Origin of the sequence: Richelia sinica FACHB-800, assembly GCF_014698825.1 — a bacterium.
In the GTDB taxonomy this organism is placed as follows: domain Bacteria; phylum Cyanobacteriota; class Cyanobacteriia; order Cyanobacteriales; family Nostocaceae; genus FACHB-800.
Genome location: NZ_JACJTT010000028.1, coordinates 1 through 57,671 on the forward strand (window position 1 = coordinate 1; position 57,671 = coordinate 57,671).

A 57,671-nucleotide genomic window follows, 5' to 3' on the forward strand; every position below is an offset into this window, starting at 1 on the left:
CTTTCCACAATTCCTTTTGTTTTCCTTTTTACTTCATCTTGAGCGAAGGCGTTCTTTCTTACTTAGTCAAGGAATTAACATTCATATTTCCCGGTGCAAGATATAAGGAGATGTACTTTTCCTTGACTATCTCTAGTTGGAGTATCTACACAGAGATTTGTATTTGCACGTCTGATTAAGTTATAGCCACCACCAAGATCAACTAAATTCCAATTTTGGTCTGGGTCATTCGCGTCACAGTTCCAAACATTAATTTCTCGTCCATTTTCAAGATAATGGGCGTTTAAACACTGACCAGTAGTACGATGCCGTAAAAGAATACCGCCACGATTTCCTGATAATCTATCAAACTGTTGGTCTGGGTCATTATCATTGCGTTGAAAGATTGACATTCTCGGTGTGCCATCAATCCGCCGAAAAAGGTTATTGGTATTCAAAGCCATATTGCCGTTGACGGAAAAAGTTTCAACAGCTTGTGCAATTCCTGTAGATAATACTAATAATGAAAGAGCAGCAGAACTGAGAGAAACAATTTTCTTGATTGTGTTAGACATATTTATTTGACTCCTGCAAGATCAATTGTTTTCATGAACTGTATCTAATGGTTTTGATCATGGCAGAAGTCTTAAACAGTACCTAGTAATTCCTGCGAACAGCTAATATGCTTCTCGACTATCGAAATCCAATTAATTGTTTTTTTACTGTTTTTTACTAGATAAAAATAAAAAGCCGCAAATCGATATATTTGCGGCTAAACCTCATATATTGTTGATGATATTTAGTGAAAAATCTAGTTATTACCTACCATCCCCGTCTACGCATAAAATCATCTGCGTTGTTATTGGTCATTCTCTGGTAACAATTAGCTTGTCCGTTTTCAACTCTCATAGAAATAGTCCAACGATAAGCAGTTTTGATTGCACCATTTCTCCAACCAGTATAATAAGTATCAGCTACTTTGTTAACACATCTGTCAAACAAAACTCCGTCTGCACGACTACGATATTGATTTTGTACATCTCGTGTTTCCTGTGGACTCAGATTAGTCATAAACACTTGCTTATTCCAAGGAGACCAAAGGTTGCTCACAATTGCGCCCCAGTTGTTATTTAGAAAGTTAGTTGCATCACTCCAAGAAGCTTGAGCAGGTCTTTGAGAAATGGTTAAACCAGTTGTTAAAACTGCTGCTGAAGCTATTCCCAAAACAATTGATTTCATCTTCATAAAAAGAATCTCCTGATTTGATATAACCTGTATCCGATGTTTTTGATTATGGCAGGAGTCTTAAACAGTACATAGTAATTCTTGCGAACAGCGAATATACATTCGGTTTGTATTATTAAAAATAACCTCAAATACTGATTGGGTAATATTTATAATAATTTCTTTTATGAAATCAGGACTATTATAAAAAATAACAATTATCGCATAATTTAGCAAATAAACGCAGAGATTCCTGCGAATAACGAGTTTCTATAGCAATCCTAAATTAGTCATGAACAACAAGATCACCGACTTTTCTGACAGGTCAGGGTTGTGACTCTTGCAAAGACTATATACAACATATTGCAGATAAATGAAGTACAGAATTTACTTCTGACTCCTGTAAGGGCGTGGAAACCATGCCCCTACTGCTGATTTCTGCTGTATTTTATTGTTCGCATGAATTGGTAGGGAAAATTACGCAATTAATTTAGAGTCAACATAAGGATACAAGTATTTCAAAATATTTTCGATACAAGATATAGGACTATGATTAATCAACAGAATCTATTTCAGACAACTTTGAGGAAATTCACAATTTCCTTATTACTATGTCTGCCAATCATTACTGCAAATGCCCAAAAAAGCCTAGCCATACCTCTTGGTCCAATAATACGTCAGGCTGGATATCAAGCTATAGAAGATTTATTGAGTAAACAATCTAGTGATCAATCTTCATCATTAACGAATCAGCAGTTCACTGGTAGCGCACAAGACTTAGCTGGAACTATAGGTGCAACTTCTACCACTACCAGCGATTCAAGTTATCCCAGTTCTCCTCCAGGTATCTATCAAGAGGGTTCTCCTGGTTCACAACCTAGTTATCAACAAGGTTATCTTGGTTATTCACAACCTAACTATCAACAGGGTTATCCTGGCTATTCACAACCTAGCTATCAACAGGGTTATCCTGGCTATTCACAACCTAGTTATCAACAAGGTTATCCTGGCTATTCACAACCTAGTTATCAACAAGGTTATCCTGGCTATTCACAACCTAACTATCAACAAGGTTATCCCAGTTACCCTGTATCGCCTTACCCAATGATGTATCCATTCTACCCACCAATGCGTACTAGCCCACCTGTGATCATTAATAATTTTTAATTGAACATCTGGTGAAAAAGAATTTAGAGACGTTCCATGGAACGTCTCTACAAGAATTATAGACGATGCATATTTAAATTCTGTCAATGTCTATTGTATTTTTTGCGTAAGTCCTACTTAAGTTTTAAGGTACAAGCTACTTATCCCCCGTACTTGAGTCGGGGGATTTTTAATTGAACAGAAGTTGCAAGTTCACAACTCATAACTCAACTCATATATCCCAGTTCACAACTCATAACTCAACTCATATATCCCAGTTCACAACTCATAACTCAACTCATATATCCCTGTGAAATCATAGAAATAGGTGATTGGTAATTGCTGATCAAGTCCTTATCTAATCATCGTTAAATCCTAAAAATCATGATTCAAACAATCATCCTGTTAATCCTTAAATCCTGGGCATCCTGATTCTGACAATCATCCAAAATCTAAAATCAGATGACTTTTACCATCGAAGAATTGAGATTCGCATGGTTGCAAGTTCGGTTAGGGACGAAAAATGCTGGTGTAGATGGTATTACTTTGGAGTTTTTTGCCAGTATGGTTAACGACCAACTGCAAATTCTCCAACGCCAACTACAACAGCAACTCTATCACGCCTATCCATCCAAAGGCTTTTACATACCAAAAAAAAGTGGTGGTAAACGCTTGATTGGTATCCCGACAGTCCGGGATAGAATCGTTCAACGCTTACTGTTAGAAGATTTGTATTTTCCTTTGGAAGATACTTTTCTCGACTGTAGTTACGCTTATCGTCCTGGTCGTAACATTCAGCAAGCTGTACAACACCTGTTTTCTTATTATCAATTGCGTCCGACTTGGATTATTAAAGCTGATATTCAGCAGTTTTTTGACAATCTTTGTTGGGCGTTGCTGTTGACTAATTTGGAGGAGTTAAAACTAGATTATCATATTTTGGAACTCCTAGAACAGCAAATTAAAGCTGGTGTTGTGGTAGCTGGAAAAACTATCTTTTCTGGTAAGGGAGTTTTACAAGGTGCGGTGTTATCTGGGGCTTTGGCGAATTTGTATTTGACGGAATTTGACCGTTTATGTTTGAGTCACGGGATTAACTTAGTCCGGTATGGTGATGATTTCGCCATTGCTTGTGACAGTTGGGTGCAAGCTAACCGCATTCTTGACCAAGTTACTAAATGGTTAGGCAGTTTATATCTTTCTCTGCAACCAGAAAAAACCCAAATTTACGCCCCTGATGATGAGTTTACTTTTTTAGGTTATCGGTTTGTCAAGGGTGAGGTTTATGCCCCACCACCTCCAGAAATTAAAAATGGTCAATGGGTAATTAATGATTCGGGTACGCCTTATTTTCGGCTGAACTCACGCCCAGCGAAAAAAGTTTCTCGCCCTCCCAAGGCTTGCAGTATTGTTAAGCCTGTGCAAATTTCTCCTGCCCCAATTTCTCATTATTGGATTAACGAAATGAGTACACTTTATGTCACTGACCAAGGCGCGTATTTGAATGTTTACCACCAGCAGTTTCAGGTGCTGTATAAAGGAGATTTAAAGCTAAAAATTCCGGTGACTCGTGTTAGTCACATTGTCTTGTTTGGTTGTTGTAATTTATCACATGGAGCGGTTTCTTGTGCTTTGCGAAGTCGCATTCCGGTGATGTATCTTTCCCAAAAGGGTAAGTATTTTGGTAGGTTGGAAACGGAGGGACAAGCGAAGGTAGAATATTTGGCGCGTCAGGTGGAATGTTGTCGAAATTCTGAGTTTATCAGAAGACAGGCGGAAGCGATCGTTTTGGCTAAGTTGCATAATTCTCGTATTCTCTTAATGCGCTTGAACCGTCGTCGTCCTACGGATATCGCTACTCAAGCCATTGATACTATCGATATTTTGATGGACAAGTTACCTTTTGCCGAAAGCATGGATGCATTGCGGGGGTATGAAGGGAAGGCAGCAACTGTTTATTTTCAAGCTTTGGGTTCTTTGTTTACTGGCTATTTTGCTTTTGATAAACGTACCAAACGTCCACCTACTGACCCGATTAACAGTTTACTCAGTTTGGGTTATACTCTGTTAAGTCAGCAAGTTTACTCGTTTGTCCAAGCTGTAGGGTTACATACTCACTTTGGCAATTTGCACGTTCCTCGTGATAATCATCCTGCTTTGGTATCAGATTTAATGGAGGAATTTCGCGCCCAAATAGTTGATTCTTTTGTGAGTTATTTGGTGAATAAGAAGATTTTAACTCCAGAAGATTTTACTCTTCCTGATGAACGGGGTGGTGTATACTTACACCCAGATGCTTTGAAGAAGTTTCTGAAGCATTGGGAGGAAAAGTTACAAACTGAAGTTACCCATCCCCAGACGGGTTATAAGGTTGTCTATCGTCGCTGTATTGAGTTACAGGTGCGTGAGTACATTGCTTCTTTGATGGGTGAGGTGGAAGTTTACCGCCCTATGATTTGGAAAATGTAGCATTTTTATACCATTTGTGGGATAGACACAATGGCTGAAACCCTGATTCTTTCGTTCTATCCCACAAATCACTATCCTGATAAAGGTTTGAGGTGTGTTGAGATAGAACTTATTGATAGTATTTCTCAATTATTTAGGGTAAAATTTGCATCCCACAAAAAAATGTTGTAGGATTAGCTCAGGGCAAGGCTTTCAAGCGGTAGCCTTTGGCTTCTATGAAGTCGAATTAAAATGGAAACATAAAACTTGTATTTTGTATTCAGAAATACTATCCATACTTTGGCTTCTATGAAGTCGAATTAAAATGGAAACGAGTCCATATTCTTTACACTCCCAATCCATTATTCTTCTTTGGCTTCTATGAAGTCGAATTAAAATGGAAACATTTACTTCATCGCCTAACGACCTCTCAATTGAACTTTGGCTTCTATGAAGTCGAATTAAAATGGAAACTGGAAAGATATCTGAGATTGAATGTTACTCAAATCTACTTTGGCTTCTATGAAGTCGAATTAAAATGGAAACTCTATTGGAGACTGATTTTGGTTGGAGGGATCAGATGCTTTGGCTTCTATGAAGTCGAATTAAAATGGAAACGTTGAGCAAAACTGATCTTTGTAAAACCAAAACTGAATCCCCTTTGGCTTCTATGAAGTCGAATTAAAATGGAAACGGCATAGGAGTCCAAGTAGGACCTGGTGTTGGGTTGCTTTGGCTTCTATGAAGTCGAATTAAAATGGAAACACAATCGAAGTCCCCACAATCCGTTCCATCTGTTTGTCTTTGGCTTCTATGAAGTCGAATTAAAATGGAAACCACACTTGCCTGACTTGGAAGTGACTGGAGTACGTTGCTTTGGCTTCTATGAAGTCGAATTAAAATGGAAACACCATTTGAAAATCCGGCATAAAATGCAGCACTCAAAGCTTTGGCTTCTATGAAGTCGAATTAAAATGGAAACTGTTTGGCCAAACGTTGTTCGCGCTCCTCAAAAGTAATTGTTACTTTGGCTTCTATGAAGTCGAATTAAAATGGAAACTCTAGTTGCGTTTTCGAGTCACAACTAGAAGTAAGTCTTTGGCTTCTATGAAGTCGAATTAAAATGGAAACTTCTTGAAATAAGTTTTTGCTCTTCAGGAGAAGTGCTACTTTGGCTTCTATGAAGTCGAATTAAAATGGAAACTTGTTGCAAGTCTAGTGGAAATGGTGTTTCTAAGATCTTTGGCTTCTATGAAGTCGAATTAAAATGGAAACACTGTGTTGTATATAATAAACCCTTCCACCTTTTTTTCTTTGGCTTCTATGAAGTCGAATTAAAATGGAAACACATGGGCAATTTTTTTTGCCTTCAATAGTAAACGCTTTGGCTTCTATGAAGTCGAATTAAAATGGAAACTGAGAATAAAATTCCTTTTGAATGTTTTGAGAGATAACTTTGGCTTCTATGAAGTCGAATTAAAATGGAAACCGTAGTCACCTTGGGAAGCCCAGACATTTCTAATTTCTTCTTTGGCTTCTATGAAGTCGAATTAAAATGGAAAATATCGTCATAAAAGAAAACCGGAGGTTAGTTCCTCCGGTTTTTTGTTTTTCGTGCTTGACAGTAAAATCATCCTAAATTATTGACTAACTCATAACTCAACTCATAATTCTTACTTCTCAACTCATAACTCAACTCATATACGCCCCTGAGAAGATGGAATTAAGGAGTTCAGAAAACAGCAATTCCAAATTTAATAGCAATATTAATCACTGGTTAATTGTCTTGCTGAAACTCCTTGTTTTCCACTCTTAACTATTAACCACATTATGCCTACCGTTTACATCACCGAACAAGGCACATTACTAAAAGTCCAGGGCAAAAGTTTAAACATTTGGCAATTGCAAGAACTACGGCTGACATTATCTCTTTCTCAAATTAGCCAAATTATCATTTTTAAACACACTCACATTGCCCCCAAAACTGTCAAACTGCTACTCTCGGAAGAAATTCCCACTTTATTTCTCACCCCCCAAGGAGAATATATCGGCCGATTAGAAACTGGCAGCAACCACACACCGAAATACTTAGCCAAACAAGTCCACTGTTCCCACAACAGCGAGTTTACCCGTGCAACTGCTGAAAGCTGCCTATGGGCGCAACTGCACAACCAACTCAACCTTATCAAAAACTTCAAGACTTACTATATTAACCCCAGCTTACAACTGGCTGAAAACTTCCTCACCCTATTAATGGATGATTTAGCCACAGCATACTCTCTCGATGAACTACGGGAATACGCTACCAGTGCGGCTAGTTTTTACTATGCCGCTTTTGCCTTTCTCCTCCCCCACCAATTCAAATTCCAACGTCGTAGCAGCTGCAAAGCTAACCCTCTCAACGTGCTTTTCAATATAGGCTACGCCCTTTTACATCAACAAATTCACTGCTTCCTCAAGTCTGCGGGTTTACATCCTGACTGGGCTAACCTGCACCAAGAAAACAACCACAACTCGCCTTTAGCTTACGACTTAATGGCAGAATTCCGCGCCCCTTTAGTTGATGAACTGGTAGCCTACTTAGTCAACTCTCGCATCATCACCTTAAAACATTTTACTCTCCCCGATAGTCAAGGCAATGTAGAATTACAGTCCCACGCTTTGAAATTGTTCTTGCAACACTGGGAAGAAAAGTTAAAAACCACAGTCAGTCATCCCCACGCAGGTGAAGTGACATATCGTCAATGCTTGCAATTACAAGTGCAAGAATATCTCGCTTCCCTACTAGGTGATGTAGAACATTATCGTCCGATGCTAATCTCAACCCAAACCAGTCAAACCCAAATCAACATTTCTCAAGCACCAGAAGCCATACCATTAATGATGGTGAAAGGGTAATGTTTTACCTCGTCTGCTACGACATTGTAAATAATAGTCGTCGCCAAAAAATTTCCCAACTCCTAGAGGCTTACGGTTTGCGAGTACAGAAATCAGTGTTTGAGTGCGTTTTAGACGAAAAACAATACCAAAGCCTCTGTCAACGCCTACTCAGACTCGTCAACAAACGGGAAGACCAAGTTCGTTTTTATCCTCTCTCAGCTAATACCCGTACCAAAGTTGCAGTTCTAGGAACTCAACCACAGTTAGCAGTTGATGACGCTGCTTTCATAGTCTAAGACCTAAGCCTTGACCTTTTTCTAACCCTTTCCACCTCTTCCTAATTCTCTCCTAAAAGGAGAGGGAAGATATAGACTTCCCCCTTTGAGGAACTTGGGGGGTGGAGAGGAAAAAAGAAAAACTTTCATTAGTTGAAGTGGAGAGTTTAAAAGCTTCTCTCCTATATGAAGAGAGGTTTGCAGAGATATTTTTCAGTAACTTTTAAAATTCCTTGTCTCATCAAGCAATTCAGTTTCATCTCATCTTTGGATCAAAAGCCCAACAACAACTTAACGAACTATCACTCCAAGACCGCAAACAATATCATAAAGCTTTTCAGCTTCTAACTGAATCTGGCCCAGCCTACAGAAGTTTAAGAACCCATAGATATAGATATAAAGGAGGCGAGATTTGGGGTTCTTCTGCATCAATGGCTAAAAGATTTTTTTGGCAATATTTAGAGAATAAAACCATCTTAATCACTAGTTTGGATTCTCATTAACTTCCAAGGTGGTGCTTGTATATCTCCCTAAATACAGCATTTTTCAGGTGTATGAGGTACACGGATAAAAGCGAAGTCTTTTCCCCCTGAAAATAACCTGTACCTCATTTAGTTACAATCTGCTGTATTTAGTCTAAATTATTACCTTTAAAAAGGCAGATTTAAAGCTGATTTAACCCCCGAATAATGTGAAGTAAGAAAGCATACTGTGCAATTTTGATACATCTAATGACATTCTCTAACCAACTGACCCAGTTTGATGCACTTGACTAACTTCAGAGAGTCCAGATATACGGATCATAAAAAATTAGCCGAGGTTAATGAATGTTTAAACCGCGTTCTTTAGGGGCTAGAGAAATTCATCTCATTAACCTTTACAGTCAGTGGGAGTTTAGCATGACACCTCAAGCATTTTATGAAAAATGGGCTGTCAGTTATGAACAAATTGCCCTGATATGCTCCCGGTCTGATTCTACCGTTAGACGTTGGTTTAAACAAGGTCAATTTAAACGCTATCCTCAATTTAACGATTTGCGTCACCTGGCGCTAATGGACTTTATCCTAGAACATTTTGAAGAAATCCCCGACCAGGTTTTACAGATATTACTCAAAAATATGCACAGAAAAATTTAATTGTCAATATCACACTGACCTGTTTTCTAATTCGCCTCCTGATTTAAAGTGAATATCGTCAATTCAAAGTTCAAAACAGGGGCATCTTGCCACGCTGGTTAGGAGGATAATATGACTTATTCTGAGCAACTGCATCCGTGGTGTATTATTCGTGATCTTACCAATCAAGAATACATAATTGTGTCTAGATTCCGCCGCCGCAATGATGCTGTTGCTTATTTGCAAGTGTTACGTCAGGCAAATAAAAAGATTGCCTTTGCAATCGTTTTTTATGCGCCTCTGAAAACTTCTCTGAAACCTCAAACTTTGAATTGACTGGCTTCTAGTGAAGTTGATTAAAAATGGAAACATCTGCGTTTAGTTAATTTACACTTGCTAAAACACCAAGCTATAACTGAGTTAATGTTTGGTGTTTTTTTATTTATACTGCTATTTTAAGCAATATCAAAAACTAAATTTTTAGACGAAAATACTTACCGTATCTCGTTCACAGTCAGAAACTGGTAATTGCTACAAGGAAGGCAGAGCCTTTTAGAATTCATTCCCATACTCTGTATGGGAACGAGAAATGAGAACACTTAACTGACAATAGCTAATCTCTTTGAATATTCTCTGCGAAAGGGATAAGATACATCTTGGTATTTTTGAAATTTCATATTTGGAGATTGGTGAAATCTTGAACTTACAGAAATCATATCCACAGGTTCATGTAACCAATTATTGTCATATAACTTGTGATAAACCATTAGTCCGAAAGATTCACAAACCCAGATTCCTGTATTATTTTCAACCATAGGTTCTTGGGCAAATGCCTCAATAATTTCTTGAACACGACTAAATGAAGTAGAAAAGAGATTAAATTCACCTAAAAACAGTGAGCAGGTTTGGTTATAAAAAATATCTACAGAAATTAATTGGTCTCTTATGTCATAGTGACAACGTAGTGACATTCCTAAATAAAGATCCACAGGGCTATTGTTGCCAAATTCCAATTCTTGGGGAGGATAAGGGAAACACTGCCGGACTTCTTGGCGAGACATTCCGAAGGTAATTAATTTTTGTCCAAACAGTTGAATAGCATGATGAGGATAAATGATGATTTTCATATGAGAATCCCTACTAACCGTAAATATGACTATTGATTACTCTCTAGTGATTCTTTAGATCAAAAACTTTTTCTGTGGCAGATAAAATGCAGTTTTTACAAAAATATTTATTCCTGATTTTATAGTATTACTTACTTGGTTTAACTATTAAATGTGTGTGGTTGCTATTTTTAATAACATAGAAATTAATGGCGATACAAGTAGTTTGGCGACATTTTGAAGGTATTTCACGCGAACAACAAATCAGGTTTGTGCAACCATAGCAATTTCATCTGAGTCAGGCTTCCGTGAGCTTCATCCGATAGCTTGCGTGGCGTAGCAATACAGTAGACAAAGACAAAATTGCACATGAGAAAAAAACTCGTATGATACCGTTTCATTTTAAGCTGTTGTGCATTTAATCTGTATAAATCTAGCGAGTAGTACGGCCCGCACCACAAGATTTAAGCATCTTAGAATTATAAGATTTAGCTGCGTAACAGCTTAATAATGATACAAATGCGTTGGTAGGGGTTTAGCAATGCGCTTTACTCCTACTACCAATTTATATGTATCAAAATTTTGGTGAATTGGTATCAGTGTAGTTGTTGACATGAATATATAATTTCGGATATGAGTAAAATAGGATAGCGTTATCATTTACACTATGGCAGGGACAGGGCGTTCTATTGCGGCATCAGCCACAGGCATCCAACAGGCAAGGCAGGCATTGACCCGGCAAAAATTTACCCAAAAATCCTTAGCTTTAGAACTGGGCATGGCAGTATCAACAATTCATAATTTTTTTCATAGAACCCCTATTTATCGCACCAATTTTGAAGAAATTTGTACATTTCTGGGATTAAACTGGCAGGATATCGCTACATCCATAGACCAACTTTGGGAACAACTACAAACAATGGGTACTGTTACAGAAAAAATGGGATTAGTTTTAGTTGAAGAACAAACGTTAGGTTGGGGCTGGACGACAAGTAGCATTTATGAAAAATCTGTACGGATAGGTAGTTACATTCGTGTCGAAGTCAATTTTGAAAATTCTGGCTATTTACTGCTGTTACAACGCGATACATCTGGAAATATCTGGTGTTTTTGTCCTTCCTGTTTTGCTCCTCAACCACATTTAAATACAGGTAAAACTTGTTTACCTCAAGAGGGTTCAGAAATTACTTGTTTTCCAATCGAAGGAACTCCAGGACAAGAAGAAATTTTAGCAGTCATTACCCAAATCATGCCATCTTTAGACTGGTTACCCCAAGCTAGTGATGAACCTTTACAACTAAAGGAGATTCATTTACGTGAATTGTTAGATTATATGAATCAGCATGGACAATATGAAGTTTTATATACAGAATATATGATAACAGAATGATAATCGGTGTGATTCGGTGTCAAATCACTCTAAATTTAATATTAGTAACTAAAAAATAAAAATCTTTTACTTTTAAAAGATATTAGACGCACGAGATAATATCAGAATGACAGAAATAATAAATTATATCCATAATCTCAATGCTCAAGTTGTTAATTTAGTCAATCAAGGCAATTTGGAGCAAGCCGTTATAACTTCCCAACAAGCTGTACAATTATGCGAAATTCACAAAATCACTCAACATCCTGTTGTTGCTGATAGTCTTAACAATCTAGCTGAATTATATCGCATTCAAGGTCGTTACCTAGAAGCAGAACCTTTATATCAGCAAGTCCTAGAAATGAGAATTAGCCTCTGGGGAGAAGAACACCTTGACATTGCTGAATCATTAAATAATTTAGGAAGTTTCTATTTTGATAAAGGTAATTTTTTAGCAGCAGAGCAGAATTTATTTGCAGCTTTAAATTTGTGGAAACGCTTACTTGGTAACGAACATTCCGAAGTGGCTATTGGCTTGAATAATATTGCTCAATTATATCAAACTCAAGGTAATTATTTAGAAGCAGAAAATATTTACAAACAAGCATTAGACATTCAAAATAAATTCCTCGATTCTGAACATCATGATATATGGCGAACCTTGAATAATCTAGCTGCAATATATAAGTTACAAGGACATTATCAAAAAGCAGAAAAAACATATATAGCCGCTTTAGAAATGATTAAAAACTTATATGGTAACGAACATCCTGATGTAGCTGTCAGCTTTAATAATTTAGCTGTATTGTATAATTCAAAGGGGTTATACATTCAAGCCGAGGATAATTATTTACAAGCTTTGAAAATTTTAACGCCCTTGTTAGGTAATGAACATCCTTACATCGCCTCGACATTAAATAATATTGCTGAAAATTATAAAGAGCAAGGGCGTTATGTAGAAGCAGAAAAATTACATTTAACTGCTTGGCAAATGAGAAAGTCATTGTTAGGAGATGAACATCCTGATACAGCCAGTAGCTTGAATAGTGTAGGAGAACTTAGTTTTCTCCAAGGACGATATTTAGAAGCTGAAGAAAAATATTTGTCGGCATTGACAACAAGAAGAAAATTATTTGAAGAAGAACATCCTGATATTGCAATTAGTTTGAATAATTTGGCATTATTATATACAGATATAGGACGTTACTCAGAAGCAGAGTCCCTATATTCAGAAGCTTTAAAAATAGGCGAGTCTACATTAAGTCTAGAACATCCTGAAGTGGCAAAACATTTAAACAATTTGGCAATTTTGTATGAAAAACAAGGGCGATATGCGGAGGCTGAACAAAAGTATTTACAAGTTTTAAAAGTAAGAATCAAGGGATTGGGTAATGAACACCCCGAAGTGGCAGATACTCTTAATGATATTGCTGGAGTTTATCGGTTAGCAGGGCGATATGCGGAGGCTGAACAAAAGTATTTACAAGCTTTAGCCATGAGAAAAAATTTATTGGGTGAAGCACATCCTGATGTGGCTGCTAGTCTCAATAATTTAGCGGTATTATATAATGCTCAAGGCAAATATTCGCACGCGGAATCCTTATTTTTACAGGTTTTAGCTATTAATAAAAATTTGTTGGGTGAAGTCCATCCACAAATAGCTACTACGTTGAGTAATCTAGCTACTATTTATAGTTATCAAGGACGTTATAACGAAGCTGAAAAACTACATTTAGAAGTTTTAAGACTTAAAAAGTCTTTATTTGGTCAACAACATCCGCAAATTGCCCGCAGTTACAATAATTTAGCCGAAACATACTTTTCTCTAGGACGTTATCAGGAAGCTGAAGCAAATTATATAGCTGCTTTGAAAATGAGAAAATCCTTGTTAGGAGAAGAACACCCCGATGTGGCTGCTAGTCTCAATAATTTGGCTACTATATTAACCGCTACAAATCATTATATTGAATCTTTATCTTACCGATTACAAGCTAGTTATATTAATGATAAACTGATTAGTAAGGTATTTGCTTTTAGTTCCGAAAGCGATCGCTTGGCTGTAATTGAGAAACTGCGGCTAAATTTTGATTTGTTTCTCTCCCTTGTCTATCAACACCTCTCAAACCAGGAAGACGCAAAGCAAGAAGCATTCAATTTTGTCCTCAAACGTAAGGGGTTAACAGCAGCTTCCGTATCTGCCCAAAATCAAGCTTTGTATCACAACCGCTATCCAAATCTACAAACCCAGTTTCGTCAACTCTGTGATTTAAATACCCAATTAATCAATTTAACCTTTTCTCCACCGAAAAATGGTGATTTTACAGAGTATCAAACTCAACTCAGTCAGCTAGAAGCTGAGTACAACCACCTGCAAAAATATCTAGCTTCGCAAGTACCCGAAATTCAAGTTTCTACACAAATAGTTGATTGTGGTACAGTTGCCAAAGCATTACCAGCTAACTCGATTTTAGTTGAATTTGTCCGCTTTGATGTCTTTGATTTTCACGCAGTGCCAGCCAAAAAAGAGCAGCAATGGCATTCTCCCCGTTATCTGGCATTTGTTTTACCCGCTGGACAACCAGAGGCAGTGCAGATGATAGATTTAGGAGAAGTAGAAGTTATTGATAACTTAATTGGGGAATTGCAACAGCAAGTTTCTGTCTCCTCTCAAGCAACACTCGGATTCGGAAAACCTGCTCCTATACCGAAATTACGAATCAAACCCTACAACCCAACCGCCACTATTGGGCTGAGTAAACTGTTATTTCAGCCTATCCAGGAAATCGTCAAAGGTTATCAACATCTGATATTTGCACCAGATGGCAACTTAAACTTACTACCTTTGCAAGTACTACCATTAGATGAAACAGCTACATCCCTGCTCATGGATGAATACACAATTTCTTACCTAAGTGTAGGGCGGGATGTGATGCGATACCTGCAATTAGAAGAAAAAGAAGAGCGATCACCTATGCTCGGCGTTTTGCCATCGCCTCATACACAGTATAATTTACAGATTGCAGATTCACCCCTCATCATAGCAGACCCAGATTTTGATTTAACTGCTGAGTCCACTGCTCAAACAGTAACCCACCCAGATAACAATCTCCAAACACAGCCACAAACCGCGCATGGGGAATTTATGCAAACGCTGGGTGGTAAAACTTTATCTCGTGTTGCGAGTACAAAATTTTTAGCTGAAAGTGTTGCCAAAAAACTCAAAGATGCACGGTTGTATTTAGGAACACAGGCATTAGCAACTCACTTAACAAATGGTCAATGTCCTAGTGTCATGCTGATTGCCACTCACGGCTTATTTTTACCCAACTCTCCACCTACAACACCACAAATACAAGATGAGGAATTAAACCAGAGTTGTGAGACAGCTTCAGTATCTTTCCAACACAAGACTACACCAATCGGACGTTACACCAAGGCCATAGGTATCGCCAACACCAAAAATCCGATGCTGCGTTCTTTGCTGGCTTTAGCGGGTGCTAATACTTGGTTCAGTGGTGGAACTTTGCCACCAGAAGCAGGTAAAGGCTGTATCTTTGCTCAGGATATCGCCAATTTGGACTTATGGGCAAATGAACTCACTGTTTTATCTGCCTGTGATACGGCTAAAGGCGATATTAAAATTGGCGAAGGTGTTTTTGGCTTGCGTCGCGCTTTTACAGTTGCTGGGACAAAAACTCTGGTGATGAGTCTGTGGAAAGTACCTGATAAAGCTACAGCATTGTTAATGGAACGTTTTTTTGATAATCTGCAATCAGGTATGCAATATGCAGAAGCATTACGTAATGCTCAAAATTATACTCGCAATTTAACAGTCAAGGAATTGAGGCAGTCTAGTTTGGGGATAGAAGTATTAAAGGAAATGTTGAAAGTTAGGGATCTATCATCACAGAGTAAAATTTATTGTCAGGAAGAAGATACTCCCCTTCAACATCCTGTTTATTGGGGAGCTTGGATTTGTCAAGGTGCGTTATTTTAATCTATTGATAGACTCCCCTGACAAATTAGATGTGCGTAACCTGAAATCCTGGTCAGAACAATACCCTACGGGAAGCAAGCTACATGAATTTTCCCTACAGTCTTTTTCAGCAGAGGTTTACTGACCAATGCTGTATGTGCGTGTCCACAATTTGTGGACATTGTATTTTTTCGGCGTTGCATAGGTGTAGGAAATCAACTCCAGAATCTGAGGTGATTACGTGGCGATGCCTACGGCGGGAGTTCCGCCATCGCACGCTGCGGTAAGGTTAACGCCAACGTAATGAAGTAATTTTATGCACCTGATGCGTAAGTCCTATAGCCGCTAATTCATCCCACAAAGGAACACCGTATTTACTGCTGTGGAGTATACAACGGTAGCAAGAAATGACGCATAGACATTTCCACTTCTGGATTTGGTCTATCTCCATGAGGAACTAACATAGCTGGATGATCCGATTGTTGCAAGTGCATTTTGATACTCGTACTAGGAATAGCTTTCGCAGCTTCTATCAAATACTTGAGATTAAACTGAATATTCAACATCATTTCTGATGGTAAATTAGCAACAATCACCAGATCCCCTTTACCAAATTCTCGTTCAATAGATAACCGTAATTGCTGCAAACTACCATCAAACTGTAAATAAATTCCTTGCACTTTCTTATCCGTTAATACAGCTAAACGTTCCAGTGCTTTAACCAACGGTGCTTTTTCTACAATTACTTCTTTTTCAAAACTAAATTGAGCTAATAATTTTTCACAATCAGGATAAATTCCTTCTAAAACTGGACAGCTAAGAATGACATCTTGCCAAGCCAAAACCAAACGATTACTTTGGGAATCATACAGCATACTTATTGATTCTACATCATCACCTAAATTTCGTGCTATTTCTCTCACCACACGACCAGGCAGAGTAAATTTAATCATCTCGTCAGATGTAAATTGTTGACGTGGTTTTCTACCAATTCCTTGAGGTGAAACTTCAGTAATAGCAACTCGATGTCCATCAGTACCTATCAACTTTAATTTCTCCTGTGTAAGTTGAACATGAACTCCAGTCACAATATATTTATTTTCATCAGTGCTAACTGCATAAAGCACACCTTTTAAACCATCTTTGAAAACTATTGTTGGCAGAGAAACAGGAGTTGTATCAATGATATTAGTAGGTGGAAACTCTTCAGCATTGATACCTCTAATTTCATATTTACCATCGGTATCAGATATACCAAGAGAATATATCTTTGTTGACTGCTCCTCTTCTGTTTCTGTCAGTTGTGTTATTTGAGTTTGACTATTCAGAGAAATATTTCCATGAGGACAATGCTTGACTATCTCAAATAACATTTGTACTGGTACAGTAATTTCCCCCTTTAATAACACCTGCGCTGCAAAACTCGCTTGAATTGTTAATGCCAAATCTGTGACGGTTAGATGTATTTGTTGTGTTTCAACATCTGCAATAATTAGGACATTGGCAAGAATCGGATGACTAGGTTTAGCTGGTGTAGCGCAATGGACTAAAAACAGCGCATTGTAAAACTTAGTTTGTTCACAAATCGCTTCCATTCCTGATTCTATAACTGGTTGAGGATTTGATTCCTTTTTGGGAGATTTTTTCTTTTTACGCACGGGTATTTCTGTGATATTTGTTGATACTCCATCTTCTATTTCATTAGTAACAGCATTTTGGGGTTTGGTCTTTTCTATTTGAGAAGTAACAGTATTTGTTTGTTTTGCCTTTTCTGTTTGAGGAGTAGTAGCACTTGTTTGTTTTGTCTGCTTTGCAGTCTTCACTTTTTGTTTTGGTGCTGTTTGAGTCATTATCTTATCCTTTATCTCTGATTGCATCACTATTAGAAGACTGCGGTAGCAGAAACAAATTTTATGGTCAGTATTCAGGTATCAGTAATCAGCTTTTGTCTTGAGTGAGACTGAGTTAGTAAGAAGATGCAGATTTTTGTTAACTTACAGGAGTGTTTATGAGAGTAAATTACCACATATTTTTAGGCTTTTCAGTTTCTTGATGACGGCTGAATGCTTACATTTTATGAGTCTATAAATCAATTTTTCAAGCAATTATTTAATCTATAATTATAATCAAAATTTTAATTATAGTAATCCTAAATGCTAAGTGAAATATCAACCAGCTTTTAATAGTTATAAAATAAGTATTTTTATCTCAGGTTTTTCTCACGTTTGGGGTAGGATTGCTATAGTAGACTAGGGTAAAGTCCTAAACAAAACTAAATCCGAAAAATTATGAAATTAAATGAAGTTGTGCCTTGGGGTAGAACACTGCAAGAGTATAAGCTAATGTTTAATTTATCGGACACAGACCTAAACAAGAAAATTCTGGGCTGTGGTGATGGTCCAGCCAGCTTCAACGCTGAAATGACAGAAATGGGATATTCAGTTGTCTCTATTGACCCCATTTATGAGTTTTCTGAAGACCAAATTAAACAACGAGTTCAAGAAACATATCAACCAATTATATCCCAGGTAAAACAAAATGCAGACCGCTATGTTTGGAATAACTTTCATGATGCACAACAACTTGGTGACGCTCGTCTTGCAGCAATGGAGAAATTTTTATTGGACTATGAAACTGGGAGAAAAGCTGGACGTTATTTATCACAATCTCTACCAAAATTAGAATTTTGTGATAATCAATTTGAATTATGCGTTTGTTCTCATTTACTCTTTCTTTATTCCGAACAACTATCTCTAGATTTTCACATCGCATCTATTTATGAACTTTTGAGAATCGCAAAAGAAGTGAGAATTTTTCCCTTATTGAAACTTGATTGTGAACTATCACCGTATCTTGATTCAGTAATTAATCTCTTTTATGGTCAACAGTTTAATATAGAAATACAATCTGTTGGTTATGAATTTCAAAAAGGTGGAAATCAAATGTTGAAAATCAATAGATAATCAAGATTTACGCAAAAAACCATCATTACAACTATAACTTAATGGAGAGAAGCAATACCTTTATTGCGCTCCTCTCCCATTACAAAATGTGGTTTATTTTAGTTGATGATTCTTAGCCGTTTATAGATTACCGGATTACCAAAATACGCTGTCTAGCTCGTGAACTAGCAACATAATACAAACGATTAAACTCCTTAATTTTGGCTAGAATTGATTTATTATCATCTCCCCGTTCTGGATTCAATCGCTTACTTAAATCTTGTCCATCAATACCCGCTTCCAAGAAAGTGCTACCTTGACTATTATGCACGGTTAATGCAAAGCAATTTCTAATATTAGCAAACTGCTCTAAGTGTTTATAGTATTGCTTCCATAGAAAAGGATTACGTTTGGCACTTCTGAGCAATCGTTGAGTTTCTTGTTTAAATCGTTTCTCTTCATCTTCATGTAAAACGTATATTTGACGCACAATTCCTTCATCTGTTTCTACTTTCAATCTCCAAGCATCATAATTGTTATAACGTTCTGTCAACACATCTACAACATTAAATTCTGTAGATGTAGAAAGAATGGATGTTTTTCCATCAGGAGCTATCACCGGATCTCTGGTAATTAATCGTTCTCCCGGAATAAATCTGTTAGCATTCTTCCCATACAAATATGTACGAATTTGTTGATTATAAAAGTCAACTTGGGCATTAGTCCATGATAAAATACGGAAACAATCGGGATTATGCACAAATTCTTTAGACATCTTTTTGCACGCATACCGCAGCAAAGTTTGACGTTTTACCATGAGCGAACCGTTACTTTTATCAGGTAAATATTTAGCAAAGGGATTAAATGGTATTTTACTTTGAGTAACTGCATAACGAGCAGCAGTAACAAACTCTAATAAAGGACTATCAATTCCTTGACGGACAACTTGAGTTAATACTGCTTTATTTGCTACTTGAAAACTGAGAGATTTTCTTTCATTGACTGGATTTAATTGTGCAGGGTCGCCCATGAGAATAATTTTGATTTGTGTCCAAGGTGATGATTGATTAGCAACATTTTCAATCCAGTGCCAAAGTTGTTTGCCAATCATGGAACATTCATCAATAAAGACAACATCAAATAAATTAATGTAGGATGGTCCTATCTGCTCCAGTATTTTCTCTTTACCTCTAGTCACCATTCCTAATCCTAGTAATTGGTGAATAGTAAAGAATTCTACGTTAGTTACTCCATTTTCTGCCGCCATCCGTCGCAGTACACCTACTGCTTTATTTGTGGGTGCAGTTAATACAACTTTTTTACCTGTGGCTACCAGCACTTTAACGAGTTGGAATACTATGGTTGATTTCCCTGTACCGGCATATCCTACTAACATAAATAAAGCAGCAGTGACATTTTGTTGGACAAATGTCCACATTTTATCTAAGGCTTTTTGCTGCTGTTGGGTAAGTTTAAATGGGAAAGAATTTGTGGTCAGGAAATTAGGAATGGTTTGCATCATCGCTGCATTAACTCTATTAATAGTATTCATGCAATGCAGCGATAGCTGTAGGCTTCATTTGATTTCAAAACAACATCTTTCTATAATTTTAGTATCGTTAAAGATATAACAAAAAAATTAGTTTTTAACTTATTCAAAATAAAACATTCATTTTTTGGATAAAAAATTTTGACTTATAGTAACTTATAGTAGTGGTAATAACCATGTAAATAGAGACTCACTAAGGGTTTTAAACAGTTGAAATGTGAGAAAAATAATCCTCATGTTGCAGCTTTCTTGAATTCATCTTCAATAACCAAAACCCGCAAGTCTGATTTTTATGTTGGGAACGGTGTCCCATCTGTTGTGAACATTTTATAACTGACCTGTTTACCATCTTTATTTCATAAAACATGTAGACAAATTTGTTATGCATTTAATAAATTTATTTATATCTTTGTTAATGAATCAGAAAAAATAAGCATTTTTATAACACCAAAATTTAACTAGTATTGTGAATATTTTAAATACTTTTTGTGCTTATTTTTGTGTTAAATTTCTAGCGTGGTTGTACAAGTTGGCGTATATTTTCACCAAGAGAAATTCTTCCTAATTCAGAAATAACCTCAATTGGTACGCCAATAGATGTAGCTGCGTCTGGGATTGTCACGCGGCTATTTCTGAGCATAGCTATAACCTGGCGTACTTTAGCAACAACAGGGTCATTGTGCTGGGTATAACCTCGATTAATAGCGATTCTTAGACCAGTTTCAATATCATCTACTGTAGCCCTGCGGTTTTTATTTATTAATAATTTTTGTTGCCCTGGAATTGCATTGGCAATTTGAATACCGACATATCCAATTTTTCCACCTGGTCGAACAATATCGAAGTTGTAAAGTCGCTTTTGTCTTTTATTATCTACAGTTTGAACAAGCAAATTAGTAATAGTAGTTGTGGTAGAACCCGGAAACTTCAGCGGTTGGATTACTCGCATAAAAATAGTCGTAGCTTGTCCACTTTTTAAATCTGCATCTGTGGTGTAATTCAATCGGGAAGGGTCTGCTAATAAAATGTAAGTGATCTTTTCGTCAGTTTGACTAAAGCTGATAGGTATAGCACGTCCTGGAATAACTTGAACTTGAATTTTATTGCGTATAGCTATATCCCTTTCAATGAATCGATATGCAGGAGTCTGTGCTTGTGTAACAGGTGTTGTTACACCAGTTATTAAGGCGCTAGTAGCAATAAATGGAACGAAAAATAGTTTCATATTAATTTGATATTTTTGATGAAAAACTTTGATTAATTCAGATGAATATCATTGTTCAAATTTTAAGAAATTATTGACAACAACTGAAACCTCCATACCTTCAGGTAGATATTGAATATTCGGGCGTTGCAGCAATTCCTGAACCGCTTGGTCAGAACGTCTCGACAAGCGATCGCTCACCGGAGTGAAAAATCCCTCCAACGCCGCAGCCCATATTTGCGGGTCAGAATTAGTAGTAACGGTACTTTGATTAAAACTACCACCAGAAACAACGGTGCTAGATTGAGTGCGGGGTTGATTAACTATACTGCCCACTTTCCCCAAGCTACTGAGTAATCCCACTAATAAATCTTGTTTAGCAATATCTGATCCTGCATCATGCAGCTTTTGAGCAATTAATGGTTGCTTGTTGCCACCGCGAATTAATAGCGTGTTAGCTGGTATTGTTTTCTGCTTGACTTTACCTTGAGAGTTAGGGTAAATGAGTGCGATGCCAGTAGCTGACACTAAATTATTCTTTTTACCTACAGCTGCGGTTTGAGCAACGACAACAGTACCCGCCGGAAGTGCCACCGTACCATCTGTAGCTTTGAGAGGTGTGGTTAACTCTACTGCAAAGCGGTCATTGGGGTTCTGACCACCTTCATCCCAAATCATGGGCATAATTACTTTCGCAGCGGTAGACTCACCGAGTGCTATATCCTTAACGGTTTCTGTTTGCGAGTTGACCAAACCTACAGGGGTACGATTGAGGATACCAATCATGCCAGGAGACAAGCTATCAGTTTGATTCTCAATACTTTTGGAGCCAATTAAAACTGTTTGTAGTTCAGTTTCTTGAGGGATGGGTGTACTTAGTTTGGGAGTTTTGAGATTTTTATGACCTAATGTTTTATTATCTAGTGTCGGTTGTTCCTGAATAGACATAGGTGCCGAGTTGCTAATTTGCGACTGTCCCAAACTAGCCAGTTGATTCCATTGCTGCAAAGCATCGGCAATAGTTTCAGGCCTGTTAGCTGTTTTTTGGATTGTCGATGGTGTAGTCATAACAGGACTATGTATTGGAATTGGAGAAGAATACCGTCTGACAATATGTGCAGGTTCAGCAACTCGTGGCGTAACGGTTTGGCCTACTGTCCGCGTTGGTGTGCGTTGTGGTTTAGCTGGTAATGTGGCTTGAGGAGAGGGAGTAGGAACTGGTTCAGCTTTTAGTTGCTGCTGTTGGTCTTGAAAGGCTAATCTACTTTTGAGTTCAGCTGATTCATCTAAAGGTGGTTCACTTGTTGGTGAGGGATTAGTCGCTTTTGCTGCTTGTTTAGCAGGAGGTTGCGGTTGCAAAAAACCAAACCACAGCAGTGAGCCGGATGCAATTACTGTTCCTACCAAAGTGACTACTGATACTAGACGCACACCCGGTTTTTCTGCTAGTGGTCGCTCTAGTGCTTTTTCCGCATCTTGTTTTAAGCGATATTCTTCAGAAATCAGTTGACTCGCAGCAGGGTTATAACCAGCCAACCACTGCTCTTCTTCAGGGCTGATATCCTCGTCAGCAACGACAACGGTTGAGCTAGAACCATGATTGTTGTTAGTAGTATTTGATTCGAGAGAATAATGAACAGAATTTCCATTCAGGGAATTAAATTCGTGATTTTGATTTGAATCTTCCATAATTTCACTGTTCGCTCACTTAACAACACATTCATCAGCTTTTTTGCATATTTAACGTCGTTGTTGAGGATTAAACTCAACCATCCTGGTAATTTGCAATCCAGACGAGCGCATTTCGTAGATTTTCTGTTCTATCAATGGGGCATCTTTTCCTAGTGGGGAACGAGGAATTTCTACTGCTTGAACGGTAAATGTGCGGTTAAAAGAAATACGTTCATCTCTGCCAGTAGTGCGGTCAACTAAAATGCGAGTAGCAATCATGTCAATTTCCCATTCACCGAGTCGAACTGCTCTTGGTTCTGAAAGATAGGAAATAATTGTTGTACTGCGAAGTTGACCTGTAAAAACCCCGGTTGGAACTAATTCAGCAATCTTCGGTAGCGATGCTTGAGCGAATTTGGGTTCAAGGAGTAGAGAAGCAAACCAAGTAGCGGTGGGTATACGTCTGTTACCAACTTTAATTCCAGAATCTGTTTGATTTTGATTGCTACCCACCAATTTATCATCCCAGTTAAATGTCAGCGTTGTCCAATCGCTCACTACTTTTTGAATCACTGCTGGATACCGCCAATTGCGGTCTTGTTCAGCAATGTAGACTGTTTCACCGTTGACTAACTGAGCAAATGTTGTCTTCCGTTCAGCGATTTTATTGACTTTAAAAGCAGTGAATAATGTCAATAAAAATATCAGACTATTGAATCCTGTTAAGCAAAGAAAACAAACCGCTAAAAGGTTTTTAGCTTCTGGTAATAACGGAGTTTGAGGTCGTTTTACTTGCATCATCAACCTTTACGTAGTAAAGCAATACTAGTTGCTGTGCCAATAGCACTGCTGAAAATATCAATCAAGCCTTTGACATTAGCAGAAATACCGTTATAAATTGCCATTCCTCCACCTCCAGCTATTAGCACTGCTAAAATTGGTGCAAAGATACTCAAGAAAAACATAAAAGCGAAATCAGAGGCTAATGCAGCACCTGATTTGACCAAGACAACGGCAGTCAACCCCACTAAAATGTTGTATCCTAGTTGAACACCAAATAGAGAAATAAACCCAGTTAACCAAGCCCAAATCGGACGACCTTGCAATGGTAATAATGATAAACCCATTGCAATTGGAGCAAACAAAGCAGTTAGCAACAATGCAGCTTCTAGAATATTTACAAATCCCCATTGCAAGGCATAAAGAATAAAGCGAATAATGGGAATAGCCGTATCTCGAAATACACTGCCTGGGTCATTTACAAATTCAATTGCAGTACCAATTTGACCAGGTAAAGTTCTAGACCAAATAAACTGAGCAAAATCTCGCAGGGGCTGAAGTGGAGATTCGGCTTTCTTCTCAGCTTCAGTGACGATAGCTTGGGCTTGTTCTCGCTTTGAATCCCAGCATTCGATTAATTCTGCACCTACTTGTCCCTGACATTCACTGTAAAGGTTTTCTAGCTGTTGTTTGGCAATACTACTAATAGTGACATTAGCAATTGCAGACTTAAATGTTAATTCACTAACTTGTATTTCCAGGATATTTTGTACTTGATTATAAGCAAATCCTCGAATAAAAATAATGGTTTTGGCTAAAAAATTACCATTACTGCCCAGAAATATCATAATTACAATTGGCCAGACAAAAATACTTACTAATTCTGACCAAGATTGTTTTTCAATAATTTCTTTCCCAGTTGTTAGCGCTACAAACAATATACTAGCAGCGCCCAAGGTGATACCTAAATCAACTAAGCCGTACCATAAGCTAGACTTTCCTGAATCTAGGGTAACTTGCCAAACCAAATTCCAAGATTCAACTGTGGCACGAGATAATTCTAAAGCACTAGAAACAATTTCTAACGCTTGAGTTTCTCCACCAGTTACAGAGAATGATTGAGCAATCAGTTTCATCATGACCAATATCACGCTTCGTCGGCTAAAGATAATTCAAAGTCTCGTACCAATGTAATCATCAAAAAATTAGAATTATTCAGAACTGGAAATTAAGGGTAAAAAGTTATTATGATAAATTTATATCTGTTTCTTGAAGTTCTACTTTTTACACCACAGTTGAATTAATAAATCTAATTGTTTTCACCCAAAGTAATTCCACCAGGCATCATTAATAATCCAGCTTGTTGAGACATAGCATTACCTGCGGCTATAGTTTTTCGCCTGTCAGCAGTATTGATAGCTGCAAGTTCTTTAGCTGTTTGAGCAATCAAAGTGTTGTTTAATGCCCGGTCAAATCTTGCTTGCTGGGCTTCTTGAAGGATGCGCTCATTAACTTTACTATTGAGTGCTGTTTGTTGGGATAAATTCTGTAAAATCTGTTGGCTGACATCTAAGCTTTGCGATTCTTCACCTAAATTGATAATCGCTTGTGTGTCTTGTCGAGTTGCTTGCTCTCTTTGAGTGATTTGAGTTTGGGCTGTTTCCCCTAAAGTTGCTTGATTAGCAATTTCAGTGACAATATTTCTCGTCGTATCCTTGCCGATATCTTGACGAATTCCGTAAGAACTTTGACCATTAGTTTTATTTTCCAAAATCTCGGATAAGATAGCTCCAGGGCTGTTACTAGCTGAACCACCTAAAATCTGATTCCACAATTTAGCAATATCGGGAATTTGCAATGCCCCAATTGCTGAGTTGATTAAATTATTGATTGGACTCAGCAAGTCTTGTTGGACAAAATTTTTGACATCACCAATAAATTCATTAATTTGATTGCCAGTATTTTCAACAAAAATATTACTACTATTTGCTTGATTACTAACATCTATACTGTTGGTATTTTGAGTGTTGGCAATTGCTGGTTGATGAATAGAAATAGCACTCAAAATTAAAATCATGCTTGTATATTGAGTTGCCATAAATTTGAGTTTCATTACTAATCTCCGTTGGTTAAGTTTCAGTGTTAATTACTTGTGATTACTTGAGCTAAAAGCTGCCAATCGCTTTGGCAATTACTGCACTTTTGAAAACTACTGATTTAACGAGTGATTAATGCTTGATGTGGTTGATGCTTACTTGCAGTTTGTTCAGTAGAATGAGGTGGAAAATCGAATATATGTGGTTGCACAGGTGATAAATTTTGCCCAATATCCTGGAAATCTTTGTTTTCTTTCAAAGCCGATATATAAACATCTGTAAAAGCTCTGAGTCCTAAAAGTCTGCCTTTTGCTGTTGCTGGATACTGTGCCATTACCCGTTCTCTTGCTTCTCGTTCATCTTGGTTATTGGCCACACTAGCCAGCATCATCTCTCCAGGGTAAAAACGAGTTCGCCAAAATCGACCGCCTGTTTCTATTAACCAACAGGAATAAAGGTCGCTAATTCGGGGTAAAAACGCTTCTGTGGCATTTGGGCTAATGATATGGGCAGGATAACCGAGATAACGCCCAAAAGAAGCAACTCCAGTGCTGGTAATGCGTCCAGTGATGCGGTAAGTCATGTTTTGCATGATTTGAGCGCCGGTTGCACACTCACAAATCGTGTCTGGATCTTGAGATAGCAGCAAAACTGCAATACCTTCCTTGCGTCCTGTCGCACAAGTTTCACCAATTACTTGAGCAAACCCATCTTTACGTAATAGCACTGAAAGTTCATCGCCAATAAACAAACTTTTGGGATGAGATAAAGCATTGCGGATGCAAGCAGTATGGGCATTAATCGCCATCAAGTACGCATCCTGTTCGTTAGTTAATCCGCTCAAAGCAAAGAATTTAATCGCCGGTTCAGGGGAAAATGTGCTTGGGCGGGCGATCGCTTTCCCTAATCTTGATGACAGCAGCGCACTCACTTGATTTTGAATTTGGTTGAGTGCTTGGCGGTCAATCTCTTCAAATGACCGTAAATTCAAACGTTCTCGCGTACAAAACTTGACGAAATCCGGCAGCGTGGGCATTTCCTGCCATTCTGAAGAACGCCAACCCTTGGCGAAAGCCCGGTTATAACGAGCGATAATATCTGGGTCTTTGAGAAACACATCTAAAGCCTTGACCAACAAAGCATCAACTCGTTGGTTCAAGTGGGGATTTTCGATTTTACCCATAGCGATCGCCACCAACGCTTTACGAATAAAATCCTTCCAAGATTCCATCCGTCGTTCCCGTTCTGGCTTCTCAAACCGACGCAAGTCTGGCGGTTCTAGTAAATTACTACTGCCACTAGCAATGTCGTAATATGCACCTTGTTCTCCCAGTAGTTCAATCGCCGTTTTAAAAGTGCTGTTACCTCCGGTGGAAATATCCATTCCGACCACAGGAATATTGTTAGCTAAAGCTTCTTGAGCAAATCGCCAGCCTAAAACACTCTTGCCTGAGCCAGAAGTACCCGTAATTAAAGCGCGTCCAATTTGTTGATGAAACAAATCTACGTAAATTGGTTTACCACCACGATTTGTTAAAAATTCTACACCTTGCGCGTCAATATCTTTGGGTAAAGTCAGAGGCATCAATCCAGCGATTGTTTGTGTATCAAGTGTTAATCGTCGCTCACTCAAATTGCCATCATGTAATAAGCGTTTGCAGGTAATCGGTAAAGTTTGTAACCAGACTTCCCAAGCAATGTTGCGTTCGCGCAGTACCTTGGCAGTTTCAAAACTGTTAGCCAATAAATTACAAGCATGAGTTAATTCTTCCGTACTATTACGGTATACCAAAAAGACTGGCGCACAATGCAATGCTTTCGTACCTTCATACAACCGCCGCTGGGCTTCAAAAGATTCTTCTTGCTTAATTTCTGCACCTATATCACGTCCCTGGCCTTTAGTTATGGCAATGGTGCGGGCTGCTTTCGATTGCTTGGCTTGACGCGCCAAGTTGTCTTGAATCAAAAAGTCATTACCACGGCTGATTTCTACCCAGGCTTCTGTATCATAAACATAGCTGGACGATAAAATTTTCCACACCCACTTCAGTTGTTCTTGAGCATTCGTCCAACCTAACGGTGCATCCGCCATTGTCATCACACCGCAGACTTTGCCTTTACCTGTGAGATAAACTCGGTCACGGTCACCACGATGTTCTGGACAAGCAGAACGTCCTTGTGTACCTTCAATTAGTAGGGTGCAGATATGTTTATTTGTGGTGACAGTTTCGGTGAGTTGTATGCCTGTGGCGGTTTCCTCCAAGGTGATAACCTGGGGAATAGGTGGGGCAGTACCTGCATTAAATCTGTTCCACAGCCATTGCCATAAATCAGCGGCACTACAAGGCGTAACTTCCAAGCCGACTTTAGTATTTAGTAACACTTCCCAGGGAATAAATCCTTGTTGAAAGCCTTGCAGTAATAATTTTTTAAAGAATGTCTCTTGGTATACTCGCTTATTGCCTGTAATCAATTCCACTGCCCAAGTGCCTAAATTCCGGCTTTTTTCAATCACAGCACCAACAAAATCTTTTTGCTGGGAACTACCTTGAACATCGCTTGTCCAGGTACAAAAAGCTATTTGCTGCCACTGCTGGCGTGTACCTGCGTTTTTCAGTTCCTCTACTCGCAGTTGTTCGTTGCGAATTAAAACAGAAATCGGTTTGAGGTCACAGTCGTTTGCTAAGGTATTGAGTTGAGTTTGACGTTGGGTATCATCACTGTAGCAACCTGTACAAAAAGTAATGCGCTCTCCTAGAGGTACGTCTTTCATGCCTTCGGCGATCGCTTGAGCAAATTCGCTGACTTCACTTTTATCCAATATGTCGTGCAGTCCAGCAATTTGAAACCCAAAGACGAGTTGATATTGCGATTTTGCTTGCTCTAATAGTAATGCTGCAACTTCCCGGTCATCCTTTTTAATCTCTGCAATACAGCAGATATTTACCTCATTTTGAAAGGGCATAAATCTGCTTTTGCCTCCATACTGATTTGGTACTATCAGGGGTTTAAGCCGGATGTTGATTTGTGAATCACCGTAGCGACGACGTACCCAACCTGGACGGTTTTCTGGTAAAGGTGAAATATAAATATTATTACCGTTGTACCATTCACTGCCGGGTGGGTTACGCCATTTATCTAAAAATTGGTGGGGTTGGTTGCCAGTTAAAATCCACCAACTAATAATTAGCCAGAATGATGAGACGAAAAACCAACCCATGCCTAAACCGAATAAACCATTGGTCATGAAGTAGGAAACGATGATGATGGCAATCCAGGGGCCAAGTTGGTCAGCGGGGATTGGCCCGATGCTGGCTTGCTTACCTAAAATCCGATTAACTTTGATAAATTCGTTATGCGGATTATGTTCCATAAGTCATGATGATGAGTTTCAAGTAACACAAATACAGGTTTGATACTAATTGAAAATTAGTAATTGGTAATAGTGAATCTGAACCCAAAAAGTAACTAATGAATTAAATTTGCATCTTGTTTGGTTTAAATCAGTAAATCTTGATTTGCAAATTACGGCAAATTTACGGTAAATAAAGTACAAATTTGAGAAACCAAACTATTAGAAATTAGGCAAAATATCTCTCAAAAACTCTTAATACCAAATTAATATGAAGCTGCATACAATAAGATGTCGAGAATAATTGAACGCAGATGCACACAGATAAACGCGGATAAAGTCAGATAAATCAATGGGTTTAAAAATTATGTGCAACCTCATATAAAATTGGTATAACCCTGTTCTGTCAAAGTGGGGAAACGCAATACCTGAAAGCTTTACGGGGCTTTAGTTTTGACATTTTGTCCTCAGATTTTATTTTTTAATAGGAAATAAAGCACCAAACTTTTGTGAAATCAGAGTTACAAAAGATGAATTCAATTATTGTTTTCCGAGAGTGACAGAAGAGGGATAAGTTCATTTCCTACCCTGCGGTAACACATTCGATGAACGTGGTTCATTTTTCCGTAATTTCTGCTTAATTACTGACTATATGTCAAGAGTTTTTCAAATTTGTTTCGTGCTTCCTGCTATGATTAACAACATTTTTTAGGTATTTAGTCCATTTACTTGATTTAATTGCTCCTTTTTAAACTGGAGTATTTAGAGCCTGAAATAAATCAAAATTCAGAATTTAGATTCGTGGCTATTGTTATCATTTTGATGGGTGCTGGTGTAGAAATCCACAGACAAAATTACGTTCTGTCTTCACTCCTGAAATTATCTGCTTCACCTTAACCACCGGCTCCTGTGCTATTACCAATAAAGATGAAAGTGATAACATCAATAGCAATCACAATTGCAAAAGCCAAACCAACTTGAGTAACAATTGGTCGCCAGTCATTACCTTGTTGTGCCTGGTTATAGGCAAATAAAGAAGCAGCAGCCACCAGCAATAAAAACGCTCCGCGAATGATGTTAAATGTTAAACCAACAACGTTAGCATCAAGCGTTGCCGCACCACTACCTCCAGCTTGTGAACTTTGTTGGGCTAAATTAACGAAGAAGTTTTGTAACCCGCCTAAGAAAATGGCATGGGCGGGAGTTGTCATGGTGTCGAGTAAAGCGGTAATTGTGATAATGGCGGTGACAAGATGCCAAAAGCGGATTCTTCTACCTAAATACTTTTCTAAAATTGGTACTGTACGAATGATATAACCGACACTCAAGAAAACAATACTGGCACATCCTAAAAGAGCCATGAATATCGGTTTGGTAACCAACAAATAAATTCCTATCGCCAGAAATATAGCAATGAAAAATAAGTCAGTGTAGTTTATATTCTGATTCTTGAAGTTATGGTAAAATTTGGCAGACGACACCAGTTTTAACTGAGAATTGGGAAATTGTAAATTATTCATACTTCTCTTCTCGCGAAAATTAAAATCATTCAATTCAAAGGTAATTTGCTGATTTATATTCTCGGTCACATTAAACTTGCAATTCTGATTTGTTAGCTTTAGTTTGAGCTTGTTGCTGGCGTTGTTTGGTGTTATTTTTACCAGCTTGGTTAGAACGAGTTGATTGCTGGCTGTCTAGTAACGCTTCCATTTCTTGCAGTGGGATACTACAATACCTGATTTCTGGTGGTTGGTCTGGTGCTAAAACGGCATCTAAAACTTGTTCGTTGTCACGCTTGGGATTAAATCCCTGAAGTAGTTGAGTACCATTCGTCAATTTCACGATTTCAAAATCGTACTTGGCTTTGCCGTTTTCGGCCCAGGTGAATGTTGGTTCATCATTACCATTAAATTTTTGTGGTAGTTGTGTTTGCAACTTTTGAATCAATTCTTGGGCGCTAGCTTTGAGGGCATACTCCTCTTTTGATTGCGGCAATTTGCAGATACCAGTTTTTTCATCAGCGGTAAGATTATCTTCAAAGATAGTCCACTGTCCCTGAGTGCGAGTACCCGCAAACAGTGTTTCACTTTGGTTATTTTCAAGCGCAACTGCTACATCCGCAGATATCCCTGTTTGTTTACTCTGTTGTTTTACCCGCAAAGTTTTGTTCTTAGAAATGGCTATACCATCTTCAGGAGATTGGTCAAATAACTCACTGGCAACTTTAGCAAAGCCAACTAAAGCATCAGCACAAGCAATTTGTTGTTGCTGAAATTGGCGTTTTTTCAGATGTCCAATAACATTAGTATCTGGTTGATTTGGAGATTGAGGTAGAACGCTTTCTTCAGTGGCTTTTGGTTCAACTACAGAACTGTTTTGCTGTGCTGCCATTTGCTGTTCTAACTGGCTAACTAATATTTCTAAATTGTCAAGTCGTTTGGAGATAATTTGCAAGTAATCTTCAATTTGTTTCAATTGTTCAGTAATGCTGGCATCTTTATCTAACTCGAAAGGTTGAGACTGATAATTAGGGTTTAATTGAGAGCCTAATTTGTCTACTTTAGAGCCGATGTTTATGGTAGCTGCTGCTAGTGGATGATCTGGTTTTGATGATTCAGTTGTTGAATAATCTTGGAAATTTTGAGTGTTTGAAGATTTTGCACAACTGAAAGTATTTGAGGTATTGATAAATTCTGATGAGTTAGGGTTTATCTCCTCTAAACGGCTGGTGAGATTATCTACTCGGTCATTCTGCTTTTGTAGTTCTTTGAGAATTCGTTTTAGCCGTTTTTCATCAGCCTCAGCTGCAAGTTGTTCTAAAACTCCCTGTCCGACAGCAATTCCCAGTGTTCCCAGTTGTCCAGCTAGTCCGGCTAAATTCACTCCGTTGACTTCGCGTCCGTTGGTGGCAGCTGTGGCGCTTAAACGAGAAGCTTCATCTATTGGTGCTCTGAATTTGGATTTTTTGGTAGTAGCTTTATTGGTTTGGGGTTGATCTTGAGTTTTAGTTTGTGTCTTGGTTTGAGATTTGTTTTGGTTTTTAGTTGGAGTTTTAGCTTGAGTTTGAGCTACGCTAACACGACTCTGAGATAATTCCTCTTCTTCTTCTAAGTCGTCTAAATCGTCCAGTTGATTGTTAAAATCGTCGGTTAACAGGTCGTCAATTTCGTTTATTTCTTCGTTTTCGTCGTCTAAATCGAGTAAATCATCTTCTAATTCGTCACCCAAATCATCCAGTTCTGTTTCTGCAAAACCGCAGATTTCGGCAATGTTAGAAGGTGTGAAGTAATTTTCATCTTTGTTGGTGATGCCTTCCAAGTTTTTAATTAGGTATTTACCACTGGTTCTGTGGCTGGGGTCACTGGTAAGGTAGAAGCGATAGCCTTTAATTTCTTCATCGTCTCCACCTCCCACACAGAGTTCTACAGTGATGGGTGCTTTACCTGATTCTCGACTGTAATCTTCTACATAAGCTTTAAAGTCTGCGTGGGATTGAATAGAACAATTTGCCAGTGATTGTGCAATGGCCTTATCGAGCGTGTTTTCTATATGGCGGAGTTTGCGGCGGTCTGTCAGGTTTTCCCAGGAGCGAGTTTGAGTTTGTTTTCGCTTTGGTTTGGTCGGTGTTTTGGTAGCCATAGTGACGATGACGCTGTTGCCTTAGTAGGTAAGGTAACAAGGCTTTGTCTAAGATGACATTGACCTTTTGGCTATTTATCTGTTGTCCAGTTGGCTATTGTTGATGTTCGGTGTTAGCGATTCTCACAACATTATTTTATAAGCACTCAGATACAGACAACCTTATTTGTCTATTTGTAACGTTAGATTTATTATTATTTGCAATCCAAAAAAGCACAGAATAATATTGATTTAGAATCTTTTGGCGAGCTACTATAAGTATTTATAAATATATGAACACAAAAATTAATCAAGTTCAACATCGTTTAGCAATTGGAAATGAGCAAGAAAGGCTGGCTGCTTTAGCAGAATTATTGGAATATGGACAACAAGGCTTTGACTGTTTCATGGAACATTCTCTAAAAGATAAATCAGAGAAAATACAACAATCAGCTTACTGGATTTTACATGGCTATAATCCTTATTTAAAAAGTTGTACAGAAGAAGGTAGAAATATTTATCCCACAGATACTATTACTTGTTTGGCTATCAGTCCTAATAATAAAATTATTGTCGGAGGAACTTGGCAGAAAATCTGGGTATGGGATTTACAAACTGGTGAAATATTATATAGCCTCTTTGGACATTCTCATTGGGTTTTATCTGTTGCTATTAGTCCTGATTGCAATACTCTTGTTAGTGGTAGTGCAGACCAGACAATTAAAATATGGAATCTGACGAATGGAAAGCTAACTAAAACATTAAATGGTCATTCTAGCTGGGTAAATGCTGTTAGTATTAGCAAGGATGGAAATACTCTTGTTAGTGGTAGTTCTGATAAAACTATTAAAACTTGGAATTTACAATCAGGTCAATTAAATAAAACTATTAATGAAGACGGTAATTTGTCATCTGTTTTATGTTTAGCAATTAGCTATGATAATAAAGTCATAGTGGGAGGGTGTACAAATAACAAAATTGTTTTATGTGATTTAGAAACTGGTAATATAATTAGGTATTTAGATGAACATAATAGTTGGATTCAAGGAATTATTATTACTTCAGATAATCAACAATTAATTAGTGCTAGTCGCAATGGAGAGATAAAATTTTGGCAAGTAGTTTCAAGTTCAAAAGATAATTCTTATAAATTAAATCGGCGTACATTTTTCATACAAGGTGTGATAGATATAGTTAGTATTGGACTTTGTATTTTAATAGCAGGTAAAGTACGTACATTTTTTGACTATAGTTCTTATATTTCCAATCAGCTACTCTCTATCCTAGTAAGAAGTATTGCAGATATATTAGCATCTGGACTATTTATTTTCGTAGCATTTCTAGGACGTGGAATATTTGGGATTGTTGATGATAGCTCTTCTAATCAATTACCCATACAAAGTTTAGAATCTATTAGAACTGATAAATATGAAATGCCAATTTATGCTTTAAATGATTACCCACTCAATGATCATATATTTATCTTTTGTCATGGTACAACGATCAAAGTTTATTCACGAAATGAAAAGAAAATTATTTATACCTTGTTTGAAGAATCTAGTTTTATTGGTGCTTTAAAAATTAGTTATGATGGACAAATTATAGCTAGTGCTGGAAATAATTGGTTAAGATTGTGGAATTTTAACACAGGAAAGCCACTACATCCATTAAAAGGACTTTCTTATCCAAGGCTAAGTGAAATTATTATTATTCAGTCTTCTCAAGAAATATTCTTTAGAGAATCTCATTTATTCACTGTTAAGGGATTAGACCAAAACAAAAGAGAAATTGATATAGATATGAATCAGGTAAAATGGGAAGCTACAGGAGGTTATATTGAAAAAGGATTATTTACTGCAAGACGACAAGAAGGGAATTTTGAAATTAAAGCAATCTTTGGTATTTTTGAAGTATCTTTGCCTATTAAAATTATTGAACCGCCTAGAATTACACAACTAATATTGTATACTACTAGCTTAACTCTAGAATTTGGTCAATCACAAAAAATTATAGGTCAAATATTAGATCAACGCGGTAATATAATGCCAAACGAAACTATACTTTGGACAGAAATTGCTGGTGGTGAAATAGATAAAGATGGATATTTTAAAGCTGGATATGTTCCAGGAAATTTTGAGCTTATTGCTGTTGTTGGTTCAATACGGAATATTGTAAATGTCCAAATAATTGAACCTCCTAAACTCAACCAATTAGTTATGGTTTCTTCAACTTTTAATTTATTTGTTAAAGAAAGTTTTTATTTTGTAGTTAAAGGTATAGATCAATATGGCAATGATATAACAATAAGTCAAATTAATTGGAAGGCAAGTCAAGGAATAATTGATAACCAAGGTTTATACACGGCAGGAAATCAAGAAGAGAAAGTAATAATTCAAGCATCCGTAGGAGATATCAGTACACTTGTAGAAGTTGAAATTCGAGAACCTTCTCGACTAACAAGAATAGAAATTTCGCCACCATCTATGATTTTATTACCAGGGAAAAGTTGTTATTTTTCTATCAAAGGTTATGATCAACGTCATGAAGAAATGTCTGTAAATAATATTACATGGAGAACAACGGATGGTTCAATTGATAAATATGGAAATTTTTCCACTTTTGATTATCAAAAAGGTATCTGTCAAGTCAGTGCTAAGGTAAGTAATTTAACTGTTACTGCTGAAGTGAATGTACCTGTTGTTTTAAAAGGTTTAGCAATTTATCCACAAGAAATAGAACTTCAACCAGAAGAAGAATATCAATTTACTCTCATTGCGTTTGAGCAAACAGGTGAACCTTTAAATCCTGAAAATGTAATTTGGAAAAGCACAAAAGGTGGAAACATTAATGACAGTGGTTTACTGGAGGTTGATTATAATACAGAGCCAGAAATTACCGTAAGTGCTACCATAGATAATATAAGTGTTAATGCTAAAGTAATTATTTTACCTGTTTTAAAACGTTTAGAAATTACTCCCGATTTTGTGTATCTAAAACCTGGTGAAGAAAAGTTATTTATTGTTAAAGGATTAGACCAATTTGGTAAAAAAATTGATCCTGGAGAAGTATATTGGAAAACAACAGGAGGTAAAATTGACCAGAACGGTAATTTTATTATAAGTGCAAACAATAAACAAGTTATTCTTAATAGTAAAGTAATCGTTACCTCAAAATCTGTATTTAAATATAGTCGTAAAAAAAGAGAGTTTTTCCTATTTCTAGGTATTATAAATTTAATGTTATTTAAATTAATTTCTTATGAAGAACTTATAAGTAGTATATTAAATCCTAATATAGCATCACCTGATCTAGAAGCTATAGATGTAGATTCCACAAATTCCGATTCTCCAACATCAAATACAGAAACAAACGATAAAATAGCAAATATTAGGGAAATTATATTAATATTTTTTAGAGAAATTAGTGATTTTTTAGAAGGATGGATAGTTAAAAAATCGAAAAGAATTTTAGCTAAGTTCTTTAAATCTTGGAGTATGTTCTTTTTCAACGAAGTATCTGCAAAATTATCAGTTTATGCTGATGTAATTGTTTTGCAAGTTGACGGAAATACCTATAAAGATTTTAAATGTCTCCAAATTATTGAGCATCATTCACATTGGATAAGTTCTTTAGCTATTACTCTAGATGGACAGAAACTTATTAGTTCTAGTTGGGACTACACAATCGGAATCTTTAATTTAAGTACATATAACATAATTAATGTATTAAGAAATCATACAGATGATTTTGAATGTATTGCTATTACTCCAGATGGACAAGAAATTATTAGTGCAGGTTGGGATGGTACTATTACGTTTTGGAATCTTAATAAAGGTTGTTTAATTAATGCTTATGATTTTTCATATAGAGTTGTATTGGTAGCAGTTACGCCAGATGGACAACACTTGATTAGTGGTGAATTTTCACAGATTGTAAAAATATGGGGTTTAAAAAACCAAGAAGTGATTCATACTATAAAACCTCGTTCGGTTGATAATGATCATCCTTTTTATTGGCATAAATGTATTACTATAACTCCTGATTCACAAAGAGTAATAGTGGCCAGAAAGAAAATCGAAGTCTATGATATATACACTGGCAAATTACAGAGTATTATAGGAGGAGATTTAGGAGGTATTTATGCTTTAGCTATTACACCAGATGGAGGTAAACTCATCAGTAGCTATGATAAAAAAATTATAGTGTGGGATTTGACAACAAAGTCTCAAGAAATGATTCTAGTTTTAAATAGTTATGCTGACAGAAATATTGATCTCGTAATTACTCCAGATGGACAAAGACTTGTATCATGTGGATTTAGAAATCATAACACCCCTGAATTAGATAATAAATCATTCATTGAAATATGGGATTTAAACAATGGTGAACGCATTCATTACATGCAAGAGTATACAACAGAACATAATTTGATTTATTGTTTAGCAATTACTCCAGATGGAAAAAGAATTGTTACTGGTTATCAGAATGGAACTATTAAAGTATGGGGAAATCCAATTCTCAATTCATAACTGTAGTTCAACAATATTTTGACCGTTGCATTCGTTACTCCTTGTTGATAAAAATGACTGTGGTTACAGATTAGAATAGTATCATTAATAGCTGAGGCTATTGAGTACGTAAGTAATAATTAATACTGCTTCTGTACCACCTTCGCCAATTTTATCAGTTCAATTCTATATTCTGATTTCGATTGTGGTTTCTATGATTCGATATCTGCTGTTTACTATCTAATGATACTTGGGTTGAGTATAGCGATCGCCCAGAAGACATCTGTGCTGATAACCGTTCCCTCTCTAAAACCATCTCCTCCAACTCACTCGCGGCTGCTTCTGACAGCGGAAATATCTCCTCACTCGTGTGAATATTCCCTCGGCAAATCGTCCGCTTATTCTCATTTCGCACAATAAAGTCACCACTACGCTGAACATAAGCCGTCCATTGTCCACCAATCTTGAATTGCTCGATTTCTTTACTTGCAGATTGGTTGGCTATTCGCTGTTCATAGGTAATAGAAATTGCACCTACCAAATTATCAAACATTTCCTTGCGCCAAAATTCTCGGTGAACGGCTCGAAACTGACCAGCAGTATCCAATTTAGCTTCAGATTCTGGTAATGTTACCTCTGGCAACTGTATCGACTCAGGCTTAACTTTCAGGACAACACTAGAATTATCTGGTTGCAAAGAAGCTGTAAATGTAGTTCCAACAGGTAACTTAGGACTATCAGGTGCAAAAGTGCCTAAATTTTTACCATCAATTTGTAATATAGGTGTCCCGTTGTAACGATAAAAATCTGGGTGTGATGCGGGTAACTCGAAAACGCCTACTTCCAAAATCACACTGCGCTTTTTCCATTGCTTACTCGCGAAATCCTCATCAGCAAAATCATTGTATTTGATACCCAACACCTTAATTTCATCAAACTGAAAATTCTCAAGTTGCTGGCATACCTCCTCAGTCAACAAGTTATACGCTAAAGCACCTACACCTGCTTCTTGACGTGATTCTGCCCAACAATGGTCAGTCGGCGGGATAATTCTTAAATCTCTGGGGATATCCAACACATCTAAATCGTTAACATTTTCGCCAAATTTAGCTGCTAATTTTGCCGCTACTTGAGGTGATAAATCTTTAAAAGCAAATTCAATCACAGGTAATTGCGGATGAATTGTGGCATCAAACTCAATTTTCTTTCGCTCTAACGACTCCTTCCATTTGATAGCATTTTCACCAAACGGAACAGTCAAAACATAAGTATCTCGTGGTAAAGCCGCACTAGGCAATTCATAATTATGCTCAAACGCAAACGTAATTTCCATTTGGGCTGCCAGTTGTAAACAATCTCTGCGGTGTCTATCTAATTCTGGACGAGTATGTTGCGTATGCCACAATGCTGCTGCACCTTCTACCCGTTCCTCTGGTGTGGTGAATAACTCATCAATTTCTGCGCGGTAGCTTTCGTAAAGCTTTCCCAATTCTTCATTGAACGCCTCTTTATCATCGCCTATCCGTTCTTTAATTTCCTCCCTCGCTTGCTGGAATCGAGTTTTTAATTCTTCCGCCCATTCCAAGGCATCTACAGATAATGTGTCTTTAGGAAACAAATAACGAAACTCATGCCTATCTCGGCTGCGAATCCGTGTTGGTTCCCACAAGGGATTGACTACTTCTCTAGCAATGACATTAATTGCACCAGGAGCATCTGCGGGCAGAGCAAAAGAGCGATAAAGCCGTTCGTCTTTTTTAAAGTCAAAAAAGTAACTCGGATGCGATTCTGACCATTGTTTGGCATCCGCTAATAAATTTGCACCATCAATTTCTTTGATGTCCTCTAATCTTTCCGCACTTTTGGGTGAATCTACTTCTACTTGCAATGCCTGAAACAGACGATTCAGCAGCTTTCTTTGTCGTCTAGCGAATCGTTGCGGATTTTCATCTGCGCGGGGCATTGAGGACTGCACCCGCCCAATATTTGTTGCCACCAGCCCCACCTTATTTTGGTTGGCAACCGCAGCAATTTGCGATAAATCACGGTATTTCAAATTGCCTTCTGCATCTGTAATTTCCGTATATGGCACTTTCGGGCGCTGTTTCACTGGCTCAAATCTGCCTGGTTCACCAGCGCGGAGTGTTTCTTTGGCAATGTTGGGCAGTTTACTAGCTGGACTCACCATTAACTGGTCACCGTCAAAATCAGCTTGGTGGTATTCCTCAGCATCTTTGGGGTGAATCCAAACAACATTGCGGATTTTCTTTAATTCTGGGTCGTGAATGTTGTGGTAGAGGCGGATATTGTCTGAGTTGACGATGGGGTAACGGGTGAGAATAACATCGCCTTCTGGTAGATGGGGTACGCAAATTGTGCCACGGGGCAAGCGATCGCATGGCATGGCCATACCGGAACTATGGCTGTATCCACTCTTAATCGCTAAGTCCCGCCATTGATTGGCAACATAATCAGTAGCAAACTTCCGAAATTTGGGGGTTTCAACTAATTGACCGTATTTATCGCTGCGGAGTAGAGAAATCCAGCGAGATTCCTGCACTTGCTGGTTCGTATCACCTTCTATTTCGTTAACTGCTTCTTCTGACAACTCTTGCTGCGCTTGTTGTTGTTTGTCGTATTGTTGAACAATGTATTTTGCCAGGGCTAATGGATTACGTTGTAACTCGGCGAGTGCTTGAGCTTTTTCTAGGGTCGGTTGGCTGAAATCTTCCTTGACTGCTGCTTCTGAGTACCAGATGGTAAACTGCCAACTGTTATCGTAGCTGGTAGCTTTGGCATTTCCTCGATTACCGATAACTGCTTGGGGAAATTCATATTCACCGCAAGGTATCAAATCTTGGAGGTGCGATTTTTTGATGCCTTTGATGGAGGAAATGTCCATAATGATGTCGTAGCCTTGAGCATCAGTTAATTTCGCATCTGGTAAAAAAGTGCCTTTGGCTAAAAAGCTAGTTTTCGGAGATTGGGAGTTATCAGTTTCAGCCCAGCATTTCATCCAAGCAAATCGAAATTGCAGGGGACAGTTGCGTTCTCCTCCCAGTTGTTTAGCCAGTCGAGGCGAAATCTTGCCGTGACAGTCACCCGTTTTGTCATCAGCGTACTGTGGGTCTGTAAAGTCCACGATTTTGATTCGTAAGTTAGTAAATATCTCTGAGCCTTTGTAGCAGTTGCTCACTAGTAAGGAACCATAGCGACAAGCAGTATCTGGTTCTGTAGCGAATAAACGGTTAATTTTTTTACGTAGAGAATCATCTGCGAAGTAATAGTTTTTGCCAGAACTAAAAGCTAACTTGCGGCGGATACCATCTTTAAATGTTCTGGTTTTTAGATGATTTGCGTCTGCATTTTTACTATCAATTTTCACCAAGAGTAGAGATTGCAACTCTTCCGGCTCGAATATTCGTGCTAACAGGGAATTTTTGATGATTTCTGGCTCGGATAAATATCTACCTCTGCCATTGTTGTAAGAGCCATCGAAGATAGGCACACCCAGAGCAGAATCTTCTAAAACTCTAGTAGTTAAATTCATTACTAGTAGTTGGCGAGAGAAGCAAAAAATTTTGATGTTTATCCTGGCATACAATTAGGTACAGCAAAATTGGCCAAGTGGACAATTTATTGGGTGTATAACAAACACAATTGATTGGTAATTAGCTCTGCTTGTAGACTTACCTTCCTCTAAGTAGATGTTGTTGTAGTAATGTCTGCGGTCAGTTTAGCGATCATACCTACGGCAGTGTAGGGTAGCTTGGCGTAAGCCAAAGCAAATCGCATGTCATAACGTGGTTTTTATCGGTCAGGACTTACGCATAGGCTACGAAAAATATGGGTTTGAGATTGCTTCCCTACGGTCGCAATGACGAAAATACGTTAATCGCGCGTAAGTCCTATTGGTTTTAAACGGTAAGTCAATAGTTTTGGGCTTATACGGTGTAATAAAGTTACATCAATTTTTGTTGGTGAATGTGTTTATTGAGAGAATACCTTTACTGTCCTAAATTATCTATACTGAAGTACAGAAGATAGTGTAGACATTATGAGTAAAGTTGAACGCGAATCAATAAACTTTAAACTGCCAAAACCTTTAGTGAATGCGCTAAGGGCTAAAGCCAGAGAAATGGAAACCACAGCCACCGATTTAGTTATCCAGGGACTAGACTATGTTCTCAATTTAACTCCTGAGCAGACAGGTAAACGTATAGAAAATCATCTAGAAAGTCGTCTACACCAAATTGAAACCGAGTTACAGAAGCTGACAACCAATATAGAAGCTCGTACAGAAAGAAGTGTAGAAAGTAAAGCAGGGCAAGACTCAAAGCGGTTGAGTAACTTAGAACAGAACCTAGAAACACTAGCTAGGCGACTAGATATTTTGGAACGGGCGTTACTTGCTGGTAAATATGGTGGTTCCCAAAAACCTCGTCGCTCATCCTACCCATACCAACAGCAAGAAGTAACAATTCAACCCTTTCCAGCCCAAAATTTAGCACAGCGTTTAGGCTTAACTGCATCTTCTCTATCTGCCGAAAGGGAAAAATTAACCGCTCAAGAATTTATTAGTTGGACCAGAAACCGAGATCCCAGAGGTATAGGTTGGGAATACCACCCAGAAGATGATTTGTATCATCCATTGCAACAATAATCAAAGCATCAATATTGCTATATTAAAATTTATGTTTTCAGCAAATATCAAACCTATAAATCGCTATAATCACCACACAATCCAGCAGCAACGCAACTATGAAAATTCTGCATGGAACCTGGATACCAGACCCAGAAACCGACTTTATTCAGTCAGGGTCATTTTATCTGTGGGTGGAAACACCTGTACTAAAAAACAAACGCAATCATAAACAACAGATTCATCCTGGACATCTCCCCAAAGATGAATTACTGCAATTTTTAGTTCAAGAATTAGGAATTAAAGAACCATTACCCATATTAAAGGAACGCATATCTGCTAAATATTTTGCACTGCCAACCTCCGATAATCAACCTTTACCCTCACCAGAATTAATTAAGTATCTAGAAATAGAAATTTATGAAGCAGACACAGAATTTCAATATTGGCAAGTAGATTGTTATGAAACTTTAACTTCTATCAAAACTAAAACACCTGCAATTAATATTATTAGACTGCTCAACGACATCCATTTTTTAGCAATCAATAACCTCAGTGAAATTCAATTCGGTTCTGATTTATTATTCTGGTATCATTATACGCAATCATTTAAGCAAATAATTCTCAAAGACCAATATATCCCAACTCTCAAATATCGACAGTTAGAATCTGCTCAAACTAAAAGCAAGAGTAAAGCCAAGAAACCAACTGCCCCAGAGTTTGAACTCCATACAGGTTGGGAAATAATTTCGGATCAGTATGAAACTAATATTCAAAAATATATTGAATATATGCCATTGATTTGTGTAGCAGGTTCAGCTACAAATAATGAAAGCATCGAATTTTTTGACCAAGAAACCCTATTACGGCACTTTTCTGAATCTATCCTCAATAATATAGTTACTCATACCCCTTCGACTGCTGCCTTTGACAAACAAATTACCAATTCCTTAGTCTACTATTGTTTTTATTCTCAACAGCACAATCCCCGCACAGCGAATGTAACTTTACAAGAATACAAACAATGGCAGACATGGAAAAGTAAAATTACTCGCTCCCAATCAGAATTACCATTTTATCTGTGCTTTCAACTTAATTCCCCTCCTGCTGAACAAATAGATAACTGGGAAATGCAGTTTTTGGTGTCTAGTAAACAAGACCCTTCTCTGAAGTTAGCTTTAGCAGATTATTGGCCAATGAGTCCAAAAACTAAAACCAGTGTACAAAAGCAGTATGGTGAAAACTTTGAAACTAATTTGTTGTTGAATTTAGGATATGCAGCGCGGATGTATCCTCAATTATGGCAAGGATTAGAAACAGATACTCCTGTGGGAATGCGACTAACATTAGAAGCAGCATTTGCATTTTTACAAGAAAGTGCTTGGGTGTTAGAAGATGCAGGTTTTAAAGTGATTGTCCCTGCTTGGTATACTCCTGCTGGTCGTCGTCGTGCTAAACTGCGACTCAAAGCTTCCGGTCGCAGTCGTTCCGCAACTAAGGGAGAAAACAAAAGTTATTTGGGTTTAAATTCTTTGGTGCAATATGAATATGAATTAGCAATTGGTGAGGAAGTTGTTACTAAACAAGAATGGGAACAATTAATTAATGCTAGAGCTAATTTAGTGCATTTTCGTGGTCAATGGATGGAATTAGACCGAGATAAAATGCAGCAGTTGCTAGAATTTTGGCAATCTCATGGTGAGGAAAAACCAGAGATGTCTGTCTTGGAATTTCTACAACGTCATGCAGAAGCTGGGGAAGATTGGGATATTGAACATGATGAAATTTTGTCAGATATGATGGTGAAACTACAAGATAAAAGTAGATTAGAACCAATTTCTGACCAATTAAATTTGCAAGGAAGTCTGCGAGAATATCAAAAGCGTGGTGTTGCTTGGTTAGAATATTTGGAACGGTTGGGTTTAAATGGCTGTTTAGCAGACGATATGGGTTTAGGCAAGTCGGTACAGGTAATTGCTAGACTTGTCCACGAGAGAGAGTCGCTTCTTGTTGAGGAGGAGATAGGGACATCGGAAGATGGGAGAAACAAGAGGGATGAAGAAGATAGAGGAAATAACAGATACCAGAAAGAGTCGCTTCCTGTTGAGGGAGAGATAGGGACATCGGAAGATGAGAGAAACAAGAAGGATAAAGAAGATAGAGGAAATAAGAGATACAAAAAATCCCAAGAAGATAGAGGAAATGGGAGAGATGGGGAGAATGTCAACAGTTCTCAAACATCTGTGTTACCAACATTATTAATTGCACCGACATCTGTAGTTGGTAACTGGCAAAAGGAAATTGCTAAGTTCGCACCTCATCTTCAAAGTATGGTACATCACGGGAGCGATCGCATCCAAACTGTTCCCGAATTCAAAACCGCTTGTCAGCAGTATGATGTCATCATTACCTCTTTCACTTTAGCTCGCAAAGATGAAAAACTACTGCAAAGTATTGAATGGCAAAGAATTGTTTTAGATGAAGCACAAAATATCAAAAATCCTAAAGCTGCACAAACCAAAGCTATTCTCAAACTTGCTGCTAAACACCGACTAGCTTTAACAGGAACTCCTGTGGAAAACCGTTTGTTAGATTTATGGTCAATTTTTAACTTTCTCAATCCTGGTTACTTAGGTAAAGAAGCCCAGTTTCGCAAATCTTTTGAAGTCCCCATTCAAAAAGATAACGACAGAGTAAAATCTACTACGCTGAAGAAATTAGTCGAACCTTTGATTTTACGTCGAGTTAAAACAGACAAATCTATTATCAACGATTTACCAGATAAAGTTGAACAAAAACTCTACACCAATCTGACTAAAGAACAAGCATCTTTATATGAAGTAGTCGTTAAAGATGTAGAAGAGAAATTACAAACAGCCGAAGGAATTCAACGCAAAGGTTTAATTCTTTCCACTCTGATGAAATTAAAGCAGATTTGTAACCATCCTGCTCAATTTTTACAAGATAACAGCGAATTTTCTCCCGAACGTTCTCACAAACTCAGTCGCTTAGTAGAAATGGTAGATGAAGCTGTTTCTGAAGGTGAAAGTTTGCTGATATTTAGTCAATTTACAGAAGTGTGTGAACAAATTGAGAAACACATCAAACATAATTTACATTGTAACACTTACTATCTGCATGGTGGCACAAGTCGCCAACGTCGGGAACAGATGATTACTGAATTTCAAGACCCGGATACAGAAGCATCTGTGTTTATTCTGTCACTAAAAGCAGGTGGTGTAGGGATTACTTTAACTAAAGCTAATCACGTTTTTCATTTTGATAGATGGTGGAATCCAGCAGTTGAAAATCAAGCCACAGATAGAGCTTTTCGGATTGGACAGAAAAAGAATGTGTTTGTCCATAAATTTGTGGCGATTGGTACTTTAGAAGAGAAAATTGACCAAATGATAGAAGATAAGAAAAAACTGTCTGCTGCGGTGGTAGGAAATGATGAATCTTGGTTAACGGAGTTAGATAACGAGGCTTTTAAACAACTGATTGCTTTAAATAAAAGTGCAATTTTGGAGTAATATATTATGGCTAAATTTAGTCGGACATGGTGGGGCGATCGCTTTATTCAAGCATTAGAAAATTTTACTGATGATGGTCGCTTACAACGCGGATGTTCCTACGCAAATAATGGTAAAGTTTTGCATTTGGAAATTGAACAAAATCATATTACTGCTATGGTCAGAGGTTCTGTTAATCCTTACTTCGGAGTATACAAAGAACCAACTTATCATATTTCTATTGAAATTAAAGCGATAGCGAAAAGTAGTTGGAATAAAGCTATTGATAAGCTATCATCTAAAGCGAGTATTGTTTCTAGGTTGTTACTGAATGAAGTTCCAGAGAATATAGAAGACAGTTTTCAGGAATTGGGATTACACTTATTACCTCATAGTAGTAAGGATTTTAAAACTAAATGTTCCTGTCCAGATTATGCTAATCCCTGTAAACACATAGCTGGGGTTTATTATTTAGTTGCTTCTCAATTGGATAATAATCCATTTCTGTTATTTGAACTGCGGGGATTATCAAAGGACGAACTTCAGACTAAACTGGCTAATTCTAACTTAGGTAAAGCACTAGCACAGGAATTAAACACCCAAGAAGTTAGTTTAGAGTCTTCTACTTCGTTTTATACCAAGCTAGAAAAACAATCTGTTGCTGAAAAACCAAGTGTGCGGGAATTTTGGTTAGGTAAAAAGCGTTTGCCTCAAACTATAGAAGTACCTAGTTCTAGTGGTATTTCCGCAATTATTGTCAAGAAACAGGGAGATTTTCCGGCTTTTTGGCATAAAGATAATTCATTTATTGAAACCATGGAGGAGTTTTATCAACGAGTAAAAACGAAAAATCAAAGTTTAATTTAGGTGTTATTCGGTACTTGTTATGCTAAATCTAGTTTAAAAAATCTATGTATGTTTAGTTTTGGAAAAACTGGCAGTATGAGAAAGCTATTTTCACCTTTTGTTAAAATAAAATATAGCCGTAGACAGAGTAGTTAGGACATCAATTAATCATGAAACTATTACTACAAAAGAGTTTTACTCCTGACTCCTGACTTCTGCTATAACTTGCTGCTACCGTATAAATTTATGACTTATAGTCCTCCCAAACTCCTTACTTTCGAGCAATTTTTAGTTGAGTATGGAGACAACCCCCGTTACGAACTTAGTGACGGAGAATTACGTGACATGGAACCCACGGGACCCCATGAAGAAGTTGCTGGAAACATTGCTGGTAGAATCTGTACAGAAATTCTTCTTGGTAATTTCAACTGGTTGATTCCCAAAACTTGTTTAATTAAACCACCTGCTGCTCAAGCAACAGCACTCCGTCCAGATGTTATCGTTTTAGATAAAACAAGACTTAGCCAAGAACCACTCTGGCAAAAAGAACCTATTATCTGTAATGGTAATACTATTAAGTTAGTTGCTGAAGTAGTGAGTAGTAATTGGCAAGATAATTATGCTAGAAAAGTAGAAGAATATGCTTTTCTGGAAATACCAGAATATTGGATTGTTGATTTTCGTGGTTTAGGTGGACTGCAATTTATTGGTAGTCCTAAACAACCTACTTTTACAGTCTGTCAATTAGTGAATGGTGTATATCAACAGCAAAAATATCGTTTAGGAGATATCATTGTTTCTGGACTATTTCCCAATTTGCAACTTAAACTTGATGATGTTATGCCATGTTAGGGGTTGCGGATAAAGTCTTTCCGTTTTTAGCACAAGGCATGAAAGGTAGATATAAGTTACAGATTTTACCCAACAGACCAACAGCAACAGAGTTTAGATCGGTTGTTTGGTTGCGTTAGGGTTGTCTGGAATGATGCTTTAGCGTTCTGTAAGCAATCTGTTAGCGTAGCGGGCGAGCGTACCCGCTCGACAAAAAACGGACAGGGAGTGACTGTAAGACTGTTATCGCCAGTGGCGACGCTGCGCGAACGGCAGCGAGTTACTGTGAACTGTCAAGAATCACTTAGGTTCTACCTCGGTGAGTATGTCAACAATCATATCTGCTAACAAATTAGTCATTTCTTCTTGACCTTGTTTGCGGTTATCATCATACTGAATTAACACATCCAACTTGGCATGACGGCTGACTTTTTGTGTTTTTCGCACATCTCCATCAGTCGCATCTAACAGTGCAGTAATCCCACTATGACGAATGCGGTGTGGTGACATCAACTTTTTCACACCAGCAGCATCAAAATAATTGACAATGATTTTGCGAATACCATCCCCAGTTAAACGATGTCCCCGACTACGATGATCAAGGGCAATAAATAGCGGTGCATTAGCACTTAGATGACCACGTACTTGCAACCAATCAGCGATCGCCTGTGTTGTCCCTCCCGACAACTTCACCCATTCCGCATTTGTCCCTTGTCCCTTGCCTAAAATTCGCAACCGACAATCCTGGGGGTCAAAATCCTTGATATTTAATTGACTGGCTTCATTACGGCGCAGTAAATTTTCCCACAACAGACGTAGTAGGGCATAATCTCTTTTCCCAGCGACTGTAGAACGCTCAATCATGCCAATCGTGGTATCCATAGTTCGAGCATCCACCCCGGTTGTATCGCGGTAGACCTTGACCTTTTCTAATTCCACATCTTCCAGGGAATAGCTGCACACACCCAACTTACGGGCAAACTTCACCAAAGATTTAATACTGCTGAGACGACGGTTAACTGTAGCTTCCTTTAACCCCTGTGCTAATAACTTAGCTTTGTACTTCAACACCACCGCCACTGCCCGTTGCTGATTCAGGTGTAAAAACTCCAACACACTATCATTATTGGGTTCACACCCAGTCATCGCCACAAAAAACTTGCGTAAATCTTTTTGGTACTCCCGCCTGGTACTAGCAGCACGGATATTAGCCAGCATCAAAGCAATAATATCTTGCTCATCCTCTGTGGCGGTGAAATACCGTTCAATTGGTGCTGCCAGGGATTTTTGCAACAATGCAATTTCCTGTGAAGTACCATAGGCACTCACCTGCTCATCCCTAGTTGTTGCCCATCCCCGCCCCGGAGGTTCAATAGTATCAGACATAACGTTGCACTCGAAAATGGCTGTTTTCGATATCAACTCTATTCTCGCTTACTTTGCTCTCTACATCACGTTTATAACCCTAAATTTTTAAGAACAAATGATTTTTATTATTTGTAATTTAATATACTAATCAAGTCTCTCTATTTTTACCAGTTCGCTTCATTTTTTCTTGACACTCTGTTTTTAGTGCAGCCAGTGTGGACAAATTTTTACCACTCAGAGATACCTACTCTTTCTCACAAAAATGTCCACAATTTGTGGACAAAAATCAAAGTTCTGAATCTTTCACAACCGGATTAAGTGCTAGTCTTCACCAAAATGTCCACAATTTGTGGACGTTAAAATCAAGCTTTAAACGTCAATACAGGACTTAATCTTGCCACCACATCAACCATTTGGGCTTCCACTTGCACCAATGCAATACTACTTTCCCAATTGACTGTTTGGTTGAGCAAACCTTGGGTAAAAATCTCCTGTACGATTTTTAATTCCTGTGGTGTCAGAGTCACAGCCAAACGATCTAGATAACTTGGTCGGTTTGCATTGGCAGTGAACAAACGATTCAGAAAAGCTGATGTAATGTGCATTAAAGTTGAATTCTGCTCCAGCACCACTTCCACTTTCAAACCTGCCACTTCAAAAGCCTTTCGCAAATCCTCTACATCCCAATTCAGCATTGGGTCGGAAGAATTAGTATAAATCGCCTCCTCTGCCGCTACTAAGCGAGCGTACAAATTAACACCTAGCTTTTGCTCGTCTAGCAAACGATAAAGTCTTTGCGTATGCCGTGGTACAGTCTCTGCCAGTATAATTCTTCCTGAATGGGGTAGAATTTGAGCTAAAATTTGAGCAGCAGCGTTTTTATCAGACTCGTTTAATAAAGCATTCCGACCAATTATATAGTCAAAATTTACACCTAACGCTTGAGAAGCTAATACAGCAGGTAACTCTGTTATCTGTGCTGTTAGAACTATTGGTCGCCTTAATTCGTCTAGCGTCGTAGCTTGTTCACGTAAAGCTTGAGTATGGCTTTCACTGCGAACACAAGCATAAACTCCACCTTCTGGGACATGGCGGACTGCTTCCCAGGTCAGTAAACCAGTACCTGCATTGATATCTAAAACGACATGATGACGCTGTAATTGAGCGATGGTGAAAATGCGCTCTCGTACCGTCGCTAACTGTGTGCCTATTTGGGAAAGTGTGCGTTGCAACCATCGTTCCGAAGCTGCATCTGTATTGCTGTAGGTGAGGATTTCTATTGGCTCAGTACCTAGGCCGGACACCATAGCCGCAAGTTGAGCTTCACGGCGACGTGCTACCTGTACGTTAATTTCTCCCTCAAAACCTTGGGTTGATGGTTGGTAAAATACCTGTCCTTGCAAACTGGCTGGCAGATATTGTTGCGCTACCCAATGGTCACGATAAGCGTGAGGGTAAAGATAACCTGCACCATGCCCAAAACCTTTTTGATCACGATTAGCATCTTTGAGATGGGTGGGAACTTCTGCTTCTCGTTCCTGCTCTACGGCTGCTAAAGCGTCGAAGAAGCCCATGATACTGTTGGACTTAGGCGCAGTTGCTAAATAAAGGGCTGCTTGCGCTAAATGATAACGTCCTTCTGGCATTCCTACACGGTCAAATGCTTCAGCGCAAGAATTGACGAGAACTACAGCCTGGGGATCAGCTAGTCCCACATCTTCACTGGCTAAAATCAGCATCCGCCGGAAGATAAAGCGTGGGTCTTCCCCGGCATAAACCATTTTTGCCAACCAGTATAATGCTGCATCTGGGTCAGAACCACGCAAGCTTTTAATGAAGGCACTGATAGTATCGAAATGAACATCACCTTCTTTGTCGTATAAAACGGCTCGTTGTTGAATGGATTCTTCTGCAACTGCTAATGTGATATGAATAACACCTCTGGTATTGGCTGATGTTGACTGTTGAGTTTTAGCGGTGAATGGTAAATCTTCAACAGTTAATTGTGTTGTTTCTACAGCTAATTCCAAAGCATTTAATAATGAACGAGCATCACCGTTAGCAACATTAATAAGATGAGCTAAAGCATCAGGGTCGATTTTAATTGCTAAGTTTCCATAACCACACTGTTTATCAGTTAATGTTTGTTCAACTACACGATATAAGTCTTGCTCGTTGAGTGGCTTGAGTTGGAAAATGCGCGAACGACTAACAAGTGCTTTATTAACTTCAAAGTAAGGATTTTCTGTTGTTGCTCCGATTAAGATGACTGTGCCATTTTCTACCCAAGGTAGTAGGGCATCTTGTTGAGATTTATTAAAACGATGGACTTCATCTACAAACAGTATGGTTTTTTGATTGTGGTATTTGCGTTGTGCTTGGGCTGTTTCAATGGCTGCACGAATTTCTTTTACTCCAGAAAGGACGGCATTAATGGCAATAAAATCCGCGCGGGTAGTGTTAGCAATGACGCGGGCAAGTGTTGTTTTACCAGTTCCTGGGGGTCCGGCAAAAATTAGTGATGATAGTTGGTCTAGGCTAATAGCACGTCGCAGCAGTCGTCCTTGTCCGATGATATGGTCTTGGCCAATAAATTCATCTAGAGTTCGGGGACGCATCCGTGCTGCTAGTGGTGCTTCTTTTTCTGTTATTCGCATCAAATGTTGGTCAAATAAATCCATAAATTTTAGTAACAATAAAAACTCAAGTTAAAATTAGCACTGTCCGTGCATTATCTAGTCTGAATCAACAATTAGTCACTGGTTAATTCTATCAAAATGCTAATGATGTACTGGAAATAATACGAATATCCGCATTTAGTTCTATAAAAATTTGTTATTAAAATATCCAATAATAGTTCAAACTCTTGTTGTATACGCACATTTAATGTAAAATAATTCTCATACATAACAAAATAACTATTAAAAATTCATCCTGAAAATATTCTTGTGTAATTGACATAAAAATGAGCAATAGTCGTTATCCTTCTAACTGGAAAGAAATAGCTAATGCTGTGAAAGAATCGGTTGGCTGGCGTTGTCAAAAATGCGATAAACTGTGCTTAAAGCCCGGAGAAGAAACTTCTCATTTGACAAAATCTCAACGTCGAGCTTATACTCTCCAAGTTCATCATTGGAATTTTAATCCTGCGGATAATCGACGAGAAAATCTTGCACCTTTGTGTAGTGGATGCCACTTATATTATCACCGCTTTGGTCGGGGTAATATATCTCCTGGACAGTTGGAGCTTGAGTTGAAATTCAAAATTTAATCAGCTTAATCAAACGGATGTATGAGTTAGGCTGTAGTAGGGAGAAAATAATTCAGCTATTCCGGTTAATAGATAGATTAATGACGTTACCACCGGATTTAGATTTGAATTTCAAAACTGAATTGCAGCGTTTTGAGGCTGAAAAACAGATGACATATATTACAAGTATACAACGTATAGAAAGAGCGCAAACTCTCCAGGAATCTATTGTTAAAATCCTAAAAACTCGATTTGAAGATGCTCCGTCTGAATTAGTCGAACAAATAAAGCAAATTTATGACCACGAGCGATTAAACCAATTACTAGAGCAATCTGTCACTATAGGGTCAATTTCCGAATTTCAGCAACAATTAAATCAGGAGAACCCAAATATTGATGAAAAGAGAATTTAAACCCATATATTAGGTTAAGTATTTAAGCAGAAAGTTTTTCGGAAAAATGCACCTGAGACATAACTTGTGTGCGTATTGAATTAGCAGCTGTCTCTGCAATTTCCGCTCTATCAGAATCGGTGATAAGTACTGCAAGTAGCAATTTGAGAGCTTCGCGGTTAGATATAAACTCTTCACCGTATAAATCATCTTGCAACAGCATGGCTTCTAAGTAAGGTAATAGCTCAGGTGCAGGAGATAGCAACCGTTCTTGAATGCGTCTCCTTGCCGTCTCTATTGCTGAAGAGGTACCTACCCCTAAATTCCATGTTTCAATTATTAGCCTGATTTCACGGTTAAGTGATACACGCAGAGTTGATAAACGACCAAATAAAGGAAGGTTAAGCATTAAAGGTGGTAGTGCATTACCCCAATCCAAACCAGCACCAATAGTGCAATTGGCTTCATCTTCGATACGAACAGCCTCATCAAGCCATCCTTCACTAAAAAGTAAATCTATAGCTTCTTGGGTTGTTACTGGCTCGTTCACCTGAGAATTATGATTTTGCTGTTGGTTATTCATAAATTTTCACCTTATGTTCGTCTTAATGGGCCATACTCAAAATAAACTAAGTTATCATATTCTTCTTCCGTTCCACAGTTAAACATATTTTGTTTTTCATAAAATCCTACAGACCTGGGTAAAGAATGCAACCCAACTCTACCTTCATACCCTAGCTCAACACTTCTAATTCTTGCAAAATTTAACAGTGCTTGACCAACACCTTTAAATTGAGGTGGACGCTGAATTTCAATTCGGTTAGTGGGGGCAGTCGCAATGCCATCAATATAAACTAGCCTCTTCCCAATATTTAACCGGGAACCGTGCATTTGCGTTTCTATTATCATTAATCCTTGAGTTTTGTTTTCACACTCAATTGCATAACCTTCAAGATTATCTTGAGTGGCAATATATCTTAATTTAAATATCCAGTCCCAGTATTTATCTTCCTGATTAAATAACCTTAAGCTTTTAACCCAATCATTTACATAATCATCAACATTTCTTTGTTGTAATTTTACCAAATATGATTCAACAGATGCGTTGTCACTGCCTCTTTTTAATTGGATTTTTCGCTGCACCTAAATCTCCTATTTAAACTTATTATTAAAGTCTGTAACGGCTATTCTAGTCCTAGGTAAAAGAGTAAAAGTGAATGTGCATAGCACTAGCTATATACCAACCCGCTAGCACAGCATCGTTTGAAATTTTTCCAAGAACTACCAAACTATCTTCTTTATCGACATAGTAAAGTGCGAGGAAACCCAAAGAATACTCTTGAGAATCTCCTGCTACACTGTCAAGTTCGTCGGAGTGGATGTCAATTTAGTTGCTTTTTTAGTGGTCAAATATTGCTCGATCGCTTCCCGAATCAAATCAGGTACTGTGCATTTTTCTAAATCAGCCAGATGTTTCAGTTGGTCTTTCATCTGCGGATGCATCAATACCTTTACCTGTTCAGAAAGAGGCTCATCTCTGCCATAGTCAAAGCGATACTTGGTTCCAAAATCAGGATTGCCACCAGGTCTCGCCATTGCTTCCACACTCATAACGACAACTTAATTATATCGCAACTAGAATTAAGCAAATATTTCTGAACAATATGGCTGAATTGCGTGGTACTACGTTATAATGTCAAGTATAATTGAACGGGAGCGCAAGTGTAATGATTAATGCGCCGCTTGACAGGACTGCTACAGCTACCAATAATGACTTAAGTATTGATACTGCTAATATTACAATAACAGTCTTAGCTACCGAAGAACTAACAGAGGAAGAAGAGCGCGATCGCCTGCATTTAGAGCGTCAAGTAGAGAGAGCGTTTTACGAAGCTGGAAAAGCTTTGAGAGAATTGAGAGACAGAAGACTATATCGCAACTCTCACAAAACTTTTGATGAATACTGCAAAGACAGGTTTAGCTATAACCGTTCCCGTTCCTATCAACTCATCGACGCAGCAGGTATTGTGGACAACCTGCGAGAATGTCCACAAATTGTGGACATTTTACCAACAGCTGAAGGACAGGTGCGACCACTGACAAAACTGGAAGCAGAGGAACAAGTTGATTGTTGGCAGGAGGCAGTAGAGGCAGCAGGTGGTAAAGTACCATCAGGACGCATTGTCAAAAGTATTGTGGACAAAATACGCGAGAAAACGAACTTGCCTAATCCCTACCACCTGGGAGAAGTGTGCCAAATATTACCAAAAGACAATCCAGAACTGAAAGGAAAAAGCGGGTGTTGGGGAATTATTACTCATGTGGGTAATTTTAGTTGCACAATTACCACTTGGGACGGAGAGTATACTGTCAAAATAGAAAACCTCAAGTACTTAAATTACTCTGGGGCTGATTGTGAATATATGCAGCAATTATGCCAGCGCCTTGTGAGATTGCATCAAGCCACTGGGAATCGAGACGCTGCTGTGGGTTGGTTACTGAGTGGTTTAGGGAAGCAAAATCAACCGTTTTTGACACCACTACAAGAAAAGTTATTGGCTGTTGTTGAGGAAGAGTACGGGTTGAGTTGACGCTTTCCAGCGTGGATGTATCCCACATGCCGCACCCTCCGGTGTGACAATCGGTTTTTATGGCTAACGCCAAGCTTTGCTAACGGGTTTTTATCCACAATTAATGTTGCGTTTTTTACTAAAGCTAAGGAATTTTAGAGTGTGATAGCTTCTCTACGAGAGGCTAGGCCAACGCTCACCGCAGGCATCGCTCATCCCAAATCTCCAAACGACCAATTTTCGTTGTGTGACAGTTTAGGATGCGGAAGGCAGGATGTATGAGAATTCTTGAGAAATAAAGCCTAACAGACCCCAATTAGCAACGGCTTTGCTAAACAGTCCCTAGATAGAACACTATTTTGCTTACTTTTTCGTCCAGTATTCGCCACACTTTGCTCAGTCAGATTTCGTTGTGTTAGGCAAATGGACAGTGAAGATAGTACCTTTCCCTAAAGTTGAAGAAACAGATATATTTCCTTGATGGGCTTCGACAATTTGTCGGGATAAATATAATCCTAAACCGTTGCCTTGACGTTGATGCTTGCCTTGGCGAAAACGTTCAAATAACAGTAATTGCTCTGTTTCACTGATACCAATGCCTGTATCCTCCACTTCAATTTTTACCCCTTGAACGGTGGAACAGAGGCGAATTTCTACTGAACCAACATCGGTGAAGCGAATGGCATTACCAACTAAGTTAACTAGCAGTCGGTGTAGTTCTATCCTATCTCCCCACACTTTTACTGCTGATGGATATGTATTGTTCAATTTTGTGGTGAGATTTAAGTTTTTCACCAGAGCTAAAGGTTGAAGTTCCTCAACTACTTTTTGGCTTAATTCCCACAAATCTACAGCAAAGAACTCCAAATATTTACTGCCTGCTTCATACTGGTAAACTTCTAGCATATTTTCAACCATATCTAACAGGGTTTGATTATTTTCAGCAATTTGCTGTAAATATTCTTGTATTTGGGACAATTGTTGACCAAAACTTCCTGTTTGAATCAGGTTCAGCATTTGGATTGCAGATGTTAAAGGAGTACGTAAATCATGAGTTAAGTTAATTACAAAATCTTCCCGTCGTTGGCGAGCAATTGCTTCTCGTTGATAAATACTGTGTTTAAGTCGCAGTAGCGATCTCACTCGCGTCAGCAATTCATTTATCTCTACAGGCGCAATTAAAAATTCGTCAGCACCCGCTTGTAAACCTTGAATTAAATTAGACTCGTCACAATTGGTAATCAGCAAAACAGGTATAAAAGGTAAGTCAGAATTCTGTTTGATTTGTCGAGTAATTTCATGACCAGTCTTATTTGGCATGAAGGTATCTAATAGCACTAAGTCAGGGGGAGATTCTGCAATCTTGATTAAGACTTCACAATGACTATTTGCTACTGTTACCTTGTATCCTTGGTGCTTGAGAACAGATTTCACGCCGTCAAAATTTTTCGCTGTGTCATCTACCAAAAGGATGCTTTCTGTTGAATATGGTTTCCAAGAGAAAGGTGTCATACGGCTATAGTAGATATTTTAAATTTAGTTTGCTATTAATTTTTTTCTACGTATCTTCATCTTTAGATAGATTTATAAAGAAAATTTGAAGACTCTTCATACCTCGATAGGTAGATATTGGCTAAAGAGCAGGAAAAATCTGACCGATAGAATGAGCCATTTTTAACTCATGAGTTACCACACTAGGAGGAGTACATTCACTAGTTGTTGAGATAAATCATGAAAAATATCAGAGCAGCAGTTATCGAAGACAACAATTTGACTAGGGTGGGAATACGCAGTTGTTTGAATGAGCAAAAGAATATTCAAGTTGTGGGAGATGCTGAAACTGCGGCTGTTGGTCTCAAATTGCTGCAAGATAATAAACCAGATATTGCAATTGTGGATATTGGATTACCAGATTTTGACGGCATAGCACTGGTACAGCAGTTTCGACAATCTATGCTAGCAGAAGCCGCAGAGCAAACAAAAATCATTATGCTCACTTCGTATACTGTGGAACAAAAGGTATTAGCAGCATTTGCAGCGGGGGCTGATTCTTACTGTGTGAAGACAATTAAGTTTGAGTTACTGTTAGAAGCAGTATATGCAACCTACGAAGGCTATTCGTGGCTTGACCCAGTAATTGCGAAAATTATTCTCAAGCATACTCGTCAATTGACAGCGATGGCGCAACAGAAAGTTGCTCAACCGATAACCATCTCTGCAATTGCGCCAGAACAAGCTGGTATTCCAGAAACAGAACCATTGACCAATCGGGAAATGCAAGTTTTGGAGTTAATTGTCCAAGGTTATACAAATCAACAAATTGCCAAAAAACTCTACCTCAGCATAAGCAGTGTTAAAGTATACGTGCGGAGTATTTTGGACAAACTTTGTGCTAGCGATCGCACTCAAGCTGCTGTCATAGCCTTGCGAGCAGGTTTACTTGAGTAAAACATTAGACAAGCAAAGAAATCTACGGGAGACAACTACCTAAAGTGAAGTGTTGTCACACGACACGAAGAACAAAGATGACTACTATAGAAAAAGTAGTTGCTCTTGAAATATTAACCGCGCTTACATCCCTATCCCCTTGTGGGTGGGGTTTTACGCGCGGTCAATAAAAAGCCAACAAGCCATTACATAACCCTTGTTGGCTCATCAATAAGGTGCTAGTGAACTAAAAGTGAATCTTTGAAATCTTGAATTGCTGTTGCTGTTAAAGCATAAACAACCCGACGTTTACGTTCAACATGAGTACCATCTACAGGAATTCCTTTCTTCCAAGCAGCAATAATTGCTTTCTTATCTGCTGAGTAAACCGTCTTTACTTTTCGGTATTTTGCAGGTAATTGTTCTGCATCTACCAGTACGTCACAACTCGGCGGGTTTTCTTTAATTGTGATCCGTAGTGAATTACCAACCATTTGCTCAGGTAAAATCCCTGTAGCATTTTGTTCTAAAATAGTTTCATCGAATTTCTGCCGCCAGCGTTCTAGTCTTAAAAGTGCTGATTGATGTACGGCTT

The 57,671-nt window shown here is 38.1% G+C and carries 41 protein-coding genes and 1 CRISPR repeat array (1 of these 42 running past the window's edge); of the genes, 20 read left to right on the plus strand and 21 right to left on the minus strand.

The genetic code is table 11. The features are described from left to right. Positions 1-74 precede the first annotated feature (74 nt). Both H6G73_RS17265 and H6G73_RS17270 read right to left on the minus strand, forming a co-directional pair. Entirely contained in the window at positions 75-554 is a 480-nt protein-coding gene (locus H6G73_RS17265; RefSeq protein WP_190606706.1) for an RICIN domain-containing protein, read from the minus strand. A gap of 247 nt (positions 555-801) precedes the next feature. Beyond that, the gene (locus H6G73_RS17270) at positions 802-1,224 is read right to left on the minus strand and encodes a hypothetical protein (RefSeq protein WP_190606708.1); all 423 of its coding nucleotides are present in this window, start codon (positions 1,222-1,224) and stop codon (positions 802-804) included. Positions 1,225-1,752: 528 nt separating this feature from the next. Here H6G73_RS17270 and H6G73_RS17275 point away from each other — a divergent pair. From H6G73_RS17275 to H6G73_RS17305, 7 genes are all read left to right on the plus strand, one after another. Further along, the gene (locus H6G73_RS17275; RefSeq protein WP_190606710.1) at positions 1,753-2,370 is read left to right on the plus strand and encodes a hypothetical protein; all 618 of its coding nucleotides are present in this window, start codon (positions 1,753-1,755) and stop codon (positions 2,368-2,370) included. 441 nt (positions 2,371-2,811) lie between these two features. Continuing rightward, a complete protein-coding gene (gene cas1, locus H6G73_RS17280; RefSeq protein WP_190606711.1) occupies positions 2,812-4,818 on the plus strand; it encodes a CRISPR-associated endonuclease Cas1 in 2,007 nt (668 codons plus the stop codon). A 204-nt stretch (positions 4,819-5,022) separates the two neighbouring features. After that, a CRISPR array of direct repeats spans positions 5,023-6,360; the repeat unit is 35 nt; unit sequence CTTTGGCTTCTATGAAGTCGAATTAAAATGGAAAC. Positions 6,361-6,627: 267 nt separating this feature from the next. Then, complete coding sequence (gene cas1, locus H6G73_RS17285) at positions 6,628-7,695, plus strand: CRISPR-associated endonuclease Cas1 (protein ID WP_190606713.1); 1,068 nt, start codon at positions 6,628-6,630, stop codon at positions 7,693-7,695. Continuing rightward, the gene (gene cas2 / locus H6G73_RS17290; protein WP_190606715.1) at positions 7,695-7,973 is read left to right on the plus strand and encodes a CRISPR-associated endonuclease Cas2; all 279 of its coding nucleotides are present in this window, start codon (positions 7,695-7,697) and stop codon (positions 7,971-7,973) included. Before cas1 (H6G73_RS17285) ends, cas2 begins: the two co-directional genes overlap by 1 nt. A 212-nt stretch (positions 7,974-8,185) precedes the next feature. Then, positions 8,186-8,455: a hypothetical protein gene (locus tag H6G73_RS17295; RefSeq protein ID WP_190606716.1), complete on the plus strand. Its 270-nt coding sequence runs from the start codon at positions 8,186-8,188 to the stop codon at positions 8,453-8,455. Between the two features lie 324 nt (positions 8,456-8,779). Beyond that, a complete protein-coding gene (locus tag H6G73_RS17300) occupies positions 8,780-9,088 on the plus strand; it encodes a hypothetical protein (protein WP_190606718.1) in 309 nt (102 codons plus the stop codon). Positions 9,089-9,199: 111 nt separating this feature from the next. After that, the gene (locus H6G73_RS17305) at positions 9,200-9,403 is read left to right on the plus strand and encodes a hypothetical protein (RefSeq protein WP_190606720.1); all 204 of its coding nucleotides are present in this window, start codon (positions 9,200-9,202) and stop codon (positions 9,401-9,403) included. A gap of 263 nt (positions 9,404-9,666) precedes the next feature. Here the strand turns inward: H6G73_RS17305 and H6G73_RS17310 are convergent, their stop codons facing one another. After that, entirely contained in the window at positions 9,667-10,194 is a 528-nt protein-coding gene (locus H6G73_RS17310) for a hypothetical protein (protein ID WP_190606722.1), read from the minus strand. Between the two features lie 646 nt (positions 10,195-10,840). Between H6G73_RS17310 and H6G73_RS17315 the strand changes: the two genes are divergently transcribed. Further along, positions 10,841-11,563 carry a DUF4384 domain-containing protein gene (locus tag H6G73_RS17315; protein ID WP_190606724.1) on the plus strand — a complete coding sequence of 241 codons (723 nt, stop codon included), beginning with the start codon at positions 10,841-10,843 and terminating at the stop codon, positions 11,561-11,563. A gap of 106 nt (positions 11,564-11,669) precedes the next feature. Next, positions 11,670-15,539 (plus strand): CHAT domain-containing protein, encoded by a 3,870-nt coding sequence (locus tag H6G73_RS17320; RefSeq protein WP_190606726.1) that lies wholly within the window; start codon positions 11,670-11,672, stop codon positions 15,537-15,539. Positions 15,540-15,892: 353 nt separating this feature from the next. Here H6G73_RS17320 and dnaN read toward each other — a convergent pair whose 3' ends face one another. Then, positions 15,893-17,368 carry a DNA polymerase III subunit beta gene (dnaN, locus tag H6G73_RS17325; protein WP_190606728.1) on the minus strand — a complete coding sequence of 492 codons (1,476 nt, stop codon included), beginning with the start codon at positions 17,366-17,368 and terminating at the stop codon, positions 15,893-15,895. 438 nt (positions 17,369-17,806) lie between these two features. On the opposite strand from dnaN, the gene H6G73_RS17330 reads away from it, so the two are divergent. After that, positions 17,807-18,481, plus strand: coding sequence for an SAM-dependent methyltransferase (locus H6G73_RS17330; protein WP_190606729.1), 675 nt, complete (start codon positions 17,807-17,809; stop codon positions 18,479-18,481). 127 nt (positions 18,482-18,608) lie between these two features. On the opposite strand, the gene H6G73_RS17335 is transcribed toward H6G73_RS17330, so the two are convergent. From H6G73_RS17335 to H6G73_RS17375, 9 genes are all read right to left on the minus strand, one after another. After that, complete coding sequence (locus H6G73_RS17335) at positions 18,609-20,012, minus strand: ATP-dependent DNA helicase (RefSeq protein ID WP_199317760.1); 1,404 nt, start codon at positions 20,010-20,012, stop codon at positions 18,609-18,611. Positions 20,013-20,520: 508 nt separating this feature from the next. Beyond that, entirely contained in the window at positions 20,521-21,234 is a 714-nt protein-coding gene (locus tag H6G73_RS17340; RefSeq protein ID WP_190606730.1) for a hypothetical protein, read from the minus strand. A gap of 48 nt (positions 21,235-21,282) precedes the next feature. Then, positions 21,283-22,902 carry a TrbI/VirB10 family protein gene (locus tag H6G73_RS17345; protein WP_190606732.1) on the minus strand — a complete coding sequence of 540 codons (1,620 nt, stop codon included), beginning with the start codon at positions 22,900-22,902 and terminating at the stop codon, positions 21,283-21,285. A gap of 51 nt (positions 22,903-22,953) precedes the next feature. Beyond that, a complete protein-coding gene (locus H6G73_RS17350; RefSeq protein ID WP_242034232.1) occupies positions 22,954-23,685 on the minus strand; it encodes a hypothetical protein in 732 nt (243 codons plus the stop codon). Next, the gene (locus H6G73_RS17355) at positions 23,685-24,803 is read right to left on the minus strand and encodes a hypothetical protein (RefSeq protein ID WP_190606734.1); all 1,119 of its coding nucleotides are present in this window, start codon (positions 24,801-24,803) and stop codon (positions 23,685-23,687) included. Before H6G73_RS17355 ends, H6G73_RS17350 begins: the two co-directional genes overlap by 1 nt. Positions 24,804-24,973: 170 nt before the next feature. Further along, entirely contained in the window at positions 24,974-25,777 is an 804-nt protein-coding gene (locus H6G73_RS17360; RefSeq protein ID WP_190606736.1) for a hypothetical protein, read from the minus strand. 104 nt (positions 25,778-25,881) lie between these two features. Beyond that, a complete protein-coding gene (locus H6G73_RS17365; RefSeq protein ID WP_190606738.1) occupies positions 25,882-29,133 on the minus strand; it encodes a hypothetical protein in 3,252 nt (1,083 codons plus the stop codon). 872 nt (positions 29,134-30,005) lie between these two features. Then, a complete protein-coding gene (locus H6G73_RS17370) occupies positions 30,006-30,473 on the minus strand; it encodes a hypothetical protein (protein ID WP_242034233.1) in 468 nt (155 codons plus the stop codon). A gap of 229 nt (positions 30,474-30,702) precedes the next feature. Next, positions 30,703-32,751: a hypothetical protein gene (locus H6G73_RS17375; RefSeq protein WP_190606743.1), complete on the minus strand. Its 2,049-nt coding sequence runs from the start codon at positions 32,749-32,751 to the stop codon at positions 30,703-30,705. Positions 32,752-33,023: 272 nt separating this feature from the next. Here H6G73_RS17375 and H6G73_RS17380 point away from each other — a divergent pair, with 272 nt between their 5' ends. After that, positions 33,024-37,259, plus strand: a complete 4,236-nt coding sequence (locus tag H6G73_RS17380; protein ID WP_190606745.1) for a WD40 repeat domain-containing protein — start codon at positions 33,024-33,026, stop codon at positions 37,257-37,259. A gap of 154 nt (positions 37,260-37,413) precedes the next feature. On the opposite strand, the gene H6G73_RS17385 is transcribed toward H6G73_RS17380, so the two are convergent. Next, positions 37,414-40,788 carry an RNA dependent RNA polymerase gene (locus tag H6G73_RS17385; RefSeq protein WP_190606747.1) on the minus strand — a complete coding sequence of 1,125 codons (3,375 nt, stop codon included), beginning with the start codon at positions 40,786-40,788 and terminating at the stop codon, positions 37,414-37,416. 507 nt (positions 40,789-41,295) lie between these two features. On the opposite strand from H6G73_RS17385, the gene H6G73_RS17390 reads away from it, so the two are divergent. From H6G73_RS17390 to H6G73_RS24500, 5 genes are all read left to right on the plus strand, one after another. Continuing rightward, complete coding sequence (locus H6G73_RS17390; protein ID WP_199317761.1) at positions 41,296-41,901, plus strand: hypothetical protein; 606 nt, start codon at positions 41,296-41,298, stop codon at positions 41,899-41,901. A 98-nt stretch (positions 41,902-41,999) separates the two neighbouring features. After that, a complete protein-coding gene (locus H6G73_RS17395; protein WP_190606748.1) occupies positions 42,000-45,413 on the plus strand; it encodes a DEAD/DEAH box helicase in 3,414 nt (1,137 codons plus the stop codon). 6 nt (positions 45,414-45,419) lie between these two features. After that, positions 45,420-46,259, plus strand: coding sequence for an SWIM zinc finger family protein (locus tag H6G73_RS17400; RefSeq protein WP_190606750.1), 840 nt, complete (start codon positions 45,420-45,422; stop codon positions 46,257-46,259). A 225-nt stretch (positions 46,260-46,484) separates the two neighbouring features. After that, entirely contained in the window at positions 46,485-47,090 is a 606-nt protein-coding gene (locus H6G73_RS17405; RefSeq protein ID WP_190606752.1) for a Uma2 family endonuclease, read from the plus strand. Between the two features lie 102 nt (positions 47,091-47,192). After that, on the plus strand, positions 47,193-47,417 hold the full coding sequence (locus H6G73_RS24500) for a helix-turn-helix domain-containing protein (RefSeq protein ID WP_242034234.1): 225 nt from the start codon (positions 47,193-47,195) through the stop codon (positions 47,415-47,417). Here H6G73_RS24500 and H6G73_RS17415 read toward each other — a convergent pair. Both H6G73_RS17415 and H6G73_RS17420 read right to left on the minus strand, forming a co-directional pair. Then, the gene (locus H6G73_RS17415) at positions 47,370-48,455 is read right to left on the minus strand and encodes a tyrosine-type recombinase/integrase (RefSeq protein WP_190606754.1); all 1,086 of its coding nucleotides are present in this window, start codon (positions 48,453-48,455) and stop codon (positions 47,370-47,372) included. The two genes, H6G73_RS24500 and H6G73_RS17415, sit on opposite strands and share 48 nt — an antisense overlap. A 344-nt stretch (positions 48,456-48,799) precedes the next feature. Continuing rightward, positions 48,800-51,118, minus strand: coding sequence for an AAA family ATPase (locus H6G73_RS17420; protein ID WP_190606756.1), 2,319 nt, complete (start codon positions 51,116-51,118; stop codon positions 48,800-48,802). A gap of 284 nt (positions 51,119-51,402) precedes the next feature. Between H6G73_RS17420 and H6G73_RS17425 the strand changes: the two genes are divergently transcribed. Next, positions 51,403-51,708, plus strand: a complete 306-nt coding sequence (locus H6G73_RS17425; protein WP_190606758.1) for an HNH endonuclease — start codon at positions 51,403-51,405, stop codon at positions 51,706-51,708. Positions 51,709-51,725: 17 nt separating this feature from the next. Beyond that, positions 51,726-52,100, plus strand: a complete 375-nt coding sequence (locus tag H6G73_RS17430) for a hypothetical protein (RefSeq protein WP_242034235.1) — start codon at positions 51,726-51,728, stop codon at positions 52,098-52,100. A gap of 22 nt (positions 52,101-52,122) precedes the next feature. Here the strand turns inward: H6G73_RS17430 and H6G73_RS17435 are convergent, their stop codons facing one another. The 3 genes from H6G73_RS17435 to H6G73_RS17445 all read right to left on the minus strand — a co-directional run bounded on the left by H6G73_RS17435 (position 52,123) and on the right by H6G73_RS17445 (position 53,690). Beyond that, positions 52,123-52,662, minus strand: coding sequence for a hypothetical protein (locus tag H6G73_RS17435; RefSeq protein WP_190606760.1), 540 nt, complete (start codon positions 52,660-52,662; stop codon positions 52,123-52,125). Between the two features lie 11 nt (positions 52,663-52,673). Then, complete coding sequence (locus tag H6G73_RS17440; RefSeq protein WP_190606762.1) at positions 52,674-53,222, minus strand: GNAT family N-acetyltransferase; 549 nt, start codon at positions 53,220-53,222, stop codon at positions 52,674-52,676. A 210-nt stretch (positions 53,223-53,432) separates the two neighbouring features. Continuing rightward, a complete protein-coding gene (locus H6G73_RS17445) occupies positions 53,433-53,690 on the minus strand; it encodes a ribbon-helix-helix domain-containing protein (RefSeq protein ID WP_242034236.1) in 258 nt (85 codons plus the stop codon). Between the two features lie 116 nt (positions 53,691-53,806). Between H6G73_RS17445 and H6G73_RS17450 the strand changes: the two genes are divergently transcribed. Then, complete coding sequence (locus H6G73_RS17450; protein ID WP_190606763.1) at positions 53,807-54,670, plus strand: hypothetical protein; 864 nt, start codon at positions 53,807-53,809, stop codon at positions 54,668-54,670. A gap of 375 nt (positions 54,671-55,045) precedes the next feature. Here H6G73_RS17450 and H6G73_RS17455 read toward each other — a convergent pair whose 3' ends face one another. Then, positions 55,046-56,161: a hybrid sensor histidine kinase/response regulator gene (locus H6G73_RS17455; RefSeq protein WP_190606765.1), complete on the minus strand. Its 1,116-nt coding sequence runs from the start codon at positions 56,159-56,161 to the stop codon at positions 55,046-55,048. A gap of 219 nt (positions 56,162-56,380) precedes the next feature. Here H6G73_RS17455 and H6G73_RS17460 point away from each other — a divergent pair, with 219 nt between their 5' ends. Then, complete coding sequence (locus tag H6G73_RS17460) at positions 56,381-57,097, plus strand: response regulator (protein ID WP_190606768.1); 717 nt, start codon at positions 56,381-56,383, stop codon at positions 57,095-57,097. Positions 57,098-57,315: 218 nt separating this feature from the next. Here H6G73_RS17460 and H6G73_RS17465 read toward each other — a convergent pair whose 3' ends face one another. Further along, on the minus strand, positions 57,316-57,671 hold the 3' portion of the coding sequence (locus H6G73_RS17465; RefSeq protein WP_190606770.1) for a siphovirus Gp157 family protein. It continues 226 nt past the right edge of the window; 356 of the gene's 582 nt are visible here — the last part of the coding sequence; the start codon falls outside the window, past its right edge; it ends in the stop codon at positions 57,316-57,318.

Coding starts and splice junctions, on each gene's coding strand:
- H6G73_RS17265 (WP_190606706.1), bottom strand. CDS start 554: ATGTCTAACACAATCAAGAAAATTGTTTCTCTCAGTTCTGCTGCTCTT.
- H6G73_RS17270 (WP_190606708.1), bottom strand. CDS start 1,224: ATGAAGATGAAATCAATTGTTTTGGGAATAGCTTCAGCAGCAGTTTTA.
- H6G73_RS17275 (WP_190606710.1), top strand. CDS start 1,753: ATGATTAATCAACAGAATCTATTTCAGACAACTTTGAGGAAATTCACA.
- cas1 (WP_190606711.1), top strand. CDS start 2,812: ATGACTTTTACCATCGAAGAATTGAGATTCGCATGGTTGCAAGTTCGG.
- cas1 (WP_190606713.1), top strand. CDS start 6,628: ATGCCTACCGTTTACATCACCGAACAAGGCACATTACTAAAAGTCCAG.
- cas2 (WP_190606715.1), top strand. CDS start 7,695: ATGTTTTACCTCGTCTGCTACGACATTGTAAATAATAGTCGTCGCCAA.
- H6G73_RS17300 (WP_190606718.1), top strand. CDS start 8,780: ATGTTTAAACCGCGTTCTTTAGGGGCTAGAGAAATTCATCTCATTAAC.
- H6G73_RS17305 (WP_190606720.1), top strand. CDS start 9,200: ATGACTTATTCTGAGCAACTGCATCCGTGGTGTATTATTCGTGATCTT.
- H6G73_RS17310 (WP_190606722.1), bottom strand. CDS start 10,194: ATGAAAATCATCATTTATCCTCATCATGCTATTCAACTGTTTGGACAA.
- H6G73_RS17315 (WP_190606724.1), top strand. CDS start 10,841: ATGGCAGGGACAGGGCGTTCTATTGCGGCATCAGCCACAGGCATCCAA.
- H6G73_RS17320 (WP_190606726.1), top strand. CDS start 11,670: ATGACAGAAATAATAAATTATATCCATAATCTCAATGCTCAAGTTGTT.
- dnaN (WP_190606728.1), bottom strand. CDS start 17,368: ATGACTCAAACAGCACCAAAACAAAAAGTGAAGACTGCAAAGCAGACA.
- H6G73_RS17330 (WP_190606729.1), top strand. CDS start 17,807: ATGAAATTAAATGAAGTTGTGCCTTGGGGTAGAACACTGCAAGAGTAT.
- H6G73_RS17335 (WP_199317760.1), bottom strand. CDS start 20,012: ATGAATACTATTAATAGAGTTAATGCAGCGATGATGCAAACCATTCCT.
- H6G73_RS17340 (WP_190606730.1), bottom strand. CDS start 21,234: ATGAAACTATTTTTCGTTCCATTTATTGCTACTAGCGCCTTAATAACT.
- H6G73_RS17345 (WP_190606732.1), bottom strand. CDS start 22,902: ATGGAAGATTCAAATCAAAATCACGAATTTAATTCCCTGAATGGAAAT.
- H6G73_RS17350 (WP_242034232.1), bottom strand. CDS start 23,685: ATGATGCAAGTAAAACGACCTCAAACTCCGTTATTACCAGAAGCTAAA.
- H6G73_RS17355 (WP_190606734.1), bottom strand. CDS start 24,803: ATGATGAAACTGATTGCTCAATCATTCTCTGTAACTGGTGGAGAAACT.
- H6G73_RS17360 (WP_190606736.1), bottom strand. CDS start 25,777: ATGAAACTCAAATTTATGGCAACTCAATATACAAGCATGATTTTAATT.
- H6G73_RS17365 (WP_190606738.1), bottom strand. CDS start 29,133: ATGGAACATAATCCGCATAACGAATTTATCAAAGTTAATCGGATTTTA.
- H6G73_RS17370 (WP_242034233.1), bottom strand. CDS start 30,473: ATGGCTCTTTTAGGATGTGCCAGTATTGTTTTCTTGAGTGTCGGTTAT.
- H6G73_RS17375 (WP_190606743.1), bottom strand. CDS start 32,751: ATGGCTACCAAAACACCGACCAAACCAAAGCGAAAACAAACTCAAACT.
- H6G73_RS17380 (WP_190606745.1), top strand. CDS start 33,024: ATGAACACAAAAATTAATCAAGTTCAACATCGTTTAGCAATTGGAAAT.
- H6G73_RS17385 (WP_190606747.1), bottom strand. CDS start 40,788: ATGAATTTAACTACTAGAGTTTTAGAAGATTCTGCTCTGGGTGTGCCT.
- H6G73_RS17390 (WP_199317761.1), top strand. CDS start 41,296: ATGAGTAAAGTTGAACGCGAATCAATAAACTTTAAACTGCCAAAACCT.
- H6G73_RS17395 (WP_190606748.1), top strand. CDS start 42,000: ATGAAAATTCTGCATGGAACCTGGATACCAGACCCAGAAACCGACTTT.
- H6G73_RS17400 (WP_190606750.1), top strand. CDS start 45,420: ATGGCTAAATTTAGTCGGACATGGTGGGGCGATCGCTTTATTCAAGCA.
- H6G73_RS17405 (WP_190606752.1), top strand. CDS start 46,485: ATGACTTATAGTCCTCCCAAACTCCTTACTTTCGAGCAATTTTTAGTT.
- H6G73_RS17415 (WP_190606754.1), bottom strand. CDS start 48,455: ATGTCTGATACTATTGAACCTCCGGGGCGGGGATGGGCAACAACTAGG.
- H6G73_RS17420 (WP_190606756.1), bottom strand. CDS start 51,118: ATGGATTTATTTGACCAACATTTGATGCGAATAACAGAAAAAGAAGCA.
- H6G73_RS17425 (WP_190606758.1), top strand. CDS start 51,403: ATGAGCAATAGTCGTTATCCTTCTAACTGGAAAGAAATAGCTAATGCT.
- H6G73_RS17430 (WP_242034235.1), top strand. CDS start 51,726: ATGTATGAGTTAGGCTGTAGTAGGGAGAAAATAATTCAGCTATTCCGG.
- H6G73_RS17435 (WP_190606760.1), bottom strand. CDS start 52,662: ATGAATAACCAACAGCAAAATCATAATTCTCAGGTGAACGAGCCAGTA.
- H6G73_RS17445 (WP_242034236.1), bottom strand. CDS start 53,690: ATGAGTGTGGAAGCAATGGCGAGACCTGGTGGCAATCCTGATTTTGGA.
- H6G73_RS17450 (WP_190606763.1), top strand. CDS start 53,807: ATGATTAATGCGCCGCTTGACAGGACTGCTACAGCTACCAATAATGAC.
- H6G73_RS17455 (WP_190606765.1), bottom strand. CDS start 56,161: ATGACACCTTTCTCTTGGAAACCATATTCAACAGAAAGCATCCTTTTG.
- H6G73_RS17460 (WP_190606768.1), top strand. CDS start 56,381: ATGAAAAATATCAGAGCAGCAGTTATCGAAGACAACAATTTGACTAGG.